The 57,671-nt window shown below is 65.8% G+C and carries 39 protein-coding genes and 1 other RNA gene (1 of these 40 running past the window's edge); 30 read left to right on the top strand and 10 right to left on the bottom strand.

What is annotated here, in order from left to right:
• Positions 1-66, bottom strand: partial view of a transcriptional repressor LexA gene (gene lexA / locus EMB92_RS07315; RefSeq protein ID WP_150394349.1) — the beginning only. It extends 738 nt beyond the left edge of the window; the window shows 66 of its 804 coding nt (coding positions 1-66); the start codon lies at positions 64-66; its stop codon lies beyond the left edge, outside the window.
• Between the two features lie 175 nt (positions 67-241).
• Between lexA and EMB92_RS07310 the strand changes: the two genes are divergently transcribed.
• Together EMB92_RS07310 and nrdR are read left to right on the top strand one after the other, a co-directional pair.
• Positions 242-511, top strand: a complete 270-nt coding sequence (locus tag EMB92_RS07310) for a LysM peptidoglycan-binding domain-containing protein (protein ID WP_190973609.1) — start codon at positions 242-244, stop codon at positions 509-511.
• 106 nt (positions 512-617) lie between these two features.
• Complete coding sequence (gene nrdR, locus EMB92_RS07305) at positions 618-1,061, top strand: transcriptional regulator NrdR (protein WP_043165476.1); 444 nt, start codon at positions 618-620, stop codon at positions 1,059-1,061.
• Between the two features lie 101 nt (positions 1,062-1,162).
• Here nrdR and serA read toward each other — a convergent pair whose 3' ends face one another.
• Both serA and EMB92_RS07295 read right to left on the bottom strand, forming a co-directional pair.
• Positions 1,163-2,362 (bottom strand): phosphoglycerate dehydrogenase, encoded by a 1,200-nt coding sequence (gene serA / locus EMB92_RS07300; protein ID WP_150394347.1) that lies wholly within the window; start codon positions 2,360-2,362, stop codon positions 1,163-1,165.
• Between the two features lie 10 nt (positions 2,363-2,372).
• The gene (locus EMB92_RS07295; protein ID WP_150394346.1) at positions 2,373-4,652 is read right to left on the bottom strand and encodes a HelD family protein; all 2,280 of its coding nucleotides are present in this window, start codon (positions 4,650-4,652) and stop codon (positions 2,373-2,375) included.
• A gap of 339 nt (positions 4,653-4,991) precedes the next feature.
• Between EMB92_RS07295 and mraZ the strand changes: the two genes are divergently transcribed.
• The 23 genes from mraZ (at position 4,992) to EMB92_RS07180 (ending at position 41,749) form a co-directional block, all read left to right on the top strand.
• Entirely contained in the window at positions 4,992-5,477 is a 486-nt protein-coding gene (mraZ, locus tag EMB92_RS07290) for a division/cell wall cluster transcriptional repressor MraZ (RefSeq protein ID WP_190973626.1), read from the top strand.
• A 95-nt stretch (positions 5,478-5,572) separates the two neighbouring features.
• Entirely contained in the window at positions 5,573-6,634 is a 1,062-nt protein-coding gene (gene rsmH, locus EMB92_RS07285) for a 16S rRNA (cytosine(1402)-N(4))-methyltransferase RsmH (protein ID WP_150394563.1), read from the top strand.
• 3 nt (positions 6,635-6,637) lie between these two features.
• Entirely contained in the window at positions 6,638-7,090 is a 453-nt protein-coding gene (locus EMB92_RS07280; RefSeq protein ID WP_043165297.1) for a cell division protein FtsL, read from the top strand.
• On the top strand, positions 7,091-8,914 hold the full coding sequence (locus tag EMB92_RS07275) for a peptidoglycan D,D-transpeptidase FtsI family protein (RefSeq protein ID WP_107043281.1): 1,824 nt from the start codon (positions 7,091-7,093) through the stop codon (positions 8,912-8,914). It begins immediately after the preceding gene.
• 28 nt (positions 8,915-8,942) lie between these two features.
• On the top strand, positions 8,943-9,830 hold the full coding sequence (locus EMB92_RS07270) for a UDP-N-acetylmuramyl peptide synthase (RefSeq protein WP_150394345.1): 888 nt from the start codon (positions 8,943-8,945) through the stop codon (positions 9,828-9,830).
• A 61-nt stretch (positions 9,831-9,891) separates the two neighbouring features.
• Positions 9,892-11,406: a UDP-N-acetylmuramoyl-tripeptide--D-alanyl-D-alanine ligase gene (locus EMB92_RS07265; RefSeq protein WP_150394562.1), complete on the top strand. Its 1,515-nt coding sequence runs from the start codon at positions 9,892-9,894 to the stop codon at positions 11,404-11,406.
• Positions 11,407-11,508: 102 nt separating this feature from the next.
• Positions 11,509-12,615 carry a phospho-N-acetylmuramoyl-pentapeptide-transferase gene (gene mraY / locus EMB92_RS07260; protein WP_107043278.1) on the top strand — a complete coding sequence of 369 codons (1,107 nt, stop codon included), beginning with the start codon at positions 11,509-11,511 and terminating at the stop codon, positions 12,613-12,615.
• Between the two features lie 114 nt (positions 12,616-12,729).
• Positions 12,730-14,211, top strand: a complete 1,482-nt coding sequence (gene murD, locus EMB92_RS07255) for a UDP-N-acetylmuramoyl-L-alanine--D-glutamate ligase (protein ID WP_150394344.1) — start codon at positions 12,730-12,732, stop codon at positions 14,209-14,211.
• Complete coding sequence (locus EMB92_RS07250) at positions 14,198-15,406, top strand: peptidoglycan glycosyltransferase FtsW (protein WP_223847628.1); 1,209 nt, start codon at positions 14,198-14,200, stop codon at positions 15,404-15,406. The genes murD and EMB92_RS07250 overlap by 14 nt, the downstream gene beginning before the upstream one ends.
• Before the next feature lie 44 nt (positions 15,407-15,450).
• Positions 15,451-16,608 (top strand): UDP-N-acetylglucosamine--N-acetylmuramyl-(pentapeptide) pyrophosphoryl-undecaprenol N-acetylglucosamine transferase, encoded by a 1,158-nt coding sequence (locus EMB92_RS07245; RefSeq protein WP_140444373.1) that lies wholly within the window; start codon positions 15,451-15,453, stop codon positions 16,606-16,608.
• Positions 16,609-16,703: 95 nt separating this feature from the next.
• Positions 16,704-18,242: a UDP-N-acetylmuramate--L-alanine ligase gene (gene murC, locus EMB92_RS07240; RefSeq protein WP_263390627.1), complete on the top strand. Its 1,539-nt coding sequence runs from the start codon at positions 16,704-16,706 to the stop codon at positions 18,240-18,242.
• Positions 18,242-19,216 (top strand): cell division protein FtsQ/DivIB, encoded by a 975-nt coding sequence (locus EMB92_RS07235; RefSeq protein ID WP_150394343.1) that lies wholly within the window; start codon positions 18,242-18,244, stop codon positions 19,214-19,216. The genes murC and EMB92_RS07235 overlap by 1 nt, the downstream gene beginning before the upstream one ends.
• A gap of 122 nt (positions 19,217-19,338) precedes the next feature.
• Positions 19,339-19,735: a transfer-messenger RNA gene (gene ssrA, locus EMB92_RS07230) on the top strand.
• Positions 19,736-20,601: 866 nt separating this feature from the next.
• Positions 20,602-23,736, top strand: a complete 3,135-nt coding sequence (locus EMB92_RS07225; RefSeq protein WP_150394342.1) for an alpha-mannosidase — start codon at positions 20,602-20,604, stop codon at positions 23,734-23,736.
• Positions 23,737-23,806: 70 nt separating this feature from the next.
• Complete coding sequence (locus EMB92_RS07220; protein ID WP_150394341.1) at positions 23,807-26,968, top strand: alpha-mannosidase; 3,162 nt, start codon at positions 23,807-23,809, stop codon at positions 26,966-26,968.
• Between the two features lie 289 nt (positions 26,969-27,257).
• On the top strand, positions 27,258-30,362 hold the full coding sequence (locus tag EMB92_RS07215) for an alpha-mannosidase (RefSeq protein WP_150394340.1): 3,105 nt from the start codon (positions 27,258-27,260) through the stop codon (positions 30,360-30,362).
• 166 nt (positions 30,363-30,528) lie between these two features.
• Positions 30,529-31,803, top strand: a complete 1,275-nt coding sequence (locus tag EMB92_RS07210) for an ABC transporter substrate-binding protein (protein WP_043167041.1) — start codon at positions 30,529-30,531, stop codon at positions 31,801-31,803.
• Between the two features lie 36 nt (positions 31,804-31,839).
• Positions 31,840-32,769: a carbohydrate ABC transporter permease gene (locus tag EMB92_RS07205; RefSeq protein WP_150394339.1), complete on the top strand. Its 930-nt coding sequence runs from the start codon at positions 31,840-31,842 to the stop codon at positions 32,767-32,769.
• Positions 32,770-32,786: 17 nt separating this feature from the next.
• Positions 32,787-33,623, top strand: a complete 837-nt coding sequence (locus EMB92_RS07200; RefSeq protein ID WP_043167039.1) for a carbohydrate ABC transporter permease — start codon at positions 32,787-32,789, stop codon at positions 33,621-33,623.
• Positions 33,624-33,627: 4 nt separating this feature from the next.
• Positions 33,628-34,923: a glycoside hydrolase 5 family protein gene (locus EMB92_RS07195; RefSeq protein ID WP_150394338.1), complete on the top strand. Its 1,296-nt coding sequence runs from the start codon at positions 33,628-33,630 to the stop codon at positions 34,921-34,923.
• A 100-nt stretch (positions 34,924-35,023) separates the two neighbouring features.
• A complete protein-coding gene (locus tag EMB92_RS07190) occupies positions 35,024-37,588 on the top strand; it encodes a glycoside hydrolase family 31 protein (protein ID WP_150394337.1) in 2,565 nt (854 codons plus the stop codon).
• 121 nt (positions 37,589-37,709) lie between these two features.
• Entirely contained in the window at positions 37,710-40,520 is a 2,811-nt protein-coding gene (locus EMB92_RS07185; RefSeq protein WP_150394336.1) for an endo-beta-N-acetylglucosaminidase, read from the top strand.
• A gap of 113 nt (positions 40,521-40,633) precedes the next feature.
• Positions 40,634-41,749 (top strand): LacI family DNA-binding transcriptional regulator, encoded by a 1,116-nt coding sequence (locus tag EMB92_RS07180; RefSeq protein ID WP_150394335.1) that lies wholly within the window; start codon positions 40,634-40,636, stop codon positions 41,747-41,749.
• 130 nt (positions 41,750-41,879) lie between these two features.
• On the opposite strand, the gene EMB92_RS07175 is transcribed toward EMB92_RS07180, so the two are convergent.
• From EMB92_RS07175 to EMB92_RS07160, 4 genes are all read right to left on the bottom strand, one after another.
• Positions 41,880-43,115 (bottom strand): AGE family epimerase/isomerase, encoded by a 1,236-nt coding sequence (locus tag EMB92_RS07175; RefSeq protein WP_150394334.1) that lies wholly within the window; start codon positions 43,113-43,115, stop codon positions 41,880-41,882.
• Between the two features lie 44 nt (positions 43,116-43,159).
• Positions 43,160-44,482: a glycoside hydrolase family 125 protein gene (locus EMB92_RS07170; RefSeq protein ID WP_150394333.1), complete on the bottom strand. Its 1,323-nt coding sequence runs from the start codon at positions 44,480-44,482 to the stop codon at positions 43,160-43,162.
• Between the two features lie 158 nt (positions 44,483-44,640).
• Positions 44,641-45,552, bottom strand: coding sequence for a carbohydrate kinase family protein (locus EMB92_RS07165; protein ID WP_043167027.1), 912 nt, complete (start codon positions 45,550-45,552; stop codon positions 44,641-44,643).
• Between the two features lie 78 nt (positions 45,553-45,630).
• On the bottom strand, positions 45,631-46,848 hold the full coding sequence (locus EMB92_RS07160; RefSeq protein ID WP_150394332.1) for an ROK family transcriptional regulator: 1,218 nt from the start codon (positions 46,846-46,848) through the stop codon (positions 45,631-45,633).
• A gap of 266 nt (positions 46,849-47,114) precedes the next feature.
• On the opposite strand from EMB92_RS07160, the gene EMB92_RS07155 reads away from it, so the two are divergent.
• Positions 47,115-47,861, top strand: coding sequence for a copper homeostasis protein CutC (locus EMB92_RS07155; RefSeq protein WP_150394331.1), 747 nt, complete (start codon positions 47,115-47,117; stop codon positions 47,859-47,861).
• Between the two features lie 54 nt (positions 47,862-47,915).
• Here the strand turns inward: EMB92_RS07155 and EMB92_RS07150 are convergent, their stop codons facing one another.
• A complete protein-coding gene (locus EMB92_RS07150) occupies positions 47,916-49,064 on the bottom strand; it encodes an ROK family protein (RefSeq protein WP_150394559.1) in 1,149 nt (382 codons plus the stop codon).
• A gap of 504 nt (positions 49,065-49,568) precedes the next feature.
• On the opposite strand from EMB92_RS07150, the gene EMB92_RS07145 reads away from it, so the two are divergent.
• The 4 genes from EMB92_RS07145 to EMB92_RS07130 all read left to right on the top strand — a co-directional run bounded on the left by EMB92_RS07145 (position 49,569) and on the right by EMB92_RS07130 (position 55,329).
• Positions 49,569-51,203: an ABC transporter substrate-binding protein gene (locus EMB92_RS07145; RefSeq protein WP_150394330.1), complete on the top strand. Its 1,635-nt coding sequence runs from the start codon at positions 49,569-49,571 to the stop codon at positions 51,201-51,203.
• A 120-nt stretch (positions 51,204-51,323) separates the two neighbouring features.
• Complete coding sequence (locus EMB92_RS07140; RefSeq protein ID WP_150394329.1) at positions 51,324-52,412, top strand: ABC transporter permease; 1,089 nt, start codon at positions 51,324-51,326, stop codon at positions 52,410-52,412.
• A 1-nt stretch (position 52,413) separates the two neighbouring features.
• A complete protein-coding gene (locus tag EMB92_RS07135) occupies positions 52,414-53,613 on the top strand; it encodes an ABC transporter permease (protein ID WP_150394328.1) in 1,200 nt (399 codons plus the stop codon).
• Between the two features lie 3 nt (positions 53,614-53,616).
• Positions 53,617-55,329 (top strand): dipeptide ABC transporter ATP-binding protein, encoded by a 1,713-nt coding sequence (locus tag EMB92_RS07130; RefSeq protein ID WP_150394327.1) that lies wholly within the window; start codon positions 53,617-53,619, stop codon positions 55,327-55,329.
• A gap of 97 nt (positions 55,330-55,426) precedes the next feature.
• On the opposite strand, the gene EMB92_RS07125 is transcribed toward EMB92_RS07130, so the two are convergent.
• Together EMB92_RS07125 and EMB92_RS07120 are read right to left on the bottom strand one after the other, a co-directional pair.
• Positions 55,427-55,948, bottom strand: a complete 522-nt coding sequence (locus tag EMB92_RS07125) for an NUDIX hydrolase (RefSeq protein ID WP_150394326.1) — start codon at positions 55,946-55,948, stop codon at positions 55,427-55,429.
• A gap of 3 nt (positions 55,949-55,951) precedes the next feature.
• Positions 55,952-57,553, bottom strand: a complete 1,602-nt coding sequence (locus EMB92_RS07120; RefSeq protein ID WP_150394325.1) for an aminopeptidase P family protein — start codon at positions 57,551-57,553, stop codon at positions 55,952-55,954.
• Between the last annotated feature and the right edge of the window lie 118 nt (positions 57,554-57,671).

Raw genomic sequence — 57,671 nt, 5'->3', positions numbered from 1 at the left:
GGTAAGCGGTTTTGCCGTCTCGGTCTGGCCGTCGGCGATGCCCGGGTTGAACGGGATGGTGCTCATGGGCTCTCCTTTCGAATATGTGACCAGCATAACGTGAATTGTTCGTTTCATCAAACATTTGTTCGACACGGCGGGTTGCGCTGTTCGAACATTCATGCCACAATTAGTACATCCGTTCGTTAGAACAAGTGTTCGAGAGAGTGTGGTGACCATGGAACGAATCCTGTCAAGGATCATGGCGCTGCTGCTGGTTGTGCTCGTGGCAGTGGCCGCATTGAGTGCGTTCAGTCCGTCGATGGCCGATTCGGCGGCGGGGCCCATGGAGGTGGAGAGCTATACCGTGCAACCCGGGCAATCCCTGTGGACCTATGCCGAGATGGTCACGCCCGAGGGAGGTGATGTCAACCAATCGGTGGAGGAGCTGGTGGAGCTCAACCATCTGGAAGACACGTCGCTCGAGGTGGGGCAGCGGATCCTCGTGCCTGTGGAGGAACCGGATGATTAGACGAGGGGAGTCCCTGCGGCGTCCGCCAGTGGATTTTCGGATGATTGGTCATGCGAAACCCCGTGGGAATGGCAATTTCCGTGATTGGCACGGTATGGTGGAGTTCATGCATTGCCCTTACTGTCATCATGCCGAAACCAAGGTTGTGGAAACTCGTGTCAGCGAGGACGGCTACTCCATCCGTCGTCGCCGCATGTGCCTGTACTGCAACAAGCGGTTCACCACGTTGGAAACCACTACGTTGCTGGTGGAGAAGCGCTCCGGGAGTCTGGAGCCGTTCAACCGCGACAAGGTCATCTCCGGTGTGCGCAAGGCATGTCAGGGAAGGCCGGTCAAGGAGAACGATCTGAAGATGCTCGGCCAGCGCGTCGAGGAGGATCTGCGCTCCACCGGTCAGGCTCAGGTCACCTCCGATGAGGTCGGCAAGGCGATTCTCAAGCCGCTGCGCGACCTCGACGAGGTCGCCTATCTGCGGTTCGCCAGCGTCTACCAGAATTTCGAGAACCTCGACGACTTCCAGTCGGCGATTGACGAGCTGAAGCACGCATAAGACGTAGAAAAGCCATACGAAAGGGGCCGTGACTCCCAGCGGGGGAGTCACAGCCCCTTTCACGCCCTGGCGTGCAGATGCGTCAGAGCCATACACCGCCGTCAGGAGATCACGCGCATGCGGATCGTGCCCTCGATGGCGCGCAGAGCCTCCAACGTCTTCTGGGACGGCTTCTGGGAGACATCGGTCACCACATAGCCGAGTTCACCCTCGGTGCCGAGGGACTGGGCGGCGATGTTGATGTTCTCCTCGCCGAGCACGTGATTCACGCGTGCGAGCACGCCCGGCAGGTTCGCGTGCAGGTGCGCGATGCGCGTCACGCCGCGGTTGGGGCCGAGATTGATCTGCGGCAGGTTCACCGACAGCGAGGTCGAGCCCTTCTCCCAATAGTCCTCCAGACGCTGGGAGACGAAGTGGCCGATCGACTTCTGCGCCTCCAGCGTCGAACCGCCGATGTGCGGGGTGAGGATCATGTTGTCCTCGTCCGCCAGAGAGGTGATGAACGGATCGCCGTTCTTCTTCGGCTCGACGGGGAACACGTCCACGGCCGCGCCGGAGAGGTGACCGGAGTCGAGGTGCTGCTTGAGGGCGTCGAGGTCCGCGACGAAGCCACGCGAGGCGTTGATGAAGATCGCGTCCTGCTTCATATGCGCGAACTGATCCTCGCCGAAGAAGCCGGTGTTCGACTTGCGGCCGTCCACGTGCAGCGTGACCGCATCGGACTGCTCCAGCAGCTCGTTGAGCGTGGCGCAGCGGCGGGCGTTGCCCATCGCCAGCTTCTCCTCGAGGTCGTAGAACAGTACGCGCATGCCTAGGGCCTCGGCCAGCACGCTCAGCTGGGAGCCGATGTTGCCGTAGCCGATGATGCCGAGGGTCTTGCCGCGAACCTCATGCGAACCGGAGGCGGACTTGTCCCACAGACCGTGCTTGAGATGATGCGTGTGCGCCGGGATGCGGCGCATCAGGCAGATGATGTCGCAGATCACCAGCTCCACCACCGAACGGGTGTTGGAGTACGGGGCGTTGAACACGGCGATGCCCTGACGGCCGGCGAAGTCGAGATCCACCTGGTTCGTGCCGATGCAGAAGCAGCCGACCGCGGACAGCGTCGGACGCGCTTCGAGCACGCGCTTGGTGACGCTTGTCTTCGAACGGACGCCGACGATGTCGACGCCGTCAAGTGCGTCGATGAGCTCGTCCTCGCTCAGCGCGCCCTTCGCCGTGACGACCTCGAAACCGTGGTCGCGCAGCGACTGGGCCGCGTCGGGATGAATGTTTTCCAGTAACAGTGCTTTAGGCATGTTTCCCACCTTAGAGTTCCAGGTCCTTTTCGTCCATTGAGGTCCGAACGATGGCCAGACGCTGTGTCGGTCGGGTCATCGCCACATACAGATCGGCCGCGGCGACCAGTCGGCTCGGCGACTCCTGATCGATCAGGCTTGGCTCGACGAGCACCACCGCGTCGTATTCGAGGCCCTTGACCTCCTCGGTGCCGCTCACCGTCACCTGGCGGTCCCACGGCTCCTGATCGGCGATGCGTGCGGCCTCGTCGGCGCCAAGCGCATCCGCAAGCGCGGCAGCGACGGCCGGACGCAGCGTATCCACCAGCGACTCCGGGGCGATCATCGCCACACGTCCGGATCCGTCCTTGGCGACGAACCGCCTTGCGAGATCCGCGGCCTCCCGCGCGGCCGCCGCCACCAGTTCGCCGCGATCCTGCACCACGGTGCGCGTGACCGCGTCGGCGATACGGCGCACCGCATGCACGGTGGAGATGTACAGGCCCTGCGCCTCGGCGAACCGTCCGGCCAGATCGGAGACCTCCTGCGGGTTGCGGTAGTCGATGGTCAGCTCGTTGAGATCCCAGTTGCCGCGGCCGAACAGACGGTTCATCGTCTTGGGCCAGGAGCGCGTGCCGCCGAGGGCGCTGGTCTGCGCCACATCGCCCACGATGGTGAACGAGCGCGAGGGGCAGCGCCGCATCAGCATGCGCCAGTCCATCGCGGTGAGCTCCTGCGCCTCGTCGACGACGATGTGTCCGTACACCCATTCGCGGTCGCGTCCGGCGCGCTGCGCGGTCAGCTCCACGTCGTCGCCGTTGATCTGGTCGACGAGCATCTGCGAGGTGACCAGCCCGTTGCCGATGCCGTTCTGGGCGAGCGTGTCCTGCGCGAACTGCAGGGCCTCCTTCGCACGAGCCTCGTCGCGCTTGCGACGCGCGGCCACCTTCGGGTCGTCGCCGAGCAGTTCAAGCGCCTCGTCAAGCAGCGGCACGTCGGAGCGGGTCAGCGGCGAGCCCTTCGGACGCACCAGTTCGGCCACGTCCTCGTCGGACAGCCACGGGGCGAAGTGGCGCAGCTTGTCCGGCTTGGAGAACATGTCGTCGATCAGCCACGGGCCGGTCATCGGCAGCCATGCGAGGTTCAGTGCCACACGCACCTTGTCGTTCATACGCAGCAGGGAGACGGCGCGGTTGATCTCGTCCTGATCGGGCGTGTAGTCGAGCTGCTCCTCGTAGCGCACGCGCATCGCGGAGATCATCGATTTGACGAAGGTCTCGCGCGCCTTGTTGTGCGGCTGGCGGGTGCGGCGGGCCTCGGCCTGCGCCTGTTCGATGTCGGCGGCCAGCATCGGCACCGGAATGCCGCTGATCTGCACGACGGGCAGGTCGGCGGGCACGCGCTCGCGGGAGGAGACGGCGTTGCGGATGGCGTTGGCCATGCGGTGATCGCCCTTGAGCTGTGCGGCGCGCGGGGTGTCGAACGTCGTGGCGTGCACGCCGGGGATGAGGTCCGCGATGGTGCGGGAGACCACGCCGGTCTCGCCCAGCGAGGGGAGCACCTGGTCGATGTAGTGCAGGAACGCCGAGCTCGGGCCGACCACGAGCACGCCGGAGCGTTCCAGCGTGCGCCGGTGCGTGTAGAGCAGATATGCGGCGCGATGCAGCGCCACGGCGGTCTTGCCGGTGCCGGGGCCTCCCTGCACCACCACGGCGCGGCCCATCTGCGAGCGGATGATGTGGTCCTGCTCGGCCTGGATGGTGGCGACGATGTCGGTCATCTTGCCGGTGCGCCTGGAGCTGAGCGAGGCCAGCAGCGCGCCCTCGCCGGTGAGCGTGCCGGATTTGGACGCCTCGCCGACCTGATCGGAGTGCACGTCGAGCACCTCGTCCTCGACGGCGACCACCTCTCGGAAGCTCAGGGTGATGTGGCGGCGCATCACGATGTCGCCGTGATGCGAGGGGGTGGCCTCGTAGAAGGGGCGGGCGGCGTCCGCCCTCCAATCGGTGAGGATGGGCGTGTGGGACTTGTCGGTCAGTCCTATGCGTCCGATGTAGCGGCGGCCTCCGGCCGAATCGTCGAGCCTGCCGAACACCAGACGATCCTCCACCGAGCGCAGCTGGGTGAGGCGGTCCTCGTACATCGTGGCGAAGGAGTCGCGCTCGGTGCGCTGCGTGGGGGAGCCGTGGGCGCCGGCGGCGCGCACGGCGTCGAGGCGTTCCCTGGCTTCGGCGCGCAATGCGTCAAGACGGTCGTATGCGCGTGTCACCGCGCGCTGTTCCTCCTCAAGTTGCGAGGCGTAACTCGACATGCTTGTACCGTTTCCCTTTTGTCTGAACGAAAAATTCAAGGTATCCCAATCTACTCCTTCCCCCGAACGATCGGACTGCATGATCCGACGTGGAAGATGAACTTCGGTTGAATTCGCCGTTCGGGTCGGGGCCCCGTGAAAAAGCGCGGAAAGTGTGATCGGGTGGGGAAAAATGGGGAGTCGTGGGGTAAAGTGGGGAATCAGTGTGGCGTGGTGTGTCCGAAGTGAAACGGCAAGGAGGTGGGGCGATTGACCGGCGAAAACGCGAACGGCATGGCATTCGACCCCGCCCAAGGCGGTTTGGGCCAGTCAGCACAGTCCACGCAGTCGATGGGCGGCATGCCGATGGGTGGGGTCGCCGGAGTGATGGCCGATCTGGGCATGCCCGCTCTGATGCTTGGCACCTACACGCCGAAGATCGACTCCAAGGGGCGCATGGCCCTGCCCGCCAAGATGCGTGGCCAGCTCGGACAGGGGCTGGTCATGGCCCGCGGTCAGGAGCGCTGCGTCTACCTGCTGCCGGTGGCCGAGTTCCGGCGCATCGCGATGCAGATCCAACGCGTCTCGGTGGGCAACAAGGCGGCGCGCGAATACCTGCGCGTGTTCCTCTCCGGAGCGGTGGACCAGACGCCGGACAAGCAGGGGCGCGTGCTGGTTCCGCAGATGCTGCGCGACTACGCGCATCTGGGGGACGACATCGTGGTGATCGGCGTAGGCACCCGCGCCGAGATCTGGAACCGCGCCACGTGGGAGTCCTACCTGGCCGAGAAGGAGCAGGACTACGCGAACATCGCGGACGACGTGCTGCCGGAGGTGGAGTTCTGATGACCGGCATGGACGCGAACGACACGAACGCGGAACCGCGCGAACCGCACGAACCGCACGGACCAACGAAGACGAACGAACGGAAAGACGACGATATGACCGAGACGCAGGAGCGAGACCTGGCGGCGATCCACCGTCCCGTGCTGCTGGAGGACTGCGTGCGACTCGTCACCGGCGGCCTGAAGGCCGCTGGGCGTGACGGGCGCGATGTGCATCCCACGATCGTGGACTGCACGCTGGGACTCGCCGGACACGCCACGGCATTCCTCAAGGCAGCGCCCGAGGCCCGACTGGTCGGCATCGACCGCGACGCCGAGGCGTTGGGACTGGCCACCGAGCGCATGCGGCGAGAGGGACTGGCCGACCGGTTCATCCCCGTGCACGCCGCCTTCGACGAATTCACCGAGGCGCTCGACGAGCACGGCATCGGTCGCGTGGACGCCGCGTTCATGGATCTGGGTCTGTCGAGCCTGCAGATCGACGAGACCGATCGCGGCTTCTCCTATTCGCACGATGCGCCGCTCGACATGCGCATGGACGTCAGCCAGCCGCTGACCGCCGAACGGGTGCTCGCCGAATACGACGAACGCAGCCTGACGCGCATCTTCAGGACCTACGGCGAGGAGAAGTTCTCCCGCCAGATCGCGCACGAGATCGTCGTGCGCCGCGCCGAGAGCCCCCTGACCACCTCCGCCGAGCTCAACGCGCTTGTGGACGAGGTCGTCCCCAAGGCGCACCGGCCGGCGGGCAACCCCGCCAAGCGCGTGTTCCAGGCGCTGCGCATCGAGGTCAACGGCGAACTGGACAAGCTCGCCCGCACCCTGCCGCAGATCGCACTGCGACTGCGCGGCCACGGGCGCATCGTCGTCGAGTCCTACCACTCGCTGGAGGACAAGACCGTCAAGACGTTCATGAACGACGGGCTCGTCGCCGACGTGCCGCCGAACATGCCGGTGGTGCCTCCCGAGGCGCGGCCGTTCTTCAGGGAGCTCACGCGCGGGGCGATCAAGGCCGATGAGGAGGAGATCGCCTCGAACCCGCGATCGGCGTCCGTACGCCTGCGCGCGGTGGAGCTCGTCAGACCGATACCACGCCGTTTCATCGAACGGTACGAGACAGCAAGCACATCCGACCGCCAGTATGGGGAGAGGAACTAGATCATGGCAGCCACAGCACGTTCCCTGCGTTCCAACGCGGTGCCGGCCTCGCGTCGGCCCGAGCCCGCGGCGAAGCCCGCATCGCGACCCGAACTGCGCGTCGTCAACGGAGGACGCACTGACAAGGACGATCTCGCCGCAGGCTTCAGCCGGTTCATGGAGTGGGTGCGCACCCGCTCCGCCCCGACCGTGCACATCATCGTGGCCGTGGTCTTCCTCGCCTCCACCCTCATCGGCGCGCTGATGCTGCGCACGCAGATGGTGCAGAACGCGTTCGAGGTGTCGGCGATCGAGACGTCGATCAGCCGTCTGACCCAGGACGTCCAGGACGATCAGGCCAAGCTCGACCAGCTGCAGGCATCCCTGCCGCAGAAGGCCAGCGACATGGGCATGGTCCCGCAGTCCAGTTCCGTATCCATCGATCTCAACGGCTACAAGTCCACGGAGGGTAAGTAAATGGCACGAAGGGAGCCCTTCTACAAGGGGTTCATGCGCAGGCATGGACTGGACTCCTTCATGTTCCGCTGCCTCGTCATCGGCATGGTGCTCGCCGTGGTGGCGGGCTCGTGCCTGCTCCAGCTCGCCCGCGTGCAGCTGCTGCAGGGGCGCGCCACCGCGCAGGCGGCCACCGATATGCGCACCAGCAGGATCACGATCCGCTCCAACCGCGGCAGGATCACCGACACCAACGGCACGGTGCTCGCCCAGAGCGTCGAGCGCTACAACATCATCGGCATCCCCGACGCCGCCACCGCGTTCACGCCGGTGGCGTGCGGATCCAAGCAGGCCAAGACGCTCGGATACTGCCATCAGGTCAACGGCAAGCCGGTCGGCGCCACGGGCGCGGCCGCCGTGGCGCGTCTGCTCGCCCCGATCCTCAAGGTCGACGCGCTCGAACTGGGGGCCAAGCTCAACGGCGACGGCAAGTACCTCATCATCAAGAAGGACGTCACCCCCGCCGTCAAGCGCAAGATCGACAAGCTGGGACTTGCCGGCATCGTCTACGGCGAGCTGAGCAGCGAACGCGTCTACGCCGAGAACACGCTGCTCGGATCCCTGCTCGGAGGCGTCAACGACGAGGGTGAGGGCGCGGCCGGACTGGAAAGCACCCTCAACGAGACGCTCAAGGGCACCGACGGTTACACCGTGTACCAGCGCGGCCTCGGCGGCGAGGTCATCCCCGGCACCGTCACCGAATCGAAGGACGCGGTCGACGGCAAGGACGTGAGTCTGACCATCGACGCCGATGTCGACTGGTACGTCAAGAAGGTCCTGACCGAGGGGGTCGCGAGCTTCCACGCCAAGTGGGGCGTCGCCGTGGTCGAGGACTGCCGCACCGGCGAGATCATCGCCCTGGAGGACAGCGACCAGATCCAGGCCGGCTCCGACCAGGCCAAGCTCAACGCCTCCCGCGCGGTCACGCAGACCTTCGAGCCCGGATCGGTGGGCAAGGTGCCCGCGATGGCCGCGATCCTGCAGAACGGTGCGCACAAGATCGACGACAAGTTCACCGTCCCCTACGAGATCGACTGGAATGGACAGAAGTTCCACGACTCCCACGAGCACGGCAGCGAGCATTGGACGCTCGCCGGCATCCTGAGGAACTCGTCGAACGTCGGCATGGTCATGGCCGCCAAGAACGTGACGCCCCAGCAGCGCCATGAGATGCTCACCAAATTCGGCATCGGACAGCCCACCGGGCTCGATCTGCCCGGCGAGACGAACGGCATCCTCGCATCCCCCTCCGCCTGGGACGGGCGCACCAAGGACACCGTCCTGTTCGGCCAGGGATACACCGTCAACCCCCTGCAGCTGACGCGAGCCATCTCCGTCATCGCCAACGACGGCGTCATCCGCAAGCAGTCGATCATCAAGTCGATCACCGACGCGGACGGGCACGTCACCGACAAGGTGCACAACGAGGCCACGCGCGTCATCGACGAGCAGTACGCCAAACAGCTGAGGAACGCTATGGAGTCGGTCGGCGAGGAGTACAAGGCCACCGCCGGCGTCAATGGCTACCGCGTCGCCGCGAAGACCGGCACCGCCGAGGTCGCGGGAGCCGACGGACGGCTCACCTCGATCATCGCCGACTTCGTCGGCATCCTGCCCGCCGACAATCCGCGCTATGTCGTCACCGTCGTCATGCAGGATCCCGACGGCACGTACGGCGGTCTCACCTCCGGCGCATTGTTCGCCAAAATTGGTGAATTCCTTATGCAGAAGTACGAAGTGCCCACCTCGTCTCCGCGCACGGATGCTATTGCAGTGGATTGGTGAAAAGCGGCGCAATGATGAAAGGGACACTATGAGTGCAGTCAATGAGTCGATCATGCAGCGCATGACCCTCGGGCACCTCGTCGAGCATTACGGGTGGGAACTGGTGCCGCCGTTCGCCGGACACGTCACCGTCACCTCGCTCGCCGACGATCTCGACTCGATCGAGCCGGGCGCGCTCTTCCACCCCGGCCACGACATGAGCATGGACGCGCTGCGCCGGGCGCGCAGGGCAGGCGCCTACGCCGCGATCGTGCCGACATCCGAACGCGACACCCTGTCCGATCCGGACATGCCGCTGCTGTTCGCCGACCCGACGCCCGAGGAGGTGGGCACGCTCGCCTCCCAGATGGCCGGCAATCCGTCGAACACGCTCGCGATCTTCGCCGTCAGCGCCGCCACGCCACAGGAAGGGGTGGCCACCGTCGACAAACTCGCCCGGTTCCTGCACATGCTGGGCAATCCGGTGGGCACGATCAGCGTCGGGGGATCGTACTCCCTCGAACGTCCTCTCGAACTGGACTATCCACTCGGCATCATCGACCTGCAGCGAGCCCTCGCCATCTGCGCGGAGGACGGCGCCGCCGCCGTGGTCATCGCGCTGAACGATCTGACCGTCCGCGCCCACGCGCTCGAAGCGGTGAACGTCGACGTGCTCGGCTCGTCGCTTCCGGCGCCAGCGAACGCGGACCGGGCGATGATCGAACGCATGCAGGGGGAGTACGGCTTCCGCGCCGACGAGCAGATGCGCGTGACCAGTCCCACCGAGGAGTCGAACACGCTCGCCCAATACGCCAGCGAAGGCGATGACGCGGCCGAACGCTCGCGTCTGTCACTCGCCATAGCGATGGTGCTCGCCGCGGGCGTGCGTCGCAACAACATCAGGAACGCGCTGCGCGTGGCCGGCGATCTGCAGTAGCACGACGCAGCAACAGACGGAACAACAACACACAACCGAGGAGAGGAATTTGTCCAGCACGATGATGCCGATGACCATCACGGAGATCGCCGAAGCCGTCGGAGGAACGGTCACGGCCCCGTTCGTGGGCGAGCACGCGGGCGTGGTGCCCGAAGGCGAGGTCGCCCGTTCGGCGACCAGCGATTCCCGTCTGGTGGGCGAAGGCGGTGTGTTCGTCGCCATCAAGGGCGAACGCGTGGACGGCCACGACTACGTGGCGGGACTGGGTGCCAAGGGCGCCGCCGCCGCGATCGTCGACCACGCCATGTCCGATGCGGACGTCACCCAGATCGTCGTCGACGACACCGTCGAGGCGCTCGGCGCACTCGCCCGACACAACATCGAACGTCGTCGCGCGGACGCCGGCAAGCCCTTCACGCTCGTGGCGCTGACCGGCTCGGTCGGCAAGACCACCACCAAGGACCTCCTCAAGTCGCTGCTGTCGACGCTCGATGAGACCGTCGCCCCCGTCGGCTCGTTCAACAACGAGATCGGCCTGCCCCTGACGGCTCTGACCGTGAACGGCGACACCCGCTACTTCGTCGCCGAAATGGGCGCGAACCACGTCGGCGAGATCGCACGCCTGACCACCATCGCCCCGCCGGACATCGCCATCGTGCTCAAGGTCGGCGTGGCCCATCTGGGTGAGTTCGGCTCCGTCGAACGCATCGCGCAGGCCAAGTCCGAAATCGTGCGGGGCCTGCTGCCGTCCGGCACCGCGGTACTCAACGCCGACGACGCGCACGTCGCCGCGATGCGGGCCATCGCCCCCGCCGACGTTGTCTGGTTCGGCATCGACCCGGCGCACGCCGACGAGGACGCACTCACCGTCCGTGACCTGACGACCGACGACATGGATCACCCGTCGTTCACCCTCGTCGCCGCCAACGGCGGCACCGCGGCCGTGCGTCTGGCCATCCCCGGCGCGCACAATGCGATGAACGCGCTCGCCGCCTCCACCGTGGCGCACATGCTCGGCATGCCGCTGGACGACATCGCCCGCGTGCTCGGCGAGCAGCGCCGCATCAGCCCGCACCGCATGGCCGTCTCCACCGTCGAGCGTGACGGCGCGGTCTTCACGCTCATCGACGACTCGTTCAACGCGAACCCCGATTCGATGCGCGCCGGCCTCGACGGACTCGCCCGCTGGGGTGCGGGCCGAAAGACGCAGCCCTACCGCGTGGCGGTGCTCGGCGCGATGCTGGAACTCGGCGGCGACGAGCAGGGCCTGCATCGTTCGATCGGCGCCTACGCGGCCGAACTCGGCCTCGACCGGATCGTTGCCGTCGGCTCCGCCACGGACGCCGAGTTCGACGCACTCGCCGGAGCGCTGGCGGAGGGGGCCCGCGCGGCGATCGCCGCCAGGGGAGGGAACGCCGCGGTGGACTGGGTCCACGACGCCGATGAGGCCGACCGACTCGTCACGTCCGTCGCGTCCGAGCATCCGGGAACCGTGGCACTGCTCAAGGGATCCCACGCCTCGGGTCTGAGCGCGCTGGCCGAACGATGGGCGCCGGCTGACCCGGCTCGCCACTAGGCTGGTATCGGATAATCGGCCGTCGGGTATCGCCGAGAAACGAACGAAGACCTTCGGGCGTGGCCCGGGAACTATAGGGAATAGGGAAGAGGAAGACCCCAAGTGATTGCGCTGATCATAGGAATGCTGGTGACGCTGGTCGTCACGCTCGCCGGAACCCCGATGCTCATCCGTCTGGTGCATCGTCTCCATTACGGCCAGTACATCCGTCAGGACGGACCGAAGTCGCATCAGGTCAAGCGAGGCACGCCGACCCTCGGCGGCGTGGTCATCAACCTCGCCATCCTTCTGGGGTGGGCGTCCTCGGCCCTCTACCGCTACCTGCACATGGGAGACGTGCCCTCGTGGTCGGCGGTGCTCGTGCTCTTCGCGATGGTCTCGATGGGCCTGCTCGGCTTCATCGACGACTTCGCCAAGGTGCGCAAGAAGCAGAGCGAGGGTCTGACGGTCCGCGGCAAGTTCATCGGCCAGTTCATCTTCGCGACCATCTACGCGGTGCTCGCCCTCATCATCCCCACCAAGAGCGGCTTCCCGAGCGCGCAGGCGGGCATGAGCTTCATCGAACGCCCGTTCTTCAGCTTCGAGTTCGCGGGCCGGGTCGTCGCCATCATCCTGTTCGTCGTCTGGGTCAACTTCCTGATGACCGCGTGGACGAACGCCGTGAACCTGACCGACGGTCTGGACGGTCTCGCGGCCGGATCCTCGATGATCGCGTTCACCGGATACGGCGTCATCGCCTTCTGGGAGAGCTATCACCTCAAGGGCGCCGGCCACTCCGGCTACGCGTACGCCGTCTCCGACCCGCTCGACCTGACCATCATCGCCGTGTGCGCGGCCGTGGCCTGCATCGGGTTCCTGTGGTACAACACCAATCCGGCCACGATCTTCATGGGGGACACCGGCTCTCTCGCACTCGGCGGCCTGTTCGCGGCGCTTTCGATCGCCACGCACACCGAGTTCCTCGCCGTCATTCTCGGCGGACTGTACGTGATCGAGGCGATGAGCGACGTCATCCAGGTCGGCTACTTCAAGGCCACGCACAAGCGTGTCTTCAAGATGGCTCCCATCCACCATCACTTTGAGCTGTGCGGATGGCAGGAGTCCAAGGTCGTGGTCCGCTTCTGGATGATCGAGCTCATGTTCGTGCTCATCGCCCTGGTGATCTTCTACGGCGACTGGGTGACCCGTTCCGGACTGCTGTTCGGCTGAGTTCGGCTGAGTCCTGCTGAATCAGGATGAACCCGGTTCGGTTCGGCTGACGGAACGACTCGCAACAAACGAAACACACGGCTGGGATAATGCCGTGACGATCGACAACGATCAATGCAAGCACATGCAGGGGGCAAGACCATCATGGATATCAAAGGCAAGACGGTAGTCATCGCGGGACTGGGCGTGTCCGGCACGTCGCTGGCCGAAGTGCTCAAGGAGCAGGGCGCACGGGTCATCGGCGTCGACGAGCGCAAGCCCACCGCCGACCTCGACTCCTTCGACAAGGTGAACTGGGACGAAGTCGACTACGTCATGTCGTCCCCGGTGTTCAACCCGCGCACCCCGTTCATCCTCGAGGCGCAGCGGCGCGGCATCCCCGTGATGAGCGAGGTCGAGTTCGCGTGGCGTCTGCGCGTCGATTCGGCTCGCACCGGCCGTCCGGCGCCGTGGATCGGTATCACCGGCACCAACGGCAAGACCTCCACCACGGAGATGACCTCGGTCATGCTCACCGCATGCGGCTACGATGCCCCCACCGCGGGCAACATCGCCTCCGGCAACATGGCGATGTCGCTGTCGCGCTGCGCCACGAACCCCAGGCACGACGTACTGTGCGTCGAACTGAGCTCCTTCCAGCTGCACTTCACCGATTCGTTGGAGCTCGCCTGCGCCGCCATCACCAACATCGCCGACGACCACCTCGACTGGCACGGCGGCCGCGAGAACTACGCGGCGGACAAGGCCAAGGTGTTCCACGGCGTCACGCGGGCCCTCGTCTACAACGCGGACGACCCGCTCGTCACCGAAAAGGCCCATGAGGCCGAGCCGGCTGAAGGCTGCCGTAGGGTCGGCTTCACGCTCCACGAGCCCGAGGCCGGCCAGATCGGCGTCGCCGACGGATGGATCGTCGACAGGAGCGGCGTGGCCGGGGCAGAGGTCGGCGAAAGCGTACGCCTCGCGCAGGTCGCCGAATTCACGCATCTGATGGAGCCGGACGGCACGATCTACCCGCACCTGCTCGCCGACGCGCTGACCGCGCTCGCACTGGTGCTCGGCTTCGGCGCGGACAGGCAGCAGGCGCTCGACGCCCTGAAGACCTTCCACCCGGGCGGTCACCGCATCGTCACCGTCGCCACGAGCACGCCGGACGCCTCCGGACGCTCCATCCGCTTCGTCGACGACTCCAAGGCCACCAACGCCCACGCCGCCAACGCCTCCCTGTCCAGCTTCGCCGACGGCTCGGTGGTGTGGATCGCCGGAGGCCTCGCCAAGGGCAGCCGGTTCGAGCGTCTCGTCGCCGATCGCAGGCACACCATCAAGGCCGCCGTGATCATCGGCCGCGATCAGCAGCCGATGATCGACGCGTTCGCCGCCTCTGCGCCGGACACGCCGGTGACGGTCATCAACCCCGATCCGAACGACGACGTGATGGCCCGTGCGGTCGAGGCCGCGGGACGTTACGCCGAACCCGGCGACGTGGTGCTCATGGCCCCCGCCTGCGCGTCGATGGACCAGTTCGTCTCCTACGCCGATCGCGGCGTCAAGTTCACCGAAGCCGCCAAGCGATGGGTGAAGACGTATGACGGACGCTGAACGTCCCGGCCGGTCCGGTCGCCGACCACCGGGATCGCAGCCGCAGAGCCTGTTCAATCCGCTGTGGTGTTACCACGGGTTCCGCATGTCGGTGCTGGGATTGAGCGTCTTCGGCGTGATCATGGTGTTCTCCAGCTCCGCCGTATCGGCCGCCTCGTCCGGTAAATCCCCCTTCCTCGGCTCGCTGAGTCAGGCGGCGTTCTGCATCGTCGGCCTGATCGTCGGGTTCATTCTCTCGTTCGTGCCGATCAGGTTCTACCGCAGGTTCGGCATCGTCGCCCTGGGCGGCGCCATGGCTCTGCAGCTGCTGACCTTCACCGGTCTCGGCGTCAGCCAGTACGGCAACACCGGATGGATCCGCGTCGGTGGCAGCTTCACCATCCAGCCGGCCGAGTTCATCAAGTTCGCCCTGTGCATATGGCTGCCCTCGGCCCTGATCGTCGCCAAGCGGCGCTACGACCGGGCGAGGACCGTCAAGGAGCAGGTCAAGGCGTACAGCGTGGTCGGTGGCGTGTACGGCCTGTCCCTGCTGCTCGTGCTCGGCGGCAAGGATCTCGGCACCGCGATGATCCTGCTGTTCATCGGCATCGTCGCCTTCCTCATCTCCGGATTCCCCGGCAAATGGATGGCGATGCTCGTCGTCGCCATGTCGGTGCTGGTGGTGGCGTTGATCGCCTCCAGTCCCAATCGCCGTCAGCGTATCCTCGCCGCCTACACGGAGTGCTCCGCGGCCGACGCGCAGGAGATCTGCTATCAGTCGATGCACGCCCGCTACGCGATCGCCTCCGGAGGATTCCTGGGACTGGGCCTGGGCAACTCGCGTGAGAAATGGAACTACCTGCCGGCCGCGCACAACGACTTCATCTTCGCGATCATCGGCGAGGAGACCGGATTCCTCGGCTGCGCGATGGTGATCCTCATCTTCGTGATCCTCGGCTGGTGCCTGCTGTTCAGCGCCCTCCAGCTCAAGGACCGCTACAGTTCGATGGTGCTCATGTGCATCCTCGTGTGGCTCGTCGGCCAGGCGATGGTCAACATCGGCGTCGTCGTCGGCATCTTCCCGGTATTCGGCGTGCCGATGCCGTTCATCTCCGCCGGCGGCTCGTCGATGATCATGTGTCTGGCCATCTCCGGCGTCGCCATGCGCTTCATGCGCCAGCAGCCGCAGATCAAGGCGGACATCTCCAAGCTGTGAGTCATGGCCGCGAGGACGTGGCGGGGCGACTATGCTCGTAGAGCATGAAGCACATCGTCCTCGCCGGCGGCGGTACCGCCGGCCACGTCAACCCGTTGCTGTCCGTCGCCGCCGCGATCGGCCGACTCGAACCGGACGCCAAGGTCAGCGTCATCGGCACCGCGGTCGGACTCGAGAAGGATCTGGTCCCTGCCGCGGGATTCGAGCTCGACACCATCGAGAAGGTGCCCTTCCCGAGGCGCCCCAACCTGTACATGCTCAAGTTCCCGGGCAAGTGGGCCGCCGAGACCCGCAAGGTCCGTACCATCCTCGAGGAGCGCGAGGCCGACGTCGTCGCCGGATTCGGCGGCTACGCCTCCGCGCCCGTGTACGCCACGGCCCACAGGATGGGTCTGCCGATCGTCATCCACGAGCAGAACGCGCGGGCCGGCATGGCCAACAAGCTGGGCAGCCGCTGGGCCGAGTTCATCGGCACCGTCTACGACGGCACCGGTCTGAAGCCCGCCTCGGACGGTTCGATCGAACGCGTCGGACTGCCGCTGCGCCCCGCCATCGCCGATCTGGTGACGAAGCTCGAAACCGACCGCGCCGCCGCGCGCGCCGAGGCCGCCGCCGAACTCGGTGTCGACCCGAACCGTCCGCTCGTGCTCGTCACCGGCGGATCGCTGGGCGCGGTCAGCCTCAACCGGGCCGTGGCCGCGGCCTCCGCCGATCTGCTCAAGGTCGCGCAGGTCGTGCACCTGACCGGCAGGGGCAAGTCGGACGAGGTCCGCAGCCTCGTCGACGTCAATGCCGGCGCCGAACATCTGACGGGTCTTGGCCCGGACGATGCCGGCAGAGGCGACTACCACGTCGCCGAATATCTCGAACGCATCGATCTGGCCTTCGCCTGCGCCGATCTGGTCGTATGCCGCTCCGGCGCCGGAACCGTGGCCGAACTGACAGCGCTCGGCCTGCCCGCGGTCTACGTGCCGCTGCCCATCGGCAACGGCGAACAGCGGTTCAACGCCCAGCCGGTCGTCGAGGCGCACGGCGGCATCATGGTCGCCGACAAGGATCTGACGCCCACATGGGTGCGTGAGGAGGTCACCACACTGCTCGACGATCCGGAGCAGTTGCATGACATGGGCGCGCACGCCTGGCAGTACGGCATCCGCGACGCGGCCGAGACGATGGCTAGGCGCATCCTCGACCTCGCCTGAGCCGGCTGGCGTCGCCCGTCGGCGCATTCGTCGTCTGTCATCGCATACGACATAATGATTGAAGATCTGACTTGTACCACAAGGAGTACGTTTCCGTGACCGCAGACACCACTTCGTCCATCATCCTCGATCCAGAGCACGCCGCATTCGCCGCCGACGAAACCACCGATGCGCTTGGATCCACCCATTTCATCGGCATCGGAGGTGCCGGCATGTCGGTGCTCGCCGAGATGCTGCACGAACGTGGCGTCGTCGTGACCGGCTCCGACCGGGAGCGCAGCGCCAAGACGGACCGTCTCGAGGAGCTGGGCATCAGCGTCGCCTTCGGACAGCGCGCGCAGAACGTGGAGGGTGCGGATACCATCGTCTATTCGAGCGCCATCAAGCCCGACAATCCGGAGATCGTCGCCGCGCACGAGGCCGGCAAGCGCATCGTGCACCGCAGCGACATCCTCGCGCTGCTCATGCACGGGCGCCGCGCGGTCACCGTGGCCGGAGCGCACGGCAAGACCACCACCAGCTCGATGATCGCCCATATGCTCGAACACTGCGGCGCCGACCCCAGCTACGCGATCGGCGGATCCATCCAGGGCGAGGACGGGTCGGTCATCGACGGCGGACACGTCGGTGGAGGAGCGGCGCTCATCGCCGAGGCCGACGAATCCGACGGCAGCTTCGAGAAGTACCGTCCCGAGATCGCCGTCATCACCAACTGCGAGGCCGATCATCTCGACCACTACGGCGACGAGGCGCACTACCGCGCCGCGTTCGTCGAACACGCCGGCCATGCCACCGGACATGTGATCATCTGCGCCGATGATCCGAACGCGCTCGCCGTGCTGCTCGCGCTCGACCCGTTCGTCGCCTCCCACGCCATCGCCTACGGCACGACGGCACCCGATGCGGCCGAACTCAAGGGGCTGAACGGCGCGGCGTACGTGCATATCGAATCGGAGAGCGAATCCGCCGGCTCCGGCGCCGAACGCTTCACCCTGCACCTTCCCGCGTCCGTCACCGGCGGCGACGACGTCGAACAGCCCGTCTCGCTCGAAGTGCCGGGACTGCACAACGCGCGCAACGCGGCGGCCGCGATCAGCGCCGCCGTGCTGCTGGGCGTCGCCCCGGCGGATGCCGCCGCCGCCATCGCGTCGTTCCGCGGGGCCGTGCGTCGCTTCCAGGTCAAGGGCGTGGTCAAGCAGGTCACGGTCGTCGACGACTACGCGCACCATCCCACCGAGATCGCCGCGCTGCTCGACGCCGCACGCCGCCGCTACCCGCACAGCGTGATCCGCGTGCTGTTCCAGCCGCACCTGTTCAGCCGTACGAAGTTCTTCGCCCGCGAGTTCGCCGAGGCTCTTGCCAAGGCCGACGACGTGATCGTCACCGGCATCTTCCCGGCCCGCGAGAAGCAGGCCGATTTCCCCGGCGTCGGGCCGGTGACCATCGTGCGCGAGGCTCAGGGCATGTCCGGCGTGGAGTTCCGGGCCGTCGACGACATGGAACTCGCCGCCCGGATGATGGCGATGCGCGCCCATCACGGCGACGTCATCTTCACCGTCGGCGCCGGTGACATCACCGATATGAGCGAGGTGATCCTCCACGCGCTCGAGGCGCATCGCGAAAGCTGCGACTGATGGCGGGACGCGTCGTCAGCTCCGGCGCGGATCCCGGCGGGGATCGACGCCGCAAACCGCGCAAGGCTATCTCCGGATCCACGCCCGACCCCTCCCGTTCCAAGCCGGGGGACTTCGTCGACGCCCGGCGTCTGAGCAGCGAGGATCTCGTCGCCAAGACGCTTGAGGAGAACTCCGGCACTCTGGGGCTCGCCATCAGACCCAAGGTCGTCGACTTCACGGCACGCGCCAAGGAGCGCAAGCGCGCCGGCGTGAGGGTCACCGTCCTGCGCATCGGCGTCGCGGTGCTGTCCGTCGTGCTCGTCGCCGCACTGGGATGGCTGCTGTTCCTCTCCCCGGTGCTGCGGCTCGACCCGGCACAGGTCACGGTCTCCGGCGCCAACGAATGGGTGAGCGAAAGCGACATCCGCAATATCGTCAACGAACAGGCCGGGCGCTCCCTCGTACTGGTCAACACCGGCGGCATGACCGAACGCATGTCGGCGATCCCGGGCGTCACCAGTGCGACGGCGTCGAAGCGATGGCCGCACGGTCTCGCCGTGAACGTCGAATCGCAGCGTCCGGCCGCGATGCTCAAGGCGGCGGGCGGCGACTCGATGACCGCCGTCGATTCGAAGGCCCGGGTGCTCAACTCCGTCGCCGGCGCGTCGGCCGACGGCATCCCCGTGATCGAGGTGAAGAGCGTGTCCTCCGGCCTCAACAACCGGGCAGTCAAGGAGGCGCTCAAGGTGCTCGACTCGCTGCCCGAGTCGATGCGCAACGCGATCACCAAGGTTACCGCGAGCACGCAGGACTCCGTCACCGTCGAGCTCGACATGGGCAAGGACAAGGGCAAGTACCGGATCGTGTGGGGTGACTCCTCGCAGATGAAGCTCAAGAAGGCGGTCGTCGACAAGATCCTGTCCGATCCCAAGGTGATCGGCGACAAGACCGAGGTGGACGTCTCCGCCCCGCTGCGGCCGGTGCTGCGCTAGCGGGTTTGTTCGCCGATGGCATGATCCATGCCGCCGCGGCATACGCCAACTTGCGCGAAAGCGCATATCGGTTGTATGCTGAGGTGTCCGCCTGAATGGGCGGGGCTTGATAATTCAAGATTGGGGATGATCGGTTTCGACGGTGACCTGTTCGTCGCAGGGAAGCGTGCCGAGAACGCCGGGTCCGCTCGTGGATGCCCCCGGCAAAAGAATAAGTGCTAAATCTAACCGCACTGAGTTCGCTCTCGCTGCCTGAGCTTCGCGCCAGGATTAACCAGTGAGCAGCCGCTCCGTTCACTCCTTCTCGTCTTCGGAGGGAAGCTGAGCGTCGTTTAGGAGACTTGCTGATGTAGCCGAGCCACAGGGCTGCATCGGGACTTGTACTGCGGATATGCTCGCCAACAGTCGTCTGCGACATCGTTGGGGGCAGAAAAACCGCCGCACGGCCAGCAGACTACGCACGTAGAAGACTGAGGGTACGGTCACCGGACCGGGGTTCAATTCCCCGCATCTCCACTGGCAGAAAGCGCCACTCCAAACGGGGTGGCGCTTTTTCGTTGGAATACCAACGATTTCGAGCCATTTCCTCCGCTCCCGCAGCGCTCGCCGACATGCCGTTTCGGGGCGTTGTAGAGGGTTTCTGGGAGCGGTATGTGTGGTGCGGCATGTGGTCTGACGGATTCTGCAGCAGAATCCACTGCCACAAGTGTTCGGAAAAAGGATTCTGAGGATGTTGTGGCAAAGCTCGTCCGAGGCGTTGTGGATGCGATTCGCGTAAAATGGCAGAATTCCAAGGATTCGGCCATTTCAGGGATTGCCACAACTCTTGCGTTGCGTCGATTCCGCAGTGTTGTGGCGGGACCTGCTGCCACAAGTGTTTGAAAGAACGCAGTTGCGTGCGATGTGGCAGAGATCATTGCCATAAGATCGCAAAAATGAGGTTTCGGTCGAGTTGTGGACAAGCAGAGGGCCACAACAACGTGGAATCGGCACGTCGTACGAGTTGTGACAGGAACGTCTCGGACCGCTATCTCGATATGGGGATACCTTGGGAGGCAATACCGGCGATGGGGCTGTGGCGGTACTCCCGGAGGGTGGCTTAGAACGTTACGGGCCGGTTGCCCCGGATGGTGCGTATATGCGTCGGATTACGGCGACGTGCAACGCCGTCGGACTTGACAGGGTGGTCGTTGTTGACGAGAATACATACTAAAGCGCTTTAGTTCCCGTGTTCGTCGGGATCGAACGGCGCGAACAGACAGGGCATGGTCCGTGAGCGCGGGGCGTCAAGGACACACGATGACGTGACCGCGATGCCGACGGCGACATTGACGGACGACGGCCGACAACACGACAAGACACGACAAGGAAGTGGCAGAGCACCGATGTTCCTCAAACCCGAAGCGCAGCTGGAACGCTGCAAACGCATCCTCCGACAGCGCGTCGACCCGCACGTCCACCCGGTCGTGGCGCATCTGGACGTCGAATCCTTCGACATCCCCGGCGAGCCGATGCCCTCGGCCGAGTTCTTCGCCAAGGTCGCCGCAGGGGACATCGAGTTCACGCCGTTCACGCTCGGACGCGAATGGGGCACCACATGGGGTACGGTCTGGTTCCGCCTGACCGGTCAGGTTCCCATGGGATATCCGAAGGGCGGACGCCCGCTGGAGCTCGTCATCGACCTGGGCTGGTATCCCCACTCCTGCGGCGGCCACATCGAGGGACTGGTCTACCGTCCTGACGGCACCGCCATCAAGGCCGTGCACCCGCTCAACCACTGGGTGCCGTTCATGTCCGCCGACGGCGAGACGCAGGTGCCGATCGACGCTGACGGACGATTCACGCTTTATCTCGAGGCCGCCAGCAACCCGCTGCTGCTCGGCGTGCCGCCGTTCATCGAAACCGAACTGGGGGAGCGGGCCACCGGCAGACCGGACGAACCGTACGTCTTCAAATCCGCCGACCTGACCGAATTCGACCGCGACTGTGACGCCTACCGCGTCGACCTCGACGTCGTCAGCTCCCTGATGGAGCTCGCGGACAAGCGCTCGCCCCGCTACTGGCAGCTCGCCAAGGCCCTGCAGCGCTCCCTCAACCTCTTCGACGAGCGCGACCATGACTCCGTATCCGCCGCACGCGAAGCCCTTGCCGACGTCCTCGCCAGGCCCGCGAACGCCTCGGCGATGAACGTCAGCGCCGTCGGCCACGCGCACATCGACTCCGCGTGGCTGTGGCCCGTGCGCGAGACCCGCCGCAAGGTGGCCCGCACCGTCTCCAACGCCTTGGCGCTGATGGACGCCGACCCTGACTTCAGATACGCGATGAGCTCCGCCCAGCAGTACGCATGGCTCGAGGAGGACCATCCCGATCTGTTCGCACGCATGAAACGGCGCATTGAGGAAGGGCGGTTCATCCCCGTGGGCGGCATGTGGGTCGAGGCGGACGGCATGCTGCCCGCCGGCGAATCCCTGATCCGCCAGATCTCCTACGGCCGCCGCTACTTCAGGGAGCATCTCGGCGTCGAACCGAAGGGCATCTGGCTGCCCGACAGCTTCGGCTACACCGGTTCATGGCCGCAGATCGCCCGCAGGGCAGGCTACGAGTGGTTCCTCACGCAGAAGATCTCGTGGAACGACACCACGAAGTTCCCCCACCACTCGTTCATGTGGGAGGGTATCGACGGCTCGCGCATCTTCACCCACTTCCCGCCGTCGGACACGTACGCCGCATGGTGCAAGGCGCAGGAGCTCGACTACGCCGAGAAGAACTTCCAGGACAAGGACCTCGCCGACCGCTCCCTGCTGCTCTTCGGCTTCGGCGATGGCGGCGGCGGCCCCACGCGCGACATGATGGATCATCTGCACCGCTTCGAGAACCTCGAAGGCGTCTCCCGCGTCACGATCGAGGGGCCGGACGACTTCTTCGACAAGGCGCGCACGCAGATCGAGGAGAACGCCGGCGACGAGATGCCGACGTACAAGGGCGAGCTGTATCTGGAGCTGCACCGCGGCACCCTCACCTCCCAGCAGGATATGAAACGAGGATGCCGCAGGGAGGAATCGCTCCTGCGTACGGTCGAATACCTCGGCGCCGCAGCGGCGCTCGCCGACCCGGACTACGTCTACCCGGGCGAGGAGATGGACCGCATCTGGAGGACGCTGCTGCTCAACCAGTTCCACGACATCCTGCCCGGCTCGTCGATCTCCTGGGTGCACCGCGAGGCGCGCGAGGACTATGCGCGCGACCTCACGCGTCTGAAGGAGATCGCCGCGGACATGTGCGCGGTACTTCGCCGGGCGAACCCGGACGCTGATCTGCTGCCCGAGGCCCGCATCGCCCAGTACCGTGCCGACGGCGCGTCATGGCGCGCCCGTGCGACCGTCGCCACGTACGACGGGACGACGACGCCGGTCACGATCGAACGGACCGACAGCGGTGCCGTGCGCATCGGCAACGGACTCATCGACGCGACCATCGACCACGATGGCGCCGTATCATCGCTCATCGACGTCGCCGCCGGACGCGAACTCATCCCCGAAGGCTCCCGCCTCGGCCGCTACGAGCTGATGAAGGATGAGCCGGCCGTATGGGATGCGTGGGAGATCGAACGCGAATCCCTGCTCATGAGCCGCGGCCTTGCCGGCCGGATCGTCGACGCCGGCGTCGAGAACGGCAGGGCCGTCGTCCGTACGCGCGTCGAACACGACGACACGACGATCGACACGACGATCACGCTCGCGCCCGAGGCTACGGCGCTCGACTTCCACGCCGACGTCGACTGGCATGAGCATGAACGCTTCCTCAAGGTCGATCTGCCGCTCGGCATCATCGCCGACCGCGCCACCTACGACTGCCAGTACGGTCTGGTCGAACGCCCGATCGTCAAGAACAGCGCATCCGACGAGGCGAAGTTCGAAAGCTCCACCGGCAGATTCGCGATCCTCGCCGAACCCGGATACGCGGCCGCCGTCATCAACGGCTCCCTCTACGGGTCGGACGCCGCGCCGATCGCCGGCAACGCCGTCCGCGGGCGCGGCGCGGGCACGATGTTCCGTCTGTCGCTGCTCTCCGCGCCGACGTTCCCCGACCCGCGCACCGACATCGGACGCCACTCGTTCGACTGGTCCGTGCTCGCCGACGCGACCGTCGAACGCGTCAACGAGGCCGCCTGCGCGCTCAACGCGCCCGTGCTCGCCGACGTGCCCGACATCGACCCCTGCATCACCCTGGAAACCGAATCCGGTACCGTGGTGATGGACTGGATCAAACCCGCCGACGACGGATCCGGCGACATCATCGCACGCGTCTACGAGGCGGCCGGCGGCCGCGCGTCCGTGCGACTGCACGTCGCCGAGGCGCTCGCGGGCGCCACGGTGCGCGAGACGGACGTGTTGGAGGACGACGCGCTCGCCGACGACCTGCCGCGAGCGCTGCAAGGCGAGGATCGTCAGGCGGCCGAGGGGGCGCGGCTCGCCTTCGGTCCGTTCCAGCTGGCCACCCTGCGTCTGAGCCCCGTCTGAGCCGCGACCGACATCATCAACACCCCCCATCAACATCACCAACCACACCACAAAGGAGTCGAAACACATCATGTTCCTCTTGCCCAAGCAGCAGCTGGACCGCTGCGACCGCGTGCTATGGCAGCGCGTCGAGCCGCATATCCACACGACGCTGTCGTCATGCGCCATCCGCTCGTTCGACAACCCCGGTGAGCCCGTGCCCTCCGACGAGTTCCTCGCCAAGGTGCGCGCCGGCGAGATCGGGTTCGCGCCGTTCGCCGTACCCGGTCAGTGGGGCGAGACCTGGGGCACCACCTGGTTCGAGGTGACGGGCCGCATCGACCGCGAGGCGACGCGGGGACGAAAGGTCGAACTCGAGGTGGATCTGGGCTGGCTCGGCCACCGCGGCCCCGGATTCCAGTCCGAGGGCCTCGTCTACCGCGCCGACGGCACCGCCATCAAGTCGGCGAACCCGCGCAACCACTGGATCCCACTCGTCGCCGCCGACGGCACCCCCAACGTCGACCTCGACGACGAGGGGAACTTCACCGTGTACATCGAAGCTGCCGCCAACCCGTTCGTCGAGGGCCCCACGCCGTTCTCGCCCACCGAGCTGGGGGAGGGGACGACCGGCAGGCGCGACTTCCCCTACACCCTTACGCGCATGGACGTCACCGTGTTCAACGAGGACGTGTTCGCCTATTCGATGGATCTGGAGACCGTCTCGTCGCTGATGCGCGAACTCAATGAGGACGATCCGCGCTACTGGCAGCTCGCCAAGGCACTGCAGCGCTCCCTCAACGCCTACGATGAGCGTGACATCGACGCGACGCTCGCCACGGCGCGCGGCGAACTGGCCGGCGTGCTCGCCGAACCCGCGGCCTCCAGCGCCATCAATCACATCGCCATCGGCCACGCGCACATCGACTCCGCGTGGCTGTGGCCGGTGCGCGAGACCCGCCGCAAGGTGGCGCGCACCGTCTCCAACGTGCTCGCGCTGATGGACGAGGATCCGGACTTCACGTACGCGATGAGCTCCGCCCAGCAGTACGAGTGGCTCGAGGCCGAGCACCCCGATCTGTTCGCGCGCATGAAGCGGCGCATCGAGGAGGGGCGGTTCATTCCCGTGGGCGGCATGTGGGTCGAATCCGACAACATGATCCCCGCCGGCGAGTCGCTGATCCGCCAGATCACGTTCGGCCGCCGCTACTTCAAGGAGCATCTCGGCGTCGAACCCCGCGGCGTATGGCTTCCGGACAGCTTCGGCTACACCGGTTCATGGCCGCAGATCGCCCGCCGCGCCGGATTCGACTGGTTCCTCACGCAGAAGATCTCGTGGAACGACACCACGAAGTTCCCGCACCACTCGTTCATGTGGGAGGGCGTCGACGGCACGCGTATCCTCACGCACTTCCCGCCGTCCGACACGTACTGCTCGTCCATGAGCATGCACGAGCTCGCGTACTCGCAGCGGAACTTCCTCGACAAGGACCTGTCGCGCAACGCGATCCTGCTGTACGGCTTCGGCGATGGCGGCGGCGGTCCCACCCGCGAGATGACCGCGCGCATCCGCCGCGATCGCGACCTCGCCGGCGCCCCGAAGATCGACTTCGGCACGCCCGACGAGCTGTTCGACCGCGTGCGTCGGGACATCGTCGACGATGTGCGCGGCGAGACCCCGGTCTTCAGGGGCGAGCTGTATCTGGAGCTGCACCGCGGCACGCTGACCGCCCAGCAGGACATGAAGCGAGGCTGCCGCAAGGAGGAGGCCATGCTGCGCGTGGCCGAATACCTGTGCGCCGCGGCACGCGTCAAGAACCCCGACTACGTCTACCCGCGCGAGCAAATGGACCGCATCTGGAAGACGCTGCTGCTCAACCAGTTCCACGACATCCTGCCCGGTTCGGCGATCGCGTGGGTGCATCGTCAGGCCCGCGAGGAGTACGCGCGCGACATCGCGCTACTGCGCGACATCGTCGTCGAAGCCGCCGCCGCCATCAGGGCCGTCGAACCGGACGACGCCAACGTGTCCGACGCGGTCATCACCCCGTACTCCCGCAAGGCCTGTGAGGCGTGGACGGTCCGCTGTGCGCGCGATGTCGCCGCCGTCAGCCCCGAGAACCGCGACGACGCCGTACGCGTCACGCGCGACGAAAACGGAGAGGCGATCACGCTCGACAACGGCAGACTCGTCGTGACCATTGAGGCTGACGGCACCGTCTCCTCGATGCTCGACAAGGCGACCGGCCGCGAACTCGTGCCCGCCGGCACCAGACTCGGCCGCTACGAGCTGCTCAAGGACGAACCGTTCCACTGGGACGCCTGGGACATCCAGCGCGACGCCTTCCTCGCCGCCACCTCGCTGGACGACTCCACCGTCCGCGACATGCACGTCGAGGCCGACGGCAGCGCGATCGTCGAGGTCGTCACCACGGCCGAAGGCGTCGACATCGTCACGCGGATCATCCTGCGCCCGGGCGCCGGAACCCTCGACTTCGAGGCCGATGTGGACTGGCGGGCGGCCGAGAAGTTCCTCAAGGTCGACATCCCGGTCGCCGTGCAGGCCGTCAACGCCCAGTACGAATGCCAGTACGGCATCGTCGAGCGTCCGATCAACAAGAACACCCGCTCGGACGACGCCAAGTTCGAAAGCTGCACGCACCGCTTCGTGCGCATCGCCGACAGCGGCTATGCTGCGGCGGTCGTGAACGCCTCCACCTACGGCTCCGACGTGAGCCCCATCCACGGATCCGAGGCCGGCGGTCTCGGTCGCGGCACGATGGTGCGCCTGTCGCTGCTCTCCGCGCCGCTCTACCCGGATCCGCGCACCGACCAGGGGCGGCACACCTTCTCCTGGTCCGTCGTGGCCGATGCGGACATGCCCACGGTGCTCGCCGAGGCGTCCAGGCTCAACAGTCCGACGGTGGGGGAGCTGCCCGCCGTCAGGCCGCTCGCCGCGCTCGCAAACGTCGAGGGCGCGCCCGTGCTCGACTGGGTCAAGCTGGCCGATGACGGTTCGGACGATCTCATCGTGCGCCTCTATGAGGCCGCGGGTGGCAGGGCACGGGCCACGCTGCATCTCGATGACGCGTTCGCCGGTGCCACCGTGCGCGAGGTGAACCTCATGGAGGAGGGCGGTCTGCCCGCCGAACTGCCGCGCGCACTGGCCTCGGGCGACGAGTCGACCGCGGCGGAGGGCGTGGCCGTCACGCTCGCGCCGTTCCAGCTCGCCACGCTGCGCATCCACAGGTGATGGACGCGTCTGTGGGCTAGCCTCCCAGAGGATATGAGGGCTCCTTCTCCCCGATTGTTCGGGCAGGAGGAGCCCCTTTGTTTTCTCGTGGGTTTTCTTTCGCCCCAGCGTCCCGGCCATGGTCATGCGACACGCCGAGAGGAGTATGCGTGCCGCGCCGTGTTGCGTTTCGCTGTGGGAGATGCTATCCTCTAACTAAATCGCTTTAGTAACCGGCGACTGACCATGACGGTCAACTAAATCGCTTTAGTCTCAGCGAAGAGCACTACACACCATCAAGAGGAGAATCATGCTGCTGAAAGTCAATCGCGAGATCGACCGCTGCAAGCGTGTGATGCGCGAGCGTGTCTGGCCGCACATCCACCAGACGCTCGGCACCTGCGCCGTAGGTGCGGTGAAGAACCCGGGCGAGCCGGAGGCCTCGGCCTCGTTCATCGCCCGCGCCGTGTCCGGACAGGTCGAGTTCCAGCCGCTCGCCTCCGGCGAGCCGTGGGGCACCTCCTGGGGCACGACCTGGATGCGCGTCGAGGGCCAGCTGCCCGCCGATCTGCCCGAAGGCCGCGTCATCGAACTGGTCTTCAACCTGGGCTGGCTCGAATGGCCGGTCGGCGGTCACATCGAGGCGCTGGCCTACCGTGCCGACGGCACCGTCATCAAGGCCCTGCACCCGCGCAACCACTGGATGCCGCTGATCAAGGCCGACGGCACGCGCGACCGCGTCGTCAACCCCGACGGCTCCTTCGTCATCTACGTCGAAGGCGCCTACAACCCGAACGTCCCGTCGTTCACCGTCACCGAACTCGGCACCAGGCCCACCGGCAAGGCCGATGAGCGCTACGAGTTCGGCTCCATCGACATCGCCGCCCTCGATCAGGACATGTTCGACTACTGGGCCGATCTCGACGTAATCACCGGATCGCTCGAGAACATGAACGACGCCGATCCTCGATACTGGAAGCTCGCCAAGGCCATGCAGCGCTCCATCAACCTGTGGGACGAGAGGGACTACGCCACGCTCGCCCCGGCCCGCAAGGCCCTCGACAAGGTCATGGCCAGCCCGGCCAACGCCTCCGCGATGACCCTGACCGCGATGGGCCACTCGCACATCGACTCCGCGTGGCTGTGGCCGGTCAGGGAGACCCAGCGCAAGGTCGGCCGCACCGTCTCCAACGTGCTCGCCCTCATGGATATGGACCCGAACTTCACGTACGTGATGAGCGCCGCCCAGCACTTCGCGTGGCTCGAGGAGCGTCACCCCGATCTGTTCGAGCGCGTCAAGGAGCGCATCGCCGAAGGCCGCTTCATCCCGGTCGGCGGCATGTGGGTCGAATCCGACGGCACCATGCCGTGCGGCGAGTCCCTCATCCGCCAGATCAGCTATGGCAAGCGCTACTTCAAGGAGAAGCTCGGCGTCGTGCCGAACGGCATCTGGCTGCCCGACAGCTTCGGCTACACCGGCGCATGGCCGCAGATCGCCAAGCGCTCCGGCTACTCGTGGTTCCTCACCCAGAAGCTGTGCTGGAACGACACCACCCGTCTGCCGCACCACTCCTTCATGTGGGAGGGCGTCGACGGCTCGCAGATCTTCACCCACTTCCCGCCCGCCGACAAGTACGACTCCGACATGTCCGCGCACGACATGGCGTACGTGCAGCGCAACTACAAGGACAAGGACCTCTCCGACCGCGGCATCCTGCTGTTCGGTTTCGGCGATGGCGGCGGCGGCCCGATCCGCGAGATGACGATGCGCGAGCACCGCTTCGAAAGCTTCGAGGGCATGCCGAAGGTCGAATACGGCACTCCGGACGACTTCTTCGCCAAGGCCGAATCCGAGATGAGGGCCGAGGCCGGCGCCGAGATGCCGCGTTGGAAGGGCGAGTTCTACTTCGAGCTGCACCGCAAGACCCTCACCTCCCAGCAGGAGATGAAGCGCGGCTGCCGCAAGACCGAATCCGCGCTGCGCGCCGTCGAATACCTGGGCACGCTCGCCTCGCTCGAATCGGCGGACTACGTCTTCCCGCAGGCCGAGATCGACCGCATCTGGAAGACGCTGCTGCTCAACCAGTTCCACGACATCCTGCCCGGATCCGCCATCGAATGGGCGCATCGCGTGGCCCGCGAGGACTACGAACGCGACATGAAGCGTCTGCACGAGATCGCGCAGGAGGCAGTCGCCGCCCTGCGCGAGGCCAACCCGGACGCCGAGCGCATCGCCAGGGCCCGCATCAGCCAGCTCTCCGACGTCGCCTCGTGGACGCCCGTCTCCCTTGAGTCCACGGGCGAGCCCGTCTCGATCGAACGGGGCGACGACGGCTCGGTCACCGTCTCCAACGGTCTGATCCGCGCCCACATCGCTGCCAACGGCACCATCGACTCGATGACCGACCTCGTCGCCGGCCGCGAGATGGTCGCCAAGGACGCGGCACTCGGCCGCTACGAGATCCTCAAGGACGAGCCCGGCGTCTTCGACGCGTGGGATGTCGAGCGCGACGCCTTCCTGTGCGCCACGCCTCTGGAAGACGGCGTGATCGCCTCGGTCGAGACCGCCGCCGACGGATCGGCGCTCATCCGCACGACCAACCGCTACCGCGACGACGTGATCGACACCGTCATCACGCTGCGTCCCGGCAGGCGCCAGATCGACTTCCACGCGGACGTCGACTGGAAGGTCCCCGAGAAGCTGCTCAAGGTCGACGTGCCGATGGCCCTGAGCGCCACCCGCGCCCAGTACGAATGCCAGTACGGTCTCATCGAGCGTCCGGTGGTCAAGAACACCGAGGGCGAGGAGGCGATGTTCGAAAGCTGCTCGCACCGTTTCGTGCGCATCCACGACTCCTCTTACGGCATCGGCGTGGCCAACGGCTCGACCTACGGCTCCGACGTGAGCTCGCTGCGTGACGACGATGGAGCCATCGCCGGCACCATGGTCCGCCTGTCCCTGGTGGCCGCGCCGACCGCGCCCGATCCGCGCACCGACATCGGCCGCCACGAGTTCGACTGGACCGTGCTGCCGTGCGCCGAGGTCGCGCCGCTGGTCGCCGCCGCGGGCGAGATCAACGCGATGACGCTCGAGGACATGCCCGCCCTTGAGCCTCCGGTCTCGCTCGAGACCGGCGAGGGCACCCCGGTCATCGACTGGATCAAGCTCGCCGACGACGGTTCGGGAGACGTGATCGTCCGCCTCTACGAGGCCGCCGGCGCCAGAGCCCGCGCCACGCTGCACGTGCACGGCCCGCTCGACGGATGGCAGGTGCGCGAGACCAACACGCTCGAACAGGACGAATCCTACGCGGACGAACCCGCCGGACTCGTCGGCGGCAGGCAGGCGGCCGAAGGCGCCGCACTCGCCTTGAAGCCGTTCCAGCTGACCACGCTGCGCCTGTCGCGCGTCTGACATCTCCCGATTTTCATTCTCCCCGTCCCACGTCCATCCCGGCCCCGCATACGGGGCCCGTGCGGCGGGAACTCCACAACAGCGGGCGTGGCCGTCTGCGGTAGGCCGCGCCCCATCACCACACGTTTCGACGAAGAAACATCACAAAAAACAAAGGAGAAAAACCATGAAGGGCACCTTCACCAAGAAGGCCGTGGCACTCGTCGCGTCCGTCGCCATGCTCGCCGGACTCGGCGCCTGCGGGTCGAGCACCTCCAGCGGTTCGACCGAACTGAAGTTCCAGACCTGGAACCTGAAGAACGACAAGTTCACCTCCTACTTCGAGGATCTCATCGCCCAGTTCGAGAAGGAGAACCCGGGCGTCACCATCAAGTGGGTCGACCAGCCCGCCGACAACTACGAGGACAAGCTGTCCACCGACGCGGCGGCCGGCGAGCTGCCCGACGTCGTGGACATGGGCCCCGAGCCGGCGTACACGCTGGCCAAGGCGGGCATCCTGCTCGACGTCTCCCAGGCCGCCCCGGACGCCGAGAAGGACTATCTTCCGGCAGCATGGGACGCCGCCACGTTCAAGGGCAACGACCTGCCCGAGGGCACCTACGGCTTCCCGTGGTACCTGAACTCCGGCCCGACCTTCTACAACAAGGCGGTGCTCTCCGAGTGCGGCGTCGAGGTCGACCCGGCCGACCCGCCCACCAAGCAGGACGACATCTTCGACATGGCCGACACCTTCGGCAAGAACTGCGGCGGCAAGTACGCGCTGACCTCCGGCATCCCGTCCATCCAGGACTTTGGCATGTACGGCGTCCAGCTGATGAACGAGGACCGCACCGAGTTCACGTTCAACAACGAGAAGGGCGTCGAGTTCGTCCAGCACTACATCGACATGTACAACGCGGGCGCCTTCACCGACGACATGCTCAACAGCTCCACCTCCGGCGAGTCCAAGAGCTTCAACGGCGGCTCCCAGGCGTTCATGAACGGCAACGCCTACAGCGTCGACGACATCCGCAAGAACGCTCCGAAGGTGTTCGAGAACCTCGCCATCACGAACTTCATCGCCAACACCAAGCCGAACATGTTCATGGAGATGCTCACCGTGAACGCCACCAGCAAGAACCAGGAGCTCGCGATCAAGTTCGCCCGCTTCGTGACCAACTCGAAGAACCAGCTGGCCTTCGACAAGAAGGCGAACGTGTTCCCGTCCTCCGTGGGCACCATCGACGACGACTTCTTCAACCCGTCCGAGGACACGATGGACGCCGAGGCCATGCGCATGTCCGCCGACCAGATCCGCAAGGGCGAGATCTGGGGCCCGCCGCAGTTCACCTCCGCCTGCACCACGATGCTGCGCGAGGAGATCGCCCAGGCGCTGCAGGGCAAGATCACGGCCAAGGAGGCGCTCGACGCCACCGTCAAGTACTGCAACGAGCGTCTCTAAGCGGACGATCGACAATCGATAGGCGGTTCAACCATCATGGCCACATCAACCAAACGCAGGAAGGGCGCGGCGGCCGCCCAGGGGCGTGACCCCCGCTCCAGCGGCCGCATCGTCCCCTGGCTGTTCGTCCTTCCCCCGATCCTGTGGATCTGCACCTTCTCCCTGGTGCCGTTCTTCAACACGATCCGACTGTCCTTCACCGACTCCACGCTCCTGAGACCCGGCAAGTTCGTCGGCATCGAGAACTACATCGACATGTTCTCGGACCGCCGCTTCCAGACGGCGTTCTTCAACTCGTCCCTGTACGTGGTGTGCATCGTCCCGTTCATGGTGATCCTGCCGCTCATGCTCGCAGCCCTCGTGGCCGAGAAGACGCGCATCATGAACTTCTTCCGCACCGCCTTCTACACCCCGGTCATCATGTCCAGCGTCGTCGTCGGCCTGCTGTGGACCAACATCCTCGACAAGGACGGCCTGCTCAACGGCACGTTCAAGGCGCTCAAGTGGATCAGCACGCCGATCCCGTTCCTCACCGACCGCTGGCTGCTGCTCTTCAGCGCCATGGCCGTGACCATCTGGAGCGGCCTCGGCTACTACATGCTCATCTACTTGGCCAACATCGCCAACATCGACGGCACGCTGTACGAGGCGGCCTCGATCGACGGCTGCGGCGGCATCCGCCAGTTCTTCCACGTGACGCTGCCCGGCTGCCGCGTGACGATGATCCTCGTCATGCTCCTGAGCTCCATGTCCGCCTTCCGAGTCTTCGGCGAGATCTACATGCTCTCCGGCGGCTCCGGCGGCGTGGGCGGCGCCGACCTGACGATGACCATGCTCATCAAGCAGGAAGGCACCGGCATCAACGCCCGCACCGGCTACTCCGGCGCCCTCGGCATGGTCATGTTCGTGGTGCTCGGCTGCATCATCGGCATCGAATGGTTCATCCAGCGCAGGAGTGAGGACTGATGGCACGCGCAACGGTAATGGAGAACAAGTACAACCACCTGACCCCGGGCAAGATCATCCGCGTGGTCGTGCTCATCGCCCTTCTGCTCTTCCTGGCGGCCCCGCTGCTGTGGCAGATCTCGCTGGCCTTCAAGGGCCCGAAGGACGACATGTACGCGGCACCGTACCTGATCCCCGTCGACCCGACGATGGACAACTTCGTGCAGGTCTTCAAGCGACTGCCGATCCTGTTCTACGTGGGCAACACGCTGATCGTGGCGGCGCTCAACATCGGCGGCAACATCATCTCCGGCTGCTTCGCCGGCTACTCGCTCGCCCTGCTGCGATTCAAGGGCAAGGGACTGGTCGTCGGCCTGCTGTTCCTGTCGATGCTGGTGCCCGGCGAGACGATCCTCATCTCGCAGTTCCTCATCATCCGCGGGCTCGACCTGCAGAACAACCTGATCGGCGTCGCCCTGCCAGGCCTCGTGAGCTCGATGAACATCCTGCTGTTCATGAACGCGTTCAACGCCATCCCCAAGGAGATGATCGAGGCGGCCGAGGTGGACGGCGCCAACATCTGGCAGCGGTTCTGGCGCATCTGCGTGCCGCAGGTCAAGGGCACCATGGCCCTGGTCGGCATCTTCTCCTTCATGGGTTCGTGGAACGACTTCCTGTGGCCGCTGATCGTGCTCACCGACGACTCGCACTACACGCTCACGCTCGGCATGAGCCGTCTGCAGGGCACCTTCGTGTCCGACCCGCGCATCGTCGCCGCAGGCACCATCGTCGCCCTCATCCCGATCATGATCTTCTTCCTGGTCTTCCAGCGCTACATCTTCAACGGCCTGGAGTCCGGATCGGTCAAGGAGTAGTCATATGAGATTCGGAGTCAACTACACCCCCTCGGGCGAATGGTTCTACGCCTGGCTCAACCCCAAGTGGGACGCCGTCGAACGCGATATGCGCCAGATCGCCGATCTCGGCGCCGACCACGTGCGCATCTTCCCGCTGTGGACCCTGCTGCAGCCGAACCGCACATGGATCAACCCCAAGGCGCTCGACGACCTGCATCGCATGGTCGAGATCGGCGGCGACGCCGGACTGGACGTCTACGTGGACGTGGTGCAGGGGCACCTGTCGAGCTTCGACTTCGTGCCCTCCTGGCTGGTCTCCTGGCACGAGACCAGCATGTTCGCCGACGACAAGGCGATCGAGGCGCAGTGCCGACTGGTCGAGGCCATCTACGAGAGGCTGTCCGACGTCAAGGCGTTCGCCGGACTGACCCTCGGCAACGAGTGCAATCAGTTCACCGATGCGACGCACCCGCGCCGCATGCACGCCACCGCCGACGAGACCGGAGCCTGGCTCGACCGTCTCATCGGCTCGGTGGGGGAGCGCGCCCACCGCGATGGACGCGTGATCCTGCACAGCGAGAACGACGCCGTCTGGTACGCCGACGGCCACGCCTTCCGCCCCTCCTACGCCTCGTGCAAGGGCGACATGACCACCGTGCACTCGTGGGTGTTCAACGGCACCGCACAGCACTACGGCCCGATGTCGTTCGCCAGCACCCACCACGCCGCCTACCTGACCGAGCTGTCGAAGGCGTTCGCGACGGATGCGCACAGGCCCGTATGGGTGCAGGAGATCGGCGCACCCGGCAACGTGGTCGCCTCCGAGGACGCACCCGCGTTCGCACGCGAGTCGATCACGGCCATCGAGGAATGCCCCGACGTGTTCGGCATCACCTGGTGGTGCTCGCACCGCATCCCGAAGACCTTCCAGGACTTCCCGTTCTTCGAGCACGAGCTCGGCCTGTTCGACGTGGACGGATCCCTGACCGACGTCGGCGTCGCATTCCGCGATGCGATCGCCGACAGCCGTGGCAGGATGGCGGCCTCGCCGCGCACGAACGCCATCGCAGTGCCCGTGGACGGCGCCGGCGACCCGCTGGTGCGCGCCGCGTTCGCGCCGGGCGGTTCCGTGTTCGACGCGTGGATGTCCCTGGAGGAGCAGGGCGAGCGCCCCTGCATCATCACCTCCGCGACGGCCGATGACGCCGAAGCGCTCGCGGCGCGCGGCATCACGCACGTCACGCGCGTCGAAGCCGTGGCGGGCGACGCCTACAGCGCCGTCTCCGACCCGGCGTTCGCCGGCAAGGGCGGCAACTGATCCGATCGGATCCGACGCCCGGCTCGCATCCGGTGGTCCGTCCCCTTCTCCTTGGTCTCAGGAGACGGGCCACCGGCTTATCCGTGAAAAGGAGCAGCGCATGATCGACACGACGCGATTCACCGCCGAATCGGCCCATGGCAACCCCCTGATGAACCCCAAGACCGTCGTCCGGGGCGACCATTGGCGCATCGGCATCCTCACCGACTCCCTGATCCGCCTCGAATGGTCGGACGACGGCGACTTCGTCGACGACCGTACGCAGATCGTCGTCAACCGCGACTTCGGCGGCATCCCGGACTTCACCGTCCGCCGTGACGCCGACGGATGGCTCGACATCGAAACCACTCATCTTCGCATCCGCTACGACGGCGGCCCCTTCAGCGCCGAAGGGCTGAACGTCACCGTCAAGGACTGCCCCTCGCAGCACAACACCTGGCACTATGGCGCCGCGCAATCGGCGAACCGCGGTGGCACCACGCGCACGCTCGACCAGATCGACGGCGCCGCACCGCTCGACCCCGGACTGCTCTGCGGCGACGGGTGGATGATCCTCGACGACTCGCACGACAACGTCATACGCCCCGCATCCACGGTGCGTGGACGCATCAACCCGTTCGGCGAATGGGTGTTCCCCAAACCTCACGTCTCCACGGACCTGTACCTGTTCGGCCATTCGGGGCGCATCCACGACGCGCTGCGCGACTACCACAGGCTCACCGGACCGGTGCCGCTGCTGCCGCGTTGGGCGTTCGGCAACTGGTGGAGCCGCTATCACCGTTACACGGCCGACGAATACCGCATGCTCGTCGAACGCTTCGAACGCGAGGGGCTGCCGTTCACCGTGGCCGTCATCGACATGGACTGGCACACGACCGACGTCGACCCGGCATACGGGTCCGGCTGGACCGGATTCACCTGGAACCGCGAGCTGTTCCCCGATCCTCAAGCATTCCTCGAATGGCTGCACGCCAAGGGCATGCGGACCACGCTCAACCTGCATCCGCGCGATGGCGTACGCGCCTTCGAGGACTGCTACGAGCGCGTCGCCACGGCGGTCGGCGTCGACCCGGCGACGGGCAGCGCCATCGAGTTCGACGCCGCCGACCCCACGTTCATGGCCGCCTACTTCGACCAGATCCTGCATCCGATGGAGCGTCAGGGCGTCGACTTCTGGTGGATCGACTGGCAGCAGGGCGGCATCACCCGCCAGAAGGGCCTCGACCCGCTGTGGATGCTCAACCACCTGCATTACCTCGACTCGGCGCGTGAGGGTCGACGCCCGATCACGTTCTCCCGCTACTCGGGATACGGTTCGCACCGGTACCCGGTCGGCTTCTCCGGGGACACGATCGTGACCTGGGAATCGCTCAGGTTCCAGCCGTACTTCACCGCCACCGCATCGAACATCGGCTACGGGTGGTGGAGCCATGACATCGGCGGCCATATGTTCGGCTACCGTGACGAGGAGCTCGAGGCCCGCTGGTACCAGCTCGGCACGTTCAGCCCGATCAACCGCCTGCACTCCACCGACTCGCCGTTCAACGGCAAGGAGCCATGGAACTTCCACGAGCCGGCCCGCACGGCCATGGTCGACGCGCTGCGACTGCGTCACCGGCTCATCCCGTACCTGTACACGATGAACCGGCGAGCCGCATTCGACGGACTGCCGCTGGTCGAACCCATGTACTGGAACCATTCGGGCGGCAACGTGCCCACCGAATTCCAGTTCGGCACCGAACTCATCGTCTCGCCGATCCTCGAACCCGCCGACCCGGCCGTCCGACGCGCCAAGGCGAACGTATGGTTCCCCCATGGCGAGTGGTACGACCTCTTCGACGGCCGCCGTTACGCGGCCGAACCCGATCAGGGACGCACGATGGAGGTCTGGCGCGGCATCGAGCGTATGCCGGTGTTCGCCAAGGCCGGAGGCATCATCCCGATGCAGCGGCTCGACGATGGCGCTTCCATAGGTGCGGACGCCGTAACGGAGACCGTGCCGGTCAATGACGTCTCCAACCCGAGCGCGTTCGACGTCCTCGTGTTCCCGGGGCAGGACGGCTCGTTCACCCTCTGGGAGGACGACGGTGCGGTCGGCGCGGCCAACCGGTGGACCCGCACCGATCTCACGCTCGACTGGACGCACGGCGCGTTCACCGTCGACGCGGCCGCGGGGGAGTGCGCCGCCGTCCCCGCACGGCGCGCATGGCGGATCATCCTGCGCGGCGTCGCCGATCCTGCGACAGGCCTGACCGACGGTCCGTCGACGGCCGCGACGCCGGCCTACCCCGTCACCGTGCTCCGGGGCGGCGACCCGCTGAGCGATGCCGACTACATGGTGCGCTACGAGGAACCCACGCTCAGTCTCGTCATCGACCTGCCGCCGACATCGATCCACGATCGGCTGCGCATCGAGATCGACGGCCTTGCCATCGCCCCGCAGCCGATCGAACGGGACGCGTTCGCCGTGCTCGACGACGCGCAGATGCTCTACTTCACCAAGGAACGGGCGTGGGAGCTCGTCAGACGCGAGGGCGTGAAGGCGCTCGCATCGCTCCATACGCTCGAAATGCCCCCGGGCGATTACGGGGAGCCCCAATGGTTTTCCTCGCACATGCCGCAAGGCGTGATCGAGGCGCTGTCCGAGGTGCTGCTGCGCGGATGAACGCGGGAACGGCACTGCGTCGCCCATCACCCACCAAAAACGGGCGACCGGACGGCAATGGGCGCGACGATTCGAAGCGGAATCGACGTGCCACCACCTCAAAGGTTAAGGAAAGGAAACAATGAACAGGAAGACAACCATGCCGCGGCGCATTGTGGCGACGACATTGGCTGCCGCGATGATGATGGCGATGGCGGCATGCTCCGCCGGAGGCGCCAGCGCAACCGCATACACCGTGACGCCGGAGAACGAGAACGAGGAGCTGATCCTCAAGAACCAGCCGGAATCCTCCTACTGGTTCCCCGAGGATCTGCTTTCGTGGAGCGCCGACAAGGACCCGGACCTCGCCTACAACGTGAGCACCGTGCCGCTCGCCAAGCGCGTCGACCAGAAGAACCTCAAAACCGTCAACGACACGCAGAACGCCGACACCAAGGTGATGGCCATCTCCATCATGAACTCCTCGACCAGCGGCAACGCGCCCCGAGGACTCAACAACGCCAACGCGAACACCTTCTCCTACTGGCAGTACGTCGACCAGCTCGTCTACTGGGGAGGCTCATCCGGCGAGGGCATCATCGTGCCGCCGAGTCCCGACGTGACCGACATGGCGCACACCAACGGCGTGCCCGTGCTCGGCACCGTGTTCTTCCCGCAGAACGTGTCCGGCGGCAAGGTCGAATGGCTCGACCAGACGCTCCAGCAGAACGCCGACGGCTCGTTCCCCGTGGCCGACAAGCTCATCGAGGTCGCCAAGGCCTACGGCTTCGACGGCTGGTTCATCAACCAGGAGACCGAAGGCGACAACGAGACCGCGCTCGGCCCCGAATACGCCGAGAAGATGCAGGCGTTCATCGCGTACATGAAGCAGCAGGCGTCCGACCTGCGCGTCGTCTACTACGATTCGATGACCAAGGACGGTGCGATCGACTGGCAGAACGCGCTGACCGACGAGAACAGCATGTTCATGAGCAAGGACGGCAAGTCCGTCGCCGACGACATGTTCCTCAATTTCTGGTGGACCGAGGACGAGCTGGCCGGCGACGACCTGCTCGCCGCCTCTGCGAAGAAGGCCGAATCCCTCGGCATCGACCCGTACTCGCTGTACGCCGGCGTCGACGTGCAGGCCGACGGCACCGACACCCCGATCAAATGGGATCTTTTCGCCGACAAGGACGGCACGACCCACACCTCCCTCGGCATCTACTGCCCGAGCTGGACCTACTGGTCCGCCGGCAACCCGACCACCTTCCGCGCCAACGAGAACCGGCTGTGGGTCAACGCCGAAGGCGATCCGAGCGTCTCCGAGACCTACGAGGGCGACGAATCCTGGCAGGGCGTCTCCAACTACGTGGTCGAACGCTCCGCCATCACCTCCCTGCCGTTCGTCACCAACTTCAACAACGGATCCGGATACAGCTTCTCGCGCGAAGGCAGGCAGATCTCCAAGATGGACTGGAACAACCGCTCCATCTCCGACATCCAGCCCACCTACCGCTGGATCGTCGCCGACAAGGGCGGCAACGCCACCAAGGCCGACTACAGCGACGCCGAAGCCTGGTACGGCGGCTCCTCGCTGAAGTTCTCCGGCACCGTCAAGCAGGGCGGCTCCACCTCGGTCAAGCTGTACTCCGCCGACGTGAAGCTCACCGACGGGGTCGACTTCTCCGTGAAGGCCAAGGCGAACGCATCCACCAAGCTCGACGCCGTCCTGACCTTCGCCGACGGCAGCAGCCAGACCATCTCGGCCAAGTCGAAGACCAAGGTCGGCGAGGACTGGACCACGCTCGACTACGACCTCTCCAAGCTCTCCGGCAAGACCCTCACCGGCATCGGCTTCACCTACTCCGCCAGCGAGGACAGGACCGGATACCAGCTGCTGCTCGGCAACATCACCATCAAGGACGGCTCCGACGCCTCCAAGGCGTCCGCCGGCAAGGTGACCCAGGTCAAGGTCGACGACAAGCAGTTCGACGACGACGCCCTCTACGCCGGCGTGCGCCTGTCCTGGAAGGCCGACGGCGACGCCGCCGGCTACGAGGTGTACCGCATCAACGAGGACGGCTCCCGCTCCCTGCTGGGCGTGACCAACGTCGAGAACTTCTACGCGGCCTCGCTCACCCGAACCGGCCAGACGAACAACACCACGTTCGAGGTCGTGCCGGTCGACCGCTACGGCACCCAGGGCGAGTCGGCCAAGACCGACATGGAGTGGCCCGACAACAGCAAGCCCAAGGCCGCGGCCACCGCATCCCGCACGCTCATCGGCGTCGGCGACGAGGTGACGTTCACCTCAGCCAGCTCCAAGAACACCAAGAGCGTGTCCTGGTCGCTGCCCGGCGCCAGCAAGGAGAAGGCCGAGGGCAACAAGGTCACGGTCACCTACGACAAGGAGGGCGTCTACGACGTCACCGTCACCGCGAAGAACGACAAGGGCGAGGCCACGCAGAAGATGGCCGGTCAGATCGTCGTCTCCTCGAAGATCGCCTCCGGCGGCAAGCTGACGCTGCTGTCGCAGGGTAAGGCGGTCACGGCCGACGGCTTCACCAACGGCAACGAGAAGCCCGAGTTCGCCGTCGACGGCGAGACGAACACCAAGTGGTGCGTCACCGGTCCCGCCCCGCACGAGATCACGGTGGATCTGGGCGACGTGAAGACCGTCAGCCAGGTCGACATCGCCCACGCGCAGGCCGGCGGCGAGGACGCGAGCATGAACACGCAATCCTACTCGATCGCGGTCAGCAAGGACGGCAAGGAGTTCACGACCGTGGCGACGGTGAAGAAGAACACCGCCGGCACCACGTCCGACGCCTTCGCCCCGGTCGACGCCCGCTACGTCAAGCTCGTCGTCGACAAGCCGACGCAGGGCAGCGACACCGCGGCCCGTATCTACGAGATGCAGGTGCTCGGAGCCGACGGTTCGATCCTGTGATCGGATGACCGACCGATGACCTCCCGATGCCCGATGAGAGAAGCATGTGAGCGCTCTCATCGGGCTTTCGGCCGTATAATTCACACTACGAGACAACGAATGGAAGTGAAGCAATGGTGACTCGATCCGACGGTCCCCGGGACAGTGTCCCAGACGGTGCTGTCCAGAACGGTGCGGCCCGTACGCCCGCGCGCGGCAGGCGCGTCGGGCTCAAGGACATCGCCGACGAACTGGGCATCTCGCAGACGGCGGTGTCCTTCGCCATCAACGACAGGCCCGGAGTCTCCGAGGAGACCAAGCGCAAGGTCAAGATGGCCGCGGCGAAACTCGGTTGGACTCCCGTCTATGCCGCACAGGCGCTGGGATCGTCGAAGACCATGACCGTCGGGTTCGCCCCCTCACGCTCCGCCGACGAACTGCAGGACGAAAGCTTCATGCTGCACTTCATGACCGGCCTGCACGCCTCATTGAGCCGCAAGGGCTACGGTCTGCTCTACCGTCCCTGCGCGTCGCTGCGCGAGGAGCTCACGGTCTACAGGGACTGGTCGGCGCGCAAACGGGTCGACGGCGTCGTACTCGTCGACCTGCGTGCGGACGACCCTCGACCCACACTGCTCAACAGACTCGGGGTTCCCGCGGTGCTTGCCGGCGGACCGGATCCATCCTCGCTGATGCCGTCCCTGTCGATCGACGATGGCGGCACGATGGAGACGGTGCTCAGACACCTGCTGGAGCGGGGGCATCGTCGCATCGCCTATATCTCGGGAGACCCGACCCTCGACTACAGCAAGGACCGCGAGGCCGCGTTCCGTGCGTTCGCCAAGCGCAGGCGACTCGAATCCATCCACGTGGAGTTCACCGATTTCAAGACGGAGCGGGCGTCCGAGCTGACGCTCAGGCTCATGGCCCTGCCGGTGCCTCCCACCGCCTTCATCTACGAGAGCGAGACGCTGGCGGCGGCGAGCCTGCGATCCATCGCCGCCCATCTGATCGCGCAGGGGAGAGGCCTTGAAGGGGTTCCCGCGATCGTGAGCTTCGAGGACAGCTTCATCTGCGAGGCGGCGTATCCGTCGATCACCTCGGTGCATCGCGACGCCAGCGAATACGGCGCGAAGGTGGCCAAGCTGCTGCTCAAGGTGCTGGCCGGCGATCCGGTCAGCGGCAACCGCCGGATCCTCAAGCCCGAACTGGTCATCCGCGAAAGCACCTCGCGCTCCATCGACGTGTGAACAGTGATGTGTGTGACGTGTGTGACGTGTGAGCATCGACGCGGCATAGGTGAGGCCCCGCAATCCCAAACGGATTGCGGGGCCTCACCTATGCCCTGGCCCCCTTAAGACGAGGTGACGAGGGGAGAGGTCAGTCCGCGTTCTTCACGGCGGTGGCGATGGACACCGACGGCTCGAGGAACGGGATCAGCGTCGACTGGAACGCGTGGTACAGGTCGGACTTGCCCGGCCAGACCGTGTCGAGCACGTGGTTGTCCTTGTCGAGCTGGTGGAACCAGGAGCCGCCCTCATGGTCGATGACATGCTCGTCGACGTACTGGGCGAACGTGGCGTACCAGTCGAGGTACTCGTCCCTGCCGGTGGCGGCGTGGAGCGTGGCGGAGGTGTTCATCGCCTCGGCGAGCGTCCAGTGCATGCGGTCGGTCACTACAGGCTTGCCGTTCCAGTCGGTCGTGTAGGCGAGTCCCACCGTGTCGTCGGCGTTCCATGCGTCGGCCACGGCGCGGGCGAACAGCTGCTCGGCGGCCTCGATGTACGGGGCTGCACCCTCGAGGTTCGCGAAGGAGCTCAGCGCCCACTGGGTGATCAGACGAGACCATTCGATGCCATGGCCCGGGGTGGCGCCGTACGGCTTGAACTGGTCGTCCTTCTTGTCCGCGTTGCATTCGAGATCGAGGGACCAGTCGGCGTTGAAGTGCTCGGGGATGCGCCATTCGTTGTCCTTGGCCCAGCCGATCACATGGTCGATGATGCGCCCGGCGCGCACGCGGTAGGAGTTGTCGCCGGTGGCGTCGGCGACGGCGAGGAACGCCTCGGTGGTGTGCATGTTGGCGTTGAGGCCGCGGTACGGGTCGAGCTCGGTGAACTCGGTGTTCCACGTATCCACCGCCAGTCCGATCTCCTCGTCCCAGAAGTGCTCGTCATAGGTCCTCAGGGCCTCGTCGAGCAGCTCTCCGGCACCCGGGCGTCCGGCGAGCAGCGCCGAGGACGCGGCGAGGATCACGAAGGCGTGGGCGTAGCACACCTTGCCCGGAGCGTGGGTGCCGTCGGCGAAGACCTGCGGGTACCAGCCGCCGTGCTCGTCGTCGTGCAGGATGCCGGTCAGGCCCTTGAGGGCCTTGTCCGCAAGCTCGCCGGCACCCGGGTAGCCGAGCATCTCGCCGATCGAGTAGACGTGCGCCATACGCGAGGTGATCCAGGTCTCCACGCCGTGGGAGGGGTCGAGCGTGCCGTCGTCGTTGAGCCAGCCGGAGCCTCCGTTCGGCGCCGGGAATCCCTTGCCGAAATCGAGCAGTTCGTAGGTCTCGGAGGCCATGAAGATGCGGTTGGCCTCGGTGCCGAGCGCATAACGCGGATTGGTGGACATGGGGTGTTTCCTTTCGTTGGAAATGGTTGTTGTTGATGGGTAAGTCAGCGCCTGACGCGGATGTCGAAGTAGTCCATGACGAGTTCGCAGAACATCATGTTGGACCAGCTGAACCATTCGCGCGTGTAGTGCGTGGGATCGTCGACGTCGATGCCCTCGTGCATGAGGTGCGTGCCCGCGTCGGTGGCGACGAGCGCGTCGAGGATGCGGGCCTTGGTCTGCCGGTCGTCGCTGGTCATCGCCTCGATGGACAGGGCGATCGGCCAGACGTAGCGCGGCGGCGTGTGCGGGGAGCCGATGCCCTTGAGGCACCTGCCCTCGTAGTAGTACGGATTCTCGTCGCTCAGCAGCGTGCGGCGCGTGGCGAGGTAGACCGGATCGTCCGCCGCGCAGTATCCGAGGTAGGGGGCGGCCATGAGGCTCGGCACGTTGCTGTCGTCCATGATGAGGTGGTGGCCGAGGCCGTCGGTCTCGAAGGCGTAGATGGTCTCGCCGTCGCGGTTCGTGGTCTTCGCATGGGTCTCGATGCCGGCGATGATCCCCTCGCGCAGACGTGCGGCGCGTGAGGCGATCGACGGGTCGTCGAGCAGATCGGGGGAGAAGATGCGTTCGACGTAGCCCATGACGACCGAGGCGAACATGTTCGACGGCACCAGATAGTGATACGTGCAGGCGTCGTCGCTGGGGCGGAAGCCCGACCAGGTCATGCCGGTGTATGCGACGGGCGTGCCCCGGCCGTCGTTGTCGAGCGTCTCGGTCGCAAGATCGGTGTCGCGCATGAAGAAGTACGGCGAATCCTCGTGATGCTGTTCGGTCTCGAACACGTCGAGGATGCGCTTGACGCCTGCGACGAACACGTCGTCGAAGTGGTCCCTGCGTCCGGTGTTCGCGTAGAGCATCCACGCGAGCTGGATCGGATAGCACAGCGAGTCCACCTCATACTTGCGTTCCCATAGCCACGGGCTGGAGAAGTCGGATCGGTCGTCCTTGTCCCAACTGGCGCCGCTGGGGGTCTCGTTGAACGCGTTCGCGTACGGGTCGATGCCGATGAACCGGAACTGCTGGCGCACGAGGCCGGCGATGAGATCGGACAGTTCCTCGTCCTGCGGGGCGATGGCCAGATAGGGGCGCATCTGCGCGGTGGAGTCGCGCAGCCACATCGCCGGGATGTCTCCCGTGACCAGGAACGTCGTGCCGTCGTCATGACGGCGCACGGTGGTCGCAAGGGTGTTCGCGAAGCAGGCGTTGAAGTTCTCGGCCCAGTCGGCGTGCTCCGCGCCGCACAGATCGGTGATGCGGTGCATGAAATCGGCTACGGATCGCGGGATCGCGGCGTCGTGTGCGACCTTCGGTGTCGGTGATGTCATTGGTTCAACTTCTTCGTTGGTGGATGGACAATGGCTTTCATCCGGTATTCTAAACCGGTTTAGTTGGCGACACGCGAAAGGCCGGCGGTCATCCTTGGCGGACGGCCGCCGGCCCTGCGCGTTCGGATCAGACGATCATCCGACGATGATCGAGAGGATCACTTGCCGGCCTCGGCCAGGTAGTCCGGCATCTGGGCCGGGTACTGCGGCCAGGCGCCGTTCTGGGTGCACACGAAGGCGGCGGTGTTGACGGCCTTGCGGTGGGCTTCTGCCAGGGAGTCGCCCAGCAGGGTGCGGGCGGTGAACGTGCCGGAGAAGGAGTCGCCGGCGCCGACGGTGTCGACGACCTCGACGCGCGGGGTGTCCACGGTGGAGATCTCGCCGTTCTTGGAGATGATGGTGGAGTAGGCGGAGCCGGCGGTCAGGATCACGTAGTCGAGATCGTACTGCTCGAGGAACCAGCGGGAGGCGTCGTCGCCGGAGGTGCCGCGGATGTCGAACATGTCACGCAGGAGCAGCAGCTCCTCGTCGTTGATCTTGAAGACGGTGGCCTGGCCCAGCAGCTCCTCGATGAGCTCCTTGGAGTAGTGGTCGCCGCGCAGGTTGATGTCGAAGAACTTCATCGCGCCCGGCTTGGTGTGCTTGAGCAGCTCGGTGATGGTGGCGTGGGACTCGGGGGAGCGCAGAGCCAGGGTGCCATAGCAGACGGCGTCGGCCTGCTTGACGACGTCGATGAGCTGACGGGTGTACAGGATGTGGTCCCAGGCCACGCCCTTGACGATGGTGTACTCCGGGATGCCGTTCCTGAGCTCGACCTCGACGGTGGAGGTCGGCCAGGCGTTGCGCTGGATCACGGCGTGGATGCCGGCCTTGGCGGTCTCGGCCAGCAGCTCGTCGCCGAGCTCATCCTCGCCGACGGCGGAGATGGAGTAGCCGTCCGCGCCGTTCATCATCGCGTGGTAGGCGAAGTTGACGGGGGCGCCGCCGGCGCGCTTGCCGGTGGGGAGCATATCCCACAGCAGCTCGCCGAGGGAGAGGACGATCGGCTTGGACTTGGTGGTTTCGGACATGGTGGTTTCCTTTCCTTGTTTGTTGTGTTGGGTTTTTCCGTTTGGGAAATCTTGTGGTTCGCTCCTTGGCGTCCGGGCCTAGCCCAGATCGAAGAAGGTCGATGGCCGCTCGAGGAACTGGGTGACGGCCACGGCCGCCGCGCCGCACACGGCGGCGTCCGTCGGCATGGTCGACAGGGTGATTCTGGTGGAGTCGTAGAGCTCGGGGATGGAACGGCCTCGCACCGTGGCGAGCACCTCGTCGAGGAACAGATCGCCGCCTTCGGCGACGATGTCCCCGATGATGATGTGGGCCGGGTTGAAGGCGTTGAAGATGATCATGCAGCCGTAGCCGACGTATCGGGCGGTACGCAGGACGAGCTCGCGCGCCTTGGCGTCGCCCTTGCGCGCCAAGGCGAACAGCGCCCGCGTCGCCTCCGCGTTGGACATGGACTGCGCGCCGGGCACGATCTCGCCGTTGGCGACGATCTCCTGGCGGATCGCGGGGGTGGAGCAATAGCGTTCGAGGCATCCGACGTTGCCGCAGTCGCAGGGCTTGCCGTGCACGTCGACGGAGACATGGCCGATCTCGGTGGCGGCGCCGAGCGCGCCGTTGACGATGTGGCCGTTGTCGATGACCCCGAGGCCCACGCCCTCGCCGACCAGATAGTAGGCGAGATCGTTCTCGCCGTGCGATTCGGGGTCGAACAGGTAATGGGCGAGCGCGCCGGCCCGGGCGTCCTGCTCGATGAACACGGGGACCCGGAACGCATGCGTGAACTCGTCGATGAAGTTCACGTTGCGCCAGCCGGTCATCGACGAGACGACGGCGGTGTAGCCCTTGTCGCGCATGTAGGGGCCGGGGATCGCCATGCCGATGGCGACGATCAGATCGTCCTCGTCCAGCAGCTCCTCGATGCGCCGGTGCAGCAGGGTCACCGTTTCGCCGATGGTCTCGTTGGTGATGGGCGGCATGTCCTCGGTGCCTAGGGTGTTGCCGGCCAGATCGAAGACGCCGATGCGCACGAGGGATCGGGCGAATTTGACGCCGATCACGTGGAAGTGCGTGGTGTCAAGCTTCAGGCCGATGGAGCGGCGGTTCTTCGCGCCCTCCATGTCGCCGGTCTCCTGGATGGCGCCGACGTCGATGAGCTGCGCGGTGATCTTGGTGATGGCGGCGGGGGTGAGGTCGAGCGCCTTGGCGATCTGTGCGCGGGAGCTGACGCCGTTGTGATAGAGATGCTGGAGGATGCGGGAGCGGTTGGACTCGGCGATGGATGCCCGGGATGTGCCGGTGGCGTTGCTGCCGTTGCTCATGCCTGACACCTCCTTGCGTCATCCGTGCCGTCCGCACCGTTGTGTGGTCCACCGTTGGGTGGTCTGCGATCGTCCTTGAATCTGAACTTGATTAAGATATTAACGCAGTTAATACATGAACGCAATTAAGGAATGCCCGGCGTGTCGCCGACGGGGCGTCTCCGTTTACGGCGGCTAGGATGGACGCCAAGCCACGGAAGACTGCGGGCGAAGAGGCCCTTGCGGAGTTTTCGTGGAAACGATCACAGGTCACGAAGGAGCTGCGTATGACGATGATCGAAATAGCCGTGCAGGATGTCGCCGGCGCGAGGATCGCGAAGGAGGAGGGTGCCGACCGCATCGAACTATGCGTGGCGCTGGGTGCCACCGGAGGACTCACGCCAAGCGCGGGCCTCATCGCCGCGTGCGCCGCGATCGGCGTGGGCGGCGACGACGGGGGAGTGCAGGCCCTGATCCGCCCGCGCGCCGGATCGTTCGTGTTCGATGACGACGAGAAGGCCGTGCAGCTCGCCGACGTGCGCATGGCCGTGCATGCCGGCGCCAGCGGGGTCGTGGTCGGAGGTCTGACGCGTGACGGCGTGATCGACGAGCCGTTCGCGGCGGCGTTGGCCGACGCCGCACGCCGTGCCGGGCGGGAGACGGGACGGGACGTCCAGCTCGTCTTCCACCGCGCCTTCGACATGGTTCCCGATCGCGACGCCGCACTGGAGACGCTCATCGCCCTGGGGTACACGCGCGTGCTCACCTCGGGCGGCGCGCCGCGCGTGCCCGAGGGCGTGGGCGCCCTGCACGATCTGGCGGTCCGGGCCTCCGGACGCATCCAGATCGAGGCCGGAGGAGGTCTCACCCTCGAGTCGATAGCCGCGACCCGAGCCGCCGGCGTGGATGCGCTGCATATGTCCGCCAAGCGGCTCGTGCACTCCGAGGGCGGTCCGGGAGGCGGTGGCGGCGCGCCGATCGAGGTCACCGACCGGGAGACGGTGCGCGCGGCGGTGGAGGCGGCGCACCGCTGAACGGTGCCGACCGGCTGTGACCGTCGGTGACCTGCGCCGACTGGTGCTATGACGCTACTCCTCCTCGAGATGATGTAGCACGACGACCACCGCCGCGCCTCGCAGGGTGGCCTCCGCCCCGCACTGGCAGCGGCGGATGACCGCCCGATCATGGAACTTCGACAGCGTCATCGCGTCGAGACGCCGCTGCGCCGCCTCGAGGAAGGTGTCGTTGACCACGTCCGCGGGCCCGTACACGCACACGTCGCTGATGTCGAGCAGACCGACCGGCATGGCCATGGCCGAGGCGAAGTACTCGCCGGCCTCACGGATGATGGCCGTGCGTTTCGTCTCGTCGGCGCCGATCATGCGCTCTCTCAGCACGCCGGCCGAGATCACGCGCTCCATGCATCCGCGCTTGCCGCAGGGGCAGAGCGGTCCGTGCTCGGGGTCGGGGGAGATGTGGCCGATCTCGCCACCGGCGTGCTGTTCGCCGATGACCGGCACGTCGTTGATGAGCGTCGCCGAGCCGATGCCGTGGCCGATCTTGACGAACACGAGATTCGGGCCGGCCTGCCCGAAGAAGCGCTCGGTGAGCATCGTGCACATCACGTTGTTCGCGATCGTGACGGGAACGGTGAACCGGGTCTCCAGCACGGTCTTGAGATCCACGTCGCGCCACCCGAGCGCCGTGGACTCGCTCACCACGCCGCCGCGGACCACGCCGGGCACGGCGACCCCGATGCCGACGAGCGAGCCCATGTCGAGATCGGCGGTGAGCTGGTCGACGAGCTGGACGATGGTGTCCGCATCGACGCGGACGTCCGGCCCCAGCGCACTCTCCATATGCTGCAGGGGGTTTCCGAGCAGATCGGTCAGCGCGCCCTGCACGAGATGCGGCTGGGCCAGATCGATGCTGATGATGCGCAGACGCGTCGTGTCCACGCTCAGCAGCATGGCCCTCTTGCCCTTGCCGGTGACGGGGGAGACATGGCCGTTCTCGCGGATCAGTCCCTCATCGAGCATGCCCGCCACGACGTCCGAGACGGCCACGCGCGACAGCCCGGTCATCCGCCCCAGCTGGGCGCGTGAATAGCGGCTCGCCGGGAACAGCAGATTGAAGATGAGCGAGCGGTTGAGCCTTCGCACGTCGGAGGGGCTGGCCTTGGTCGTCCGGCCGGGGGCCCTCAGTGGGAGCGAACCTGTGTACGCCTGATCGGCCATGATGCCGCCTTCCTTGAATACCGCCATATCACTGTCGTAATCGTCGTCGTAATCCGTCGTAATCGTCCGTCATGTCTCGTACCGCCCACGGGCGTCAGGGAATGATAGTATGCACCGCGACACTGCCCGCGCCTACTATTTAAGCAATGTGTCTTTTCATTATAGTCTCGCTGCCGGCTCCCGCAACCTCCCGGGAGCGGCTTGGCGTCGGGGATCGGCGGATTTGTAAGTGTTCTTAACTTCCCTGTTTTCAGTGAACATGCGCTTCGTGATCTCATCGGAGGGTTTCACGATTCGGACATCGCCTCATTGTCGGATCCGACATGTGGACGCAATAATGAAACGTTGGAATTTCAAGGAAAACGGCACATCGCAATGCATGCGCGTCACATAAGGAAACGTCCAGTTAACACAAAGAGTTCCTATAGTCGGCCCTAATCCACACCGGCGCATACGCGATGTGGCCTAGGAACACACCCTAGGAACCTTAGAGAGAGGATTCCCATGAAATCCAGGAAAGTCATGGCGCTGATCGCATCCGTCGCGGCCATCGCCTCGCTCGCCGCATGCGGCGGCGTGAAGGACAACGGCGCGGGCGCCACCGCGAACGCGGGTTCGACTATCACCATCGGCACCACCGACAAGATCACCAGCGTCGACCCGGCCGGCTCCTACGACAACGGCTCCTACGCCGTGCAGATCCAGATCTTCCCGTTCCTGTACGCGCAGAACTACAACACCTCCGAGCTGAGCCCGGACATCGCCGCCGACGACGGCACGTGGAACTCCGACGGCACCGAGTTCACCGTCAAGCTCAAGGACGGCCTCAAGTTCGCCAACGGCAACGACCTGACCGCCTCCGACGTCAAGTTCTCCTTCGACCGCATCAAGAAGATCGACGACCCGAACGGCCCGAGTTCGCTCTTGGCCAACATCGACTCCGTCACCGCCAAGGACGACACCACCGTCGTGTTCAAGGACACCGTGCCCTACGACGTGACCCTCAAGCAGGTGCTCTCCAGCCCGGCCGGCCCGATCGTCGACGAGGACTCCTTCGACGCCGACAAGCTCACCCCGGCCGACACGATCGTCTCCAAGAAGGCGTTCGCCGGCCCGTACACGCTCACCTCGTTCAAGAACAACGAGTCCGCAGCCTACGCCAAGAACGACTCCTACCAGGGCCTGACCCCGGCCAAGAACTCCGCCGTGCAGGTCAAGTACTTCGCCGACGCCTCCAACCTGAAGCTCGCCGTCCAGCAGGGCCAGGTCGACGTCGCCTACCGCTCCCTGAGCCCGACCGACATCGAGGATCTCTCCAAGGACTCCAAGGTCAAGGTCGTCAAGGGACCGGGCGGTGAGGAGCGCTTCCTCGCCTTCAACTTCAAGATCCAGCCGTACGGCGAGAAGTCCAGCGAGCCGGACGCCAACAAGGCCAAGGCCGTGCGCCAGGCCGTCGCGAACCTCATCGACCGCGACGAGCTGTCCACCAAGGTCTACAAGGACACCTACACTCCGTTGTACTCCTTCATCCCCGACGGCCTCGCCGGCCATGACGACACCCTGAAGGCCGCCTACGGCGACGGCAACGGCAAGCCGAGCGCCGAGAAGGCCAAGCAGGTCCTCGAGGCCGCCGGCGTCAAGACCCCGGTCGATCTGAAGCTGCAGTACAACAACGACCACTACGGCTCCTCCTCCGCCGACGAGTACGCTGCCATCAAGAACCAGCTCGAGGCCGACGGCCTGTTCAAGGTCGACCTGCAGTCCACCGAATGGACCCAGTACAACAAGGAGCGCAACGTCACCGACAGCTCCGACGGCGCCTACCCGGTCTACCAGCTCGGCTGGTTCCCGGACTACTCCGACCCGGACAACTACCTGTCTCCGTTCTTCCGTGACGGCAACTTCGTCAACAACGGCTACTCCAACAAGGAGGTCAACGACCTCATCGTCAAGCAGGCCGGCGAGAAGGACGCCTCCGCCCGTGAGGAGATCCTCAAGCAGATCCAGAAGCTCGAGACCGAGGACCTGTCCACCATCCCGTTGCTGCAGGGCGCGCAGGTGGCCGTGACCGGTGCGAACGTCAAGGGCGTCACCCTCGACGCGTCGTTCCGTTTCCGCTACGCCTCCGTCACCAAGTGACGCGATAGCGCGGACCGGCCGGCGGATCGATAATCCGCCGGCCGAACCCACCCGCTCCCGTCGGCATAGCCGGCGGGAGCCTTATCACATCATCACCCATCCATCAAAAAGGAGCTTCGCGTGTCAGACAGCACCGCAACGGACTCCACCGGAACGAAGGCGGCCAAGCCAAAGCGGAACCGTCTGTCCGGCGGGTTCTTCCGATTCATCCTGACCAGATTCCTGCTGATCATCCCCACGGTCTTCATCCTCGTCACCATCGTCTTCTTCGTGATGCGCGCCACCGGCGACCCGATCTCCGCCGCGCTCGGCGGCCGACTCACCCCCGAGGAGCTGCAGAAGCGAATCCACGCCGCCGGCTACGACCGTCCGCTCATCGTGCAGTACCTCGACTACCTCGGCGGTCTGCTTCACGGCGACCTCGGCACGACGCTCACCGACAACCAGCCGGTCATCACCATCCTCACCCGTTACGGCGCCGCCACGTTCGAGCTGGCGTTCCTCTCGCTCATCGTCGCGCTCATCGTCGGCATCGGGCTCGGCCGCATCGCCGCCCGCCACCGCGACCACGCGGCCGACGCCGGCATCCGCGTGTTCGCCATCCTGTGCTACGCGACCCCCGTGTTCTTCCTCGGTCTGGTCCTCAAGCTCATCTTCGCCGTGTGGCTCAACGTGCTGCCCTCCTCGGGCCGTTCCGACCTGACCAGCGAGATGCAGTTCCAGCGTCTCGTATCGCCGACCGGCTTCTACATCATCGACTCGCTCCAGCTGGGCGACATGACCGTCCTCGCCGACGTGCTGCGCCACGCCGTCCTGCCGGCCCTCGCGCTGGGCCTGCTGACCGCCGGCGTGTTCATCCGTCTGGTGCGCACCAACGTGATCGCCACCTACAACTCCGGCTACGTCGAGGCGGCACGTTCCCGCGGCGTGTCCGAATCGCGCCTGCTCAGGAAGCATGCGTGGCGTCCGGCCCTGATCCCGATCATCACCGTCATGGGCATGCAGATCGCGATGATGCTCGCCGGCGCGGTTCTGACGGAGACGACCTTCGAATGGAAGGGACTGGGCTTCATGCTCTCCACCTACCTGAAGGCCCGCGACTTCGTGGCCGTGCAGGGCATCGTGATCCTCATCGCCATCATCGTGGCCGTCGTCAACTTCATCGTCGACGTGGTCGCCGCGCTCATCGACCCGAGAGTGAGGTACTGACATGACCGAAAGCACCGTCAACAAGGTCGGCGTGCCCGGCGACAGCCGCCTGAACGACCTCAAGGTCAACAAGTCCGGCCCGTGGTGGACCAAGGCTCCGATCATCAAGGATCTGCGCATCGCCGTCGGCTGGCAGAAGGGCATGCTCGTCACCGGACTGGTGATCACGCTTTTCTTCATCCTCCTGGCCATCTTCGCGCCGCTCATCGCACCGTACGGCTATTCGCAGATGAAGGACTCGTCCGGCCAGGCGTTCCCGACGCAGGCCGCGCCCAGCTCCGAACACATCTGGGGCACGACCGTGGGCGGCTATGACGTGTTCAGCCGCACCATCTGGGGCGCGCGCACCGCCATCATCGCCATCGTCATCGCCGTGCTGCTTTCCATCTTCGCCGGCGTGCTGCTCGGCCTCGTCTCCGGCTACTTCGGCGGATGGGTCGATCGCGTGCTCGTCGTGATCGCCGACGCGATCTACTCGTTCCCGTCCCTGCTGCTCGCCATCCTCATGGCCATCATGATCTCCGGCGGCCAGTCCGGCCTGTGGAGCGGCATTTTTGCCTCCGGCATCTCGATCACCGTGGTGTACATCCCGCAGTACTTCCGCACGATCCGCGCCGAAGTGGTGCGCATCAAGTCGTCCGCGTACGTCGAATCCGCGAAGGTCGTCGGCGCCTCCACCTGGCGCATCATGACCAAGCACCTGCTCAAGAACTCCACCCGCACCCTGCCGGTGATCCTCACGCTCAACTCCTCCGAGGCGATCCTGACCCTCGCCGGTCTGGGCTTCCTCGGCTTCGGCATCGAACCGACCGCCGCCTCCGAGTGGGGCTACGACCTGAACCGCTCCGTCGCCGACGTGACCGCCGGCATCTGGTGGACGGCCATCTTCCCGGGCCTCGCGATCGTGCTCATTGTGCTCGGCATCACGCTCGTCGGCGAATCGCTCAACGATCTGGCCGATCCGCGACTGCGCGCCCGCAAGTCCGCCGGCGAGGTCGTCGGCTCGATCGAGGACACCTCCGTCGACCCGAGCGAGAAGCCCGGCGCGCGCAACGAGGTCGTCGCCGAGCTCGACGCGGCCAGAAACCCGCTCGCCCCGAACGAGACGCCCGTCACCGTCATCGACCATGATCCGGCGATCCCGGGCAGCGAATGGACCGGCGAGGGCAAGGCCCCCGCCTCGGATGAAGGAAAGGAGTGAGCCATGACCGAGTCCCAGAACGCCAATCTCGCCGAGATCAAGGACCTGTCCGTCTCCTTCATGACCGACGCAGGATCCATCAAGGCGATCGATAGGATCAACTTCACCATCCCGCGCAAGACCGTCGTCGGCGTGGTCGGCGAATCAGGCTCCGGCAAGTCTGTGACCGCACGATCGATCATCAAGCTCCTGCCCGAGACCGCCACCACCTCCGGTGCCGTCTACCTGTCCAAGCGCGACGGCTCCGATTCGCTCGACGTGCTCTCCCTGAGCGGCGAACAGCTGCGCGAGGTGCGCGGCTCCGAGGCCGCGATGGTCTTCCAGGAGCCCAATTCGGTGCTGAACCCGGTGTACACCATCGGCTGGCAGATCGAGGAGGGCCTGCGCGCGCACGGCATGAAGGACAAGAAGGAGCTGCGCGCCAAGGCCATCGACATCCTGAAGAAGGTCGGCATCCCGGACGCCGAGACCCGTGTGGACTACTATCCGCACCAGTTCTCCGGCGGCCAGAAGCAGCGCATCGTCATCGCGATGGCGCTGGTGCTGAACCCCGGGCTCATCCTCGCCGACGAGCCCACCACCGCGCTCGACGTCACCGTGCAGGCCGAGATCCTCGACCTGCTGCGCCTCGCCCGCGACGAGTTCGACGCCTCCGTGCTCATCATCACGCACAACATGGGCGTCATCGCCGACATCGCCGATCAGGTCGTCGTCATGTACCGCGGCCACGTTGTCGAACAGGGTACGGTCGAACAGATCTTCTACCATCCCAAGGCCGACTACACCAAGCGTCTGCTCGGCGCCGTTCCGCGCATCGGACAGAAGCTCACCGTGTACGACCGCGACGGCAGGGTGTTGGAGCGTGAATCCGACTGGCGCAGCCAGCCGGTGGCCGTCGAGGCGAAGGGGCTGACGATCACCTACCCGGGCCACCTCATGCAGCCCGACTTCAAGGCGGTCGACGGCATCGACTTCACCATCCACCGCTCCGAGGTGCTTGGCCTCGTGGGCGAGTCCGGCTCCGGCAAATCCACCACGGGTCGTGCGATCGCCGGCCTGCAGAAGGTCTCCGGCGGCTCGCTCAACGTGCTCGGCATCGAGATGAACGGCGTCAAGGAACGCGACTTCAAGCCCAAGCGCGCCGACATCGGCTTCGTGTTCCAGGATCCGGGAAGCTCGTTCAACCCGCTGATGACCATCGCCGAGAACGTGGCCGAACCGCTCATCGTGCACGGCAAGTACGGTTCCGTCGCCGAGGCGAGGGACTACGTGGGCGACCTGCTCGAAATGGTGCAGCTGCCGCGCGCGTACATGAACCGATTCCCGCACGAGCTCTCCGGCGGACAGCGGCAGAGGGCGTCGCTCGCGCGCGGCCTCGCGTTGAAGCCGTCGCTGCTCATCGCCGACGAGCCGACCTCCGCACTGGACGTGTCCGTGCAGGCGAAGGTGCTGCAGCTGTTCAAGAAGCTGCAGGTCGAGATCGGCTTCGCCTGCCTGTTCATCACCCACGATCTGGCCGTCGTCGACATGCTCGCCGACCGCATCATGGTGATGCACAAGGGCCGCATCGTCGAGCACGGCGACGCGGACGACATCATGCAACGTCCGCAGAACCCGTACACGAAGAAGCTGCTGGCCTCGCTGCCGGTGCCCGACCCGCGCGAGCAGCGCATCCACCGCGATCAGCTCCACGAGCTGCTCGCCTCCGAGGCGTGACGGGGCTCGATTTCCTCTGAAGGTACGAGAAAAGCCGTTGCTGAGTGATCCTCAGCAACGGCTTTTCTCTGTTGCCGGTTGTCGGCGTTACGATCCGCTAGTGCTGCTCTCCGTCGAAGACGAACAGCGCGTGGGCGTCGCCTCTGGCCTTGTTCTCGATGTACGTGCGGAACAGGGCCAGACGCTCCACCGTGCTGGCCGCGAGCGGCTGGGGGAGATCGTCCATATCGAACCAGCCGACGGAAAGGCTCTCCTCGTCACCGACGAACGGGTCGGCGTTGCCGCCGGGCTTCAGCGCGCACAGGAACGAATGGTCCATGTACATCGTGTTGTCGCCGTTCGCATAGGTGATGACCTTGTCGGAGGAGGTGACGGCCACCAGATCGGTGACGATCGCGTCGACGCCGGTCTCCTCCTTGATCTCGCGCACCACGGTGTCGGCGGGCTGCTCACCCGGCTCGTTGATGCCGTAGACCATCGCCCATTCGCCGGTGTCCGAACGGCGGCCGAGCAGCAGCTGCCCATGCTCGTTGAGCACGCAGCCGGTCACGCCGTTGAGCCACAGGAGATCATGGCCGATCTTCTTACGCAGTTCGAGCACGAATTCGGGGGTCGGCATGGTTCAGCGCTCCTGACCGGCCGCGGCGCGTTCGCGCATCCACTCCCCGACGTCCTCGATCTGCTTCGGGATGCCGGCGGAGATCCATTCGGGGCCGTTCTCGGTCATGAGCACGTCGTCCTCGATGCGGATGCCGATGCCACGGTACTCCGGCGGGATCAGCAGATCGTCCTCACGGAAGTACAGGCCCGGCTCGATCGTGAAGATCATGCCCGGACGGATCGGTGCGCCCTGATACGACTCGAAACGGGCCTGCGCGCAGTCGTGCACGTCGAGACCAAGGTGATGTGCCACGCCGCAGGCGAGCCAACGGCGATGCTGCTGGCCCTCGGGGGAGAGGGACGTCTCCACGTCCACCGGCAGCAGGCCCCAGTCGTGCAGACGCTCGGCGATCACGCGCATGCACGCGTGGTGGATGTCCGAATACGTGGCACCCGGCTTGGCGGCCTCGAAGCCGGCCTGCTGGGAGTCGAGCACAGCCTGGTACAGACGCTTCTGCAGATCGGTGAACCTGCCGTTGGTCGGGAAGGTGCGGGTGATGTCCGCCGTGTACAGGGAGTCGACCTCGACGCCCGCGTCGACGAGCAGCATGTCGCCGGTCCTCACCACGCCGGTGTTGCGCATCCAGTGCAGGATCGGGGCGTGCGGTCCGGAGGCGACGATCGAATCGTAGCCGACCGCGTTACCGAGCTCGCGGGAGACCGCGTTGAACGCGCCCTCGAGGATGCGTTCGGAACGCGGCTTGTCGAGCGCGGACGGCAGGGAGGAGAGCAGACGGTCGAAGCCGTGTTTGGTGGCGTCGACGGCCTTGCGCATCTCGCCGATCTCATAGGCGTCCTTGACCATGCGGGCCTCGGACGTGAACTCGTGCAGCTTGTCGTCGGCGGCGGCGTTCCTATCCGGATCGGCCGCGCCGTTCGCCTCGCGCACCGACTCGACGAGCGCGGTGATCTTCGGGTCGGTCTCGCGCATCACGCGCACGCGCACGGCGCCGGCCTCCGCACCCACGTCCTTGGACAGGGCGTCGGCCAGCTGCGCGATGTCATGCGTCTCGATGCCCGTCATCGCGGTCATCTCCTTGAGACCGGCGCGCGGGCCGACCCAGTACTCGCCGTAGTGCGGGTTCATGAAGAAGTCGGTGGTGGAGTTGTCGGCGCGGGGGGCGACGAACAGCTCCGGCACATGGGTCTGGCCGGCCTTGGCCTCGGGGGAATCCGGGTCCACCGGGTTGAGGACCAGCACGGCGCCCGCCTCGTAGTCGACGCCGAGACCGGTGTAGTACGCGAAGGCGGTGTCCGGACGGAACATGTAATCGCAGTCGTTGTTGCGCACCTTGGGGCTTCCGGCGGGGATCACCAGACGCTCGCCCGGGAAGGCGGCGCCGAGGGCCTTGAGCCTTGCCGGCGTGAACTTCGAGGATTCCAGCGGCTCGATGTCCGGCTCGTCATCCGCCCATCCGGAGCGCATGAACTCCTTGAACGCCTCGGAGCGCGGACGCAGCGAACGGTTGTTCACTCGGTCGCTCATCGCCTGATCCGGGCCCGGCGCGCTCCGGCGCTCCTCGGCCTCGTACTGCTTGTCCTTGTCGGTGACGACATCACCCATGGATATTCCTCCCTTGTGAATACTCCTCATAGAAGGGTCTCGTGTTACCGCTCCCATCCTAGTACGCTGTCGTCCTGTACCACCACCCATTCATGCCCGCCCACAACCCACCCACAAC

Origin of the sequence: Bifidobacterium callitrichos (genome assembly GCF_008698085.1) — a bacterium.
GTDB classification, from domain to species: Bacteria; Actinomycetota; Actinomycetes; order Actinomycetales; family Bifidobacteriaceae; genus Bifidobacterium; species Bifidobacterium callitrichos.
Note: the sequence above shows the minus strand (reverse complement) of the source record. Positions and strands in the feature narration are given on the sequence as shown.

Excerpts from the sequence above, each read along its gene's own strand:
- EMB92_RS07160 (WP_150394332.1), bottom strand. The coding sequence starts at position 46,848 with ATGAGCAACGGCAGCAACGCCACCGGCACATCCCGGGCATCCATCGCC.
- EMB92_RS07250 (WP_223847628.1), top strand. The coding sequence starts at position 14,198 with ATGACGGACGCTGAACGTCCCGGCCGGTCCGGTCGCCGACCACCGGGA.
- EMB92_RS07120 (WP_150394325.1), bottom strand. The coding sequence starts at position 57,553 with ATGGGTGATGTCGTCACCGACAAGGACAAGCAGTACGAGGCCGAGGAG.
- EMB92_RS07135 (WP_150394328.1), top strand. The coding sequence starts at position 52,414 with ATGACCGAAAGCACCGTCAACAAGGTCGGCGTGCCCGGCGACAGCCGC.
- EMB92_RS07165 (WP_043167027.1), bottom strand. The coding sequence starts at position 45,552 with ATGTCCGAAACCACCAAGTCCAAGCCGATCGTCCTCTCCCTCGGCGAG.
- EMB92_RS07280 (WP_043165297.1), top strand. The coding sequence starts at position 6,638 with ATGGCAGCCACAGCACGTTCCCTGCGTTCCAACGCGGTGCCGGCCTCG.
- EMB92_RS07225 (WP_150394342.1), top strand. The coding sequence starts at position 20,602 with ATGTTCCTCAAACCCGAAGCGCAGCTGGAACGCTGCAAACGCATCCTC.
- mraZ (WP_190973626.1), top strand. The coding sequence starts at position 4,992 with ATGCCGATGGGTGGGGTCGCCGGAGTGATGGCCGATCTGGGCATGCCC.
- EMB92_RS07275 (WP_107043281.1), top strand. The coding sequence starts at position 7,091 with ATGGCACGAAGGGAGCCCTTCTACAAGGGGTTCATGCGCAGGCATGGA.
- EMB92_RS07180 (WP_150394335.1), top strand. The coding sequence starts at position 40,634 with ATGGTGACTCGATCCGACGGTCCCCGGGACAGTGTCCCAGACGGTGCT.
- nrdR (WP_043165476.1), top strand. The coding sequence starts at position 618 with ATGCATTGCCCTTACTGTCATCATGCCGAAACCAAGGTTGTGGAAACT.
- EMB92_RS07235 (WP_150394343.1), top strand. The coding sequence starts at position 18,242 with ATGGCGGGACGCGTCGTCAGCTCCGGCGCGGATCCCGGCGGGGATCGA.
- EMB92_RS07245 (WP_140444373.1), top strand. The coding sequence starts at position 15,451 with ATGAAGCACATCGTCCTCGCCGGCGGCGGTACCGCCGGCCACGTCAAC.
- rsmH (WP_150394563.1), top strand. The coding sequence starts at position 5,573 with ATGACCGAGACGCAGGAGCGAGACCTGGCGGCGATCCACCGTCCCGTG.
- EMB92_RS07265 (WP_150394562.1), top strand. The coding sequence starts at position 9,892 with ATGATGCCGATGACCATCACGGAGATCGCCGAAGCCGTCGGAGGAACG.
- EMB92_RS07150 (WP_150394559.1), bottom strand. The coding sequence starts at position 49,064 with ATGGCCGATCAGGCGTACACAGGTTCGCTCCCACTGAGGGCCCCCGGC.
- EMB92_RS07145 (WP_150394330.1), top strand. The coding sequence starts at position 49,569 with ATGAAATCCAGGAAAGTCATGGCGCTGATCGCATCCGTCGCGGCCATC.
- EMB92_RS07130 (WP_150394327.1), top strand. The coding sequence starts at position 53,617 with ATGACCGAGTCCCAGAACGCCAATCTCGCCGAGATCAAGGACCTGTCC.
- EMB92_RS07215 (WP_150394340.1), top strand. The coding sequence starts at position 27,258 with ATGCTGCTGAAAGTCAATCGCGAGATCGACCGCTGCAAGCGTGTGATG.
- EMB92_RS07200 (WP_043167039.1), top strand. The coding sequence starts at position 32,787 with ATGGAGAACAAGTACAACCACCTGACCCCGGGCAAGATCATCCGCGTG.
- EMB92_RS07210 (WP_043167041.1), top strand. The coding sequence starts at position 30,529 with ATGAAGGGCACCTTCACCAAGAAGGCCGTGGCACTCGTCGCGTCCGTC.
- EMB92_RS07170 (WP_150394333.1), bottom strand. The coding sequence starts at position 44,482 with ATGACATCACCGACACCGAAGGTCGCACACGACGCCGCGATCCCGCGA.
- EMB92_RS07125 (WP_150394326.1), bottom strand. The coding sequence starts at position 55,948 with ATGCCGACCCCCGAATTCGTGCTCGAACTGCGTAAGAAGATCGGCCAT.
- EMB92_RS07220 (WP_150394341.1), top strand. The coding sequence starts at position 23,807 with ATGTTCCTCTTGCCCAAGCAGCAGCTGGACCGCTGCGACCGCGTGCTA.
- EMB92_RS07190 (WP_150394337.1), top strand. The coding sequence starts at position 35,024 with ATGATCGACACGACGCGATTCACCGCCGAATCGGCCCATGGCAACCCC.
- EMB92_RS07205 (WP_150394339.1), top strand. The coding sequence starts at position 31,840 with ATGGCCACATCAACCAAACGCAGGAAGGGCGCGGCGGCCGCCCAGGGG.
- murD (WP_150394344.1), top strand. The coding sequence starts at position 12,730 with ATGCAAGCACATGCAGGGGGCAAGACCATCATGGATATCAAAGGCAAG.
- EMB92_RS07295 (WP_150394346.1), bottom strand. The coding sequence starts at position 4,652 with ATGTCGAGTTACGCCTCGCAACTTGAGGAGGAACAGCGCGCGGTGACA.
- EMB92_RS07175 (WP_150394334.1), bottom strand. The coding sequence starts at position 43,115 with ATGTCCACCAATCCGCGTTATGCGCTCGGCACCGAGGCCAACCGCATC.
- EMB92_RS07310 (WP_190973609.1), top strand. The coding sequence starts at position 242 with ATGGCGCTGCTGCTGGTTGTGCTCGTGGCAGTGGCCGCATTGAGTGCG.
- EMB92_RS07195 (WP_150394338.1), top strand. The coding sequence starts at position 33,628 with ATGAGATTCGGAGTCAACTACACCCCCTCGGGCGAATGGTTCTACGCC.
- EMB92_RS07270 (WP_150394345.1), top strand. The coding sequence starts at position 8,943 with ATGAGTGCAGTCAATGAGTCGATCATGCAGCGCATGACCCTCGGGCAC.
- EMB92_RS07155 (WP_150394331.1), top strand. The coding sequence starts at position 47,115 with ATGACGATGATCGAAATAGCCGTGCAGGATGTCGCCGGCGCGAGGATC.
- serA (WP_150394347.1), bottom strand. The coding sequence starts at position 2,362 with ATGCCTAAAGCACTGTTACTGGAAAACATTCATCCCGACGCGGCCCAG.
- EMB92_RS07185 (WP_150394336.1), top strand. The coding sequence starts at position 37,710 with ATGAACAGGAAGACAACCATGCCGCGGCGCATTGTGGCGACGACATTG.